General features: G+C 59.1%; 48 protein-coding genes and 1 pseudogene. 29 read left to right on the top strand and 20 right to left on the bottom strand.

Annotation, left to right across the window (positions count from 1 at the left end; genetic code table 11):
* Positions 1-134 precede the first annotated feature (134 nt).
* From QMX93_RS11030 to QMX93_RS11020, 3 genes are all read left to right on the top strand, one after another.
* A complete protein-coding gene (locus tag QMX93_RS11030) occupies positions 135-611 on the top strand; it encodes a thioesterase family protein (RefSeq protein ID WP_212545041.1) in 477 nt (158 codons plus the stop codon).
* Between the two features lie 24 nt (positions 612-635).
* Positions 636-1,799 (top strand): gamma-butyrobetaine dioxygenase, encoded by a 1,164-nt coding sequence (locus tag QMX93_RS11025; RefSeq protein ID WP_282355667.1) that lies wholly within the window; start codon positions 636-638, stop codon positions 1,797-1,799.
* 386 nt (positions 1,800-2,185) lie between these two features.
* On the top strand, positions 2,186-2,449 hold the full coding sequence (locus tag QMX93_RS11020; protein ID WP_038363130.1) for a hypothetical protein: 264 nt from the start codon (positions 2,186-2,188) through the stop codon (positions 2,447-2,449).
* An 88-nt stretch (positions 2,450-2,537) separates the two neighbouring features.
* Here QMX93_RS11020 and QMX93_RS11015 read toward each other — a convergent pair whose 3' ends face one another.
* The 3 genes from QMX93_RS11015 to QMX93_RS11005 form a co-directional block, all read right to left on the bottom strand.
* Positions 2,538-3,641 carry a GlxA family transcriptional regulator gene (locus QMX93_RS11015; RefSeq protein WP_053124577.1) on the bottom strand — a complete coding sequence of 368 codons (1,104 nt, stop codon included), beginning with the start codon at positions 3,639-3,641 and terminating at the stop codon, positions 2,538-2,540.
* A gap of 514 nt (positions 3,642-4,155) precedes the next feature.
* Complete coding sequence (locus QMX93_RS11010) at positions 4,156-5,532, bottom strand: L-serine ammonia-lyase (RefSeq protein WP_053124580.1); 1,377 nt, start codon at positions 5,530-5,532, stop codon at positions 4,156-4,158.
* A gap of 65 nt (positions 5,533-5,597) precedes the next feature.
* Positions 5,598-5,777 carry a hypothetical protein gene (locus QMX93_RS11005; protein ID WP_053124581.1) on the bottom strand — a complete coding sequence of 60 codons (180 nt, stop codon included), beginning with the start codon at positions 5,775-5,777 and terminating at the stop codon, positions 5,598-5,600.
* 191 nt (positions 5,778-5,968) lie between these two features.
* Between QMX93_RS11005 and QMX93_RS11000 the strand changes: the two genes are divergently transcribed.
* The 3 genes from QMX93_RS11000 to choV all read left to right on the top strand — a co-directional run bounded on the left by QMX93_RS11000 (position 5,969) and on the right by choV (position 9,003).
* On the top strand, positions 5,969-6,916 hold the full coding sequence (locus QMX93_RS11000; RefSeq protein ID WP_201236498.1) for a choline ABC transporter substrate-binding protein: 948 nt from the start codon (positions 5,969-5,971) through the stop codon (positions 6,914-6,916).
* A gap of 66 nt (positions 6,917-6,982) precedes the next feature.
* Positions 6,983-7,828: a choline ABC transporter permease subunit gene (gene choW / locus QMX93_RS10995; RefSeq protein ID WP_008085763.1), complete on the top strand. Its 846-nt coding sequence runs from the start codon at positions 6,983-6,985 to the stop codon at positions 7,826-7,828.
* Positions 7,825-9,003, top strand: a complete 1,179-nt coding sequence (gene choV, locus QMX93_RS10990) for a choline ABC transporter ATP-binding protein (protein ID WP_053124583.1) — start codon at positions 7,825-7,827, stop codon at positions 9,001-9,003. Before choW ends, choV begins: the two co-directional genes overlap by 4 nt.
* A gap of 227 nt (positions 9,004-9,230) precedes the next feature.
* Here choV and betT read toward each other — a convergent pair whose 3' ends face one another.
* Positions 9,231-11,228 (bottom strand): choline BCCT transporter BetT, encoded by a 1,998-nt coding sequence (gene betT / locus QMX93_RS10985; protein ID WP_053124585.1) that lies wholly within the window; start codon positions 11,226-11,228, stop codon positions 9,231-9,233.
* Between the two features lie 323 nt (positions 11,229-11,551).
* Between betT and betI the strand changes: the two genes are divergently transcribed.
* The 13 genes and pseudogenes from betI (at position 11,552) to yccS (ending at position 27,893) form a co-directional block, all read left to right on the top strand.
* On the top strand, positions 11,552-12,145 hold the full coding sequence (gene betI, locus QMX93_RS10980; protein WP_053124587.1) for a transcriptional regulator BetI: 594 nt from the start codon (positions 11,552-11,554) through the stop codon (positions 12,143-12,145).
* A gap of 88 nt (positions 12,146-12,233) precedes the next feature.
* Positions 12,234-13,706 (top strand): betaine-aldehyde dehydrogenase, encoded by a 1,473-nt coding sequence (gene betB / locus QMX93_RS10975; protein WP_159814756.1) that lies wholly within the window; start codon positions 12,234-12,236, stop codon positions 13,704-13,706.
* Positions 13,707-13,912: 206 nt separating this feature from the next.
* Positions 13,913-15,616, top strand: a complete 1,704-nt coding sequence (gene betA, locus QMX93_RS10970) for a choline dehydrogenase (RefSeq protein WP_159814757.1) — start codon at positions 13,913-13,915, stop codon at positions 15,614-15,616.
* 196 nt (positions 15,617-15,812) lie between these two features.
* Positions 15,813-16,811 carry a hypothetical protein gene (locus QMX93_RS10965; protein WP_282355624.1) on the top strand — a complete coding sequence of 333 codons (999 nt, stop codon included), beginning with the start codon at positions 15,813-15,815 and terminating at the stop codon, positions 16,809-16,811.
* Between the two features lie 35 nt (positions 16,812-16,846).
* A complete protein-coding gene (locus tag QMX93_RS10960) occupies positions 16,847-17,536 on the top strand; it encodes an AzlC family ABC transporter permease (protein WP_282355621.1) in 690 nt (229 codons plus the stop codon).
* Positions 17,533-17,877 (top strand): AzlD domain-containing protein, encoded by a 345-nt coding sequence (locus QMX93_RS10955; protein WP_282355619.1) that lies wholly within the window; start codon positions 17,533-17,535, stop codon positions 17,875-17,877. The genes QMX93_RS10960 and QMX93_RS10955 overlap by 4 nt, the downstream gene beginning before the upstream one ends.
* A 230-nt stretch (positions 17,878-18,107) precedes the next feature.
* Positions 18,108-19,550, top strand: coding sequence for a TldD/PmbA family protein (locus QMX93_RS10950; RefSeq protein WP_282355616.1), 1,443 nt, complete (start codon positions 18,108-18,110; stop codon positions 19,548-19,550).
* Positions 19,550-20,887, top strand: coding sequence for a TldD/PmbA family protein (locus tag QMX93_RS10945; protein ID WP_282355613.1), 1,338 nt, complete (start codon positions 19,550-19,552; stop codon positions 20,885-20,887). Before QMX93_RS10950 ends, QMX93_RS10945 begins: the two co-directional genes overlap by 1 nt.
* 139 nt (positions 20,888-21,026) lie before the next feature.
* On the top strand, positions 21,027-22,454 hold the full coding sequence (gene mdtD / locus QMX93_RS10940; RefSeq protein WP_053124604.1) for a multidrug transporter subunit MdtD: 1,428 nt from the start codon (positions 21,027-21,029) through the stop codon (positions 22,452-22,454).
* Between the two features lie 307 nt (positions 22,455-22,761).
* The gene (gene dbpA / locus QMX93_RS10935) at positions 22,762-24,147 is read left to right on the top strand and encodes an ATP-dependent RNA helicase DbpA (RefSeq protein ID WP_008085781.1); all 1,386 of its coding nucleotides are present in this window, start codon (positions 22,762-22,764) and stop codon (positions 24,145-24,147) included.
* A gap of 28 nt (positions 24,148-24,175) precedes the next feature.
* Positions 24,176-24,274: pseudogene (locus QMX93_RS10930) on the top strand (metal ABC transporter ATP-binding protein); the annotation flags it as partial.
* Positions 24,275-24,300: 26 nt separating this feature from the next.
* Entirely contained in the window at positions 24,301-25,479 is a 1,179-nt protein-coding gene (locus QMX93_RS10925) for an NAD(P)/FAD-dependent oxidoreductase (RefSeq protein ID WP_159814763.1), read from the top strand.
* A gap of 221 nt (positions 25,480-25,700) precedes the next feature.
* A complete protein-coding gene (gene yccS / locus QMX93_RS10920) occupies positions 25,701-27,893 on the top strand; it encodes a YccS family putative transporter (protein ID WP_282355606.1) in 2,193 nt (730 codons plus the stop codon).
* Between the two features lie 112 nt (positions 27,894-28,005).
* Here the strand turns inward: yccS and QMX93_RS10915 are convergent, their stop codons facing one another.
* Positions 28,006-28,743 carry a transporter substrate-binding domain-containing protein gene (locus QMX93_RS10915; RefSeq protein WP_053124610.1) on the bottom strand — a complete coding sequence of 246 codons (738 nt, stop codon included), beginning with the start codon at positions 28,741-28,743 and terminating at the stop codon, positions 28,006-28,008.
* Between the two features lie 255 nt (positions 28,744-28,998).
* Between QMX93_RS10915 and QMX93_RS10910 the strand changes: the two genes are divergently transcribed.
* Positions 28,999-29,451 carry a GNAT family N-acetyltransferase gene (locus tag QMX93_RS10910; protein ID WP_212550125.1) on the top strand — a complete coding sequence of 151 codons (453 nt, stop codon included), beginning with the start codon at positions 28,999-29,001 and terminating at the stop codon, positions 29,449-29,451.
* A 290-nt stretch (positions 29,452-29,741) separates the two neighbouring features.
* Here the strand turns inward: QMX93_RS10910 and QMX93_RS10905 are convergent, their stop codons facing one another.
* The 3 genes from QMX93_RS10905 to QMX93_RS10895 are packed head-to-tail and all read right to left on the bottom strand — an operon-like array spanning position 29,742 to position 32,747.
* On the bottom strand, positions 29,742-30,038 hold the full coding sequence (locus QMX93_RS10905; protein WP_016772794.1) for a winged helix-turn-helix domain-containing protein: 297 nt from the start codon (positions 30,036-30,038) through the stop codon (positions 29,742-29,744).
* A gap of 50 nt (positions 30,039-30,088) precedes the next feature.
* Positions 30,089-30,577 (bottom strand): M48 family metallopeptidase, encoded by a 489-nt coding sequence (locus QMX93_RS10900; RefSeq protein WP_159811846.1) that lies wholly within the window; start codon positions 30,575-30,577, stop codon positions 30,089-30,091.
* Between the two features lie 46 nt (positions 30,578-30,623).
* Positions 30,624-32,747, bottom strand: a complete 2,124-nt coding sequence (locus tag QMX93_RS10895; protein ID WP_053124617.1) for an EAL domain-containing protein — start codon at positions 32,745-32,747, stop codon at positions 30,624-30,626.
* Positions 32,748-33,068: 321 nt separating this feature from the next.
* Between QMX93_RS10895 and QMX93_RS10890 the strand changes: the two genes are divergently transcribed.
* A complete protein-coding gene (locus QMX93_RS10890; RefSeq protein ID WP_282355601.1) occupies positions 33,069-33,737 on the top strand; it encodes a polysaccharide lyase family 7 protein in 669 nt (222 codons plus the stop codon).
* Between the two features lie 258 nt (positions 33,738-33,995).
* Here QMX93_RS10890 and fba read toward each other — a convergent pair whose 3' ends face one another.
* The 6 genes from fba to tkt all read right to left on the bottom strand — a co-directional run bounded on the left by fba (position 33,996) and on the right by tkt (position 40,338).
* Positions 33,996-35,060 (bottom strand): class II fructose-bisphosphate aldolase, encoded by a 1,065-nt coding sequence (gene fba, locus QMX93_RS10885; RefSeq protein WP_007913760.1) that lies wholly within the window; start codon positions 35,058-35,060, stop codon positions 33,996-33,998.
* A 245-nt stretch (positions 35,061-35,305) separates the two neighbouring features.
* Complete coding sequence (locus QMX93_RS10880) at positions 35,306-35,638, bottom strand: MliC family protein (RefSeq protein ID WP_282355599.1); 333 nt, start codon at positions 35,636-35,638, stop codon at positions 35,306-35,308.
* 57 nt (positions 35,639-35,695) lie between these two features.
* Positions 35,696-35,917 (bottom strand): hypothetical protein, encoded by a 222-nt coding sequence (locus tag QMX93_RS10875; protein ID WP_007913756.1) that lies wholly within the window; start codon positions 35,915-35,917, stop codon positions 35,696-35,698.
* A gap of 34 nt (positions 35,918-35,951) precedes the next feature.
* The gene (locus QMX93_RS10870) at positions 35,952-37,115 is read right to left on the bottom strand and encodes a phosphoglycerate kinase (protein ID WP_008081033.1); all 1,164 of its coding nucleotides are present in this window, start codon (positions 37,113-37,115) and stop codon (positions 35,952-35,954) included.
* 12 nt (positions 37,116-37,127) lie between these two features.
* Positions 37,128-38,180: an erythrose-4-phosphate dehydrogenase gene (gene epd / locus QMX93_RS10865; protein WP_053124623.1), complete on the bottom strand. Its 1,053-nt coding sequence runs from the start codon at positions 38,178-38,180 to the stop codon at positions 37,128-37,130.
* Positions 38,181-38,340: 160 nt separating this feature from the next.
* A complete protein-coding gene (gene tkt / locus QMX93_RS10860) occupies positions 38,341-40,338 on the bottom strand; it encodes a transketolase (RefSeq protein WP_282355594.1) in 1,998 nt (665 codons plus the stop codon).
* Positions 40,339-40,621: 283 nt separating this feature from the next.
* On the opposite strand from tkt, the gene QMX93_RS10855 reads away from it, so the two are divergent.
* From QMX93_RS10855 to QMX93_RS10840, 4 genes are all read left to right on the top strand, one after another.
* The gene (locus QMX93_RS10855; protein WP_016987232.1) at positions 40,622-41,617 is read left to right on the top strand and encodes a metalloregulator ArsR/SmtB family transcription factor; all 996 of its coding nucleotides are present in this window, start codon (positions 40,622-40,624) and stop codon (positions 41,615-41,617) included.
* A gap of 18 nt (positions 41,618-41,635) precedes the next feature.
* Positions 41,636-42,826, top strand: a complete 1,191-nt coding sequence (gene metK / locus QMX93_RS10850) for a methionine adenosyltransferase (protein WP_053124627.1) — start codon at positions 41,636-41,638, stop codon at positions 42,824-42,826.
* A gap of 261 nt (positions 42,827-43,087) precedes the next feature.
* On the top strand, positions 43,088-44,764 hold the full coding sequence (ligB, locus tag QMX93_RS10845) for an NAD-dependent DNA ligase LigB (protein WP_282355589.1): 1,677 nt from the start codon (positions 43,088-43,090) through the stop codon (positions 44,762-44,764).
* A gap of 97 nt (positions 44,765-44,861) precedes the next feature.
* A complete protein-coding gene (locus tag QMX93_RS10840; protein ID WP_159811855.1) occupies positions 44,862-45,257 on the top strand; it encodes a DUF1090 domain-containing protein in 396 nt (131 codons plus the stop codon).
* 167 nt (positions 45,258-45,424) lie between these two features.
* Here QMX93_RS10840 and QMX93_RS10835 read toward each other — a convergent pair whose 3' ends face one another.
* Positions 45,425-45,874, bottom strand: coding sequence for a cytochrome c (locus tag QMX93_RS10835; protein ID WP_212545058.1), 450 nt, complete (start codon positions 45,872-45,874; stop codon positions 45,425-45,427).
* Positions 45,875-46,001: 127 nt separating this feature from the next.
* On the opposite strand from QMX93_RS10835, the gene QMX93_RS10830 reads away from it, so the two are divergent.
* Entirely contained in the window at positions 46,002-47,180 is a 1,179-nt protein-coding gene (locus tag QMX93_RS10830; RefSeq protein WP_282355581.1) for a murein transglycosylase A, read from the top strand.
* 120 nt (positions 47,181-47,300) lie between these two features.
* Here QMX93_RS10830 and QMX93_RS10825 read toward each other — a convergent pair whose 3' ends face one another.
* The gene (locus QMX93_RS10825) at positions 47,301-47,684 is read right to left on the bottom strand and encodes an MAPEG family protein (RefSeq protein WP_053124636.1); all 384 of its coding nucleotides are present in this window, start codon (positions 47,682-47,684) and stop codon (positions 47,301-47,303) included.
* Between the two features lie 39 nt (positions 47,685-47,723).
* Complete coding sequence (locus tag QMX93_RS10820; RefSeq protein WP_159811858.1) at positions 47,724-48,557, bottom strand: EamA family transporter; 834 nt, start codon at positions 48,555-48,557, stop codon at positions 47,724-47,726.
* Positions 48,558-48,870: 313 nt separating this feature from the next.
* On the opposite strand from QMX93_RS10820, the gene QMX93_RS10815 reads away from it, so the two are divergent.
* On the top strand, positions 48,871-50,040 hold the full coding sequence (locus tag QMX93_RS10815) for an MFS transporter (protein WP_282355575.1): 1,170 nt from the start codon (positions 48,871-48,873) through the stop codon (positions 50,038-50,040).
* Between the two features lie 238 nt (positions 50,041-50,278).
* Complete coding sequence (locus QMX93_RS10810) at positions 50,279-51,541, top strand: sodium:proton antiporter (protein ID WP_282355573.1); 1,263 nt, start codon at positions 50,279-50,281, stop codon at positions 51,539-51,541.
* Between the two features lie 4 nt (positions 51,542-51,545).
* Here QMX93_RS10810 and QMX93_RS10805 read toward each other — a convergent pair whose 3' ends face one another.
* Positions 51,546-52,844, bottom strand: a complete 1,299-nt coding sequence (locus QMX93_RS10805) for an amidase (RefSeq protein ID WP_282355570.1) — start codon at positions 52,842-52,844, stop codon at positions 51,546-51,548.
* Positions 52,831-53,247, bottom strand: coding sequence for a VOC family protein (locus QMX93_RS10800; RefSeq protein WP_282355569.1), 417 nt, complete (start codon positions 53,245-53,247; stop codon positions 52,831-52,833). Before QMX93_RS10800 ends, QMX93_RS10805 begins: the two co-directional genes overlap by 14 nt.
* A 112-nt stretch (positions 53,248-53,359) precedes the next feature.
* Between QMX93_RS10800 and QMX93_RS10795 the strand changes: the two genes are divergently transcribed.
* Positions 53,360-54,256 (top strand): LysR substrate-binding domain-containing protein, encoded by an 897-nt coding sequence (locus QMX93_RS10795; RefSeq protein ID WP_282355566.1) that lies wholly within the window; start codon positions 53,360-53,362, stop codon positions 54,254-54,256.
* On the opposite strand, the gene QMX93_RS10790 is transcribed toward QMX93_RS10795, so the two are convergent.
* The gene (locus QMX93_RS10790; protein WP_053124651.1) at positions 54,223-55,113 is read right to left on the bottom strand and encodes a formate/nitrite transporter family protein; all 891 of its coding nucleotides are present in this window, start codon (positions 55,111-55,113) and stop codon (positions 54,223-54,225) included. The genes QMX93_RS10795 and QMX93_RS10790 overlap by 34 nt on opposite strands.
* Between the last annotated feature and the right edge of the window lie 169 nt (positions 55,114-55,282).

Here is a 55,282-nt window from a genome sequence, read left to right as displayed (position 1 = left end):
TGGTCGTTTAATGATCGTTCCCACGCTCAGCGTGGTAATGCAGCCGGGACGCTCCGCGTCCCAGAAGCGTGACGCAGAGCGTCACAGGAGGCGTTCCCACGCAGAGCGTGGGAACGATCGCGCCAGGAGAAAACATGCCCACCCTCACCACCTACCAAACCAAAATCATCCCCGACTGGGTCGACTACAACGGCCACCTGCGCGATGCTTTCTACCTGCTGATTTTCAGCTACGCCACCGATGCCCTGATGGATCGCCTCGGCATGGACAGCAACAACCGCGAAGCCAGCGGCCACTCGCTGTTCACCCTCGAGCTGCACCTCAACTATCTGCACGAAGTGAAGCTCGATACCGAGGTTGAAGTGCGCACACAAATCATCGGCCACGACAGCAAACGCCTGCACCTCTATCACAGCCTGCACAAGGTCGGTGACGATCAGGAACTGGCCGGCAACGAACAAATGCTCCTCCACGTCGACCTCGCCGGTCCGCGCTCGGCACCGTTCAGCGCCGACACCTTGAGCCGTCTGCAAGCCATCGTCACCGAGCAGAAAGACCTGCCCGCTCCCGCTTACATCGGCCGCGTCATCGCGCTGCCGCCCGCCCGGTAATTCCATCGATCGCAAGGAGCCGCCATGAACACCGCTGCCGCTGTTGCCGACTTCCGTACTTATCCGTTGATCAGCGCGCTAAGCGGCGTGCAGAGTCTGGCGGATCGTGTTGCCATCGAGTGGGCTGACGGCCGCGTCAGCCCGTTTCACCATGTCTGGTTGCGGGACAATTGCCCGTGTCAGCAATGCGTTTACAACGTTACGCGCGAACAGGTTTTCGAGATCGTCGATGCCGCCATAGACCTGAAACCTGCCGCCTCACACATCGACACCGATGGCTGCTTACGCATCGATTGGCAGGACGGCCACCTCAGCCGTTTCGATCCGGGGTGGCTACGCGCTCACGCCTACGACGATGAATCCCGCGCGGAACGCCTCGAAGCCAAACCCAAGCCTTACCTGTGGCACAGCGATTTGCAGTTGCCGGTGTTCGAGTACGCGGCGCTGATGAACGACAACGCCGCCCTGCTGCAATGGATGCTCGCCATTCGCGACATCGGCCTGACCCAAGTACGCGGCGTGCCCACCGAACCCGGTTCGCTGAGGCTCATCGCCCAGCGGATTTCATTCATCCGCGAAAGCAATTTCGGCGTGCTGTTCAATGTGCAATCCAAGGCCGATGCCGACAGCAATGCCTACACCGCTTTCAACCTGCCATTGCACACGGACCTGCCGACGCGCGAGTTGCAACCGGGGCTGCAATTTCTGCATTGTCTGGTGAATGACGCCGAGGGTGGCGAGAGTATTTTTGTCGATGGCTTTGCGATTGCTGATGCGTTGCGCAATGAAGACCCGGCGTCGTTTCAGGCCCTGTGCGAAATACCGGTAGAGTTTCGCAATAAGGATCGGCACAGCGACTATCGCTGCCTGGCGCCGATCATTGCTTTGGATGCATTAGGACGCGTGGCGGAGATTCGCATGGCGAACTTCTTGCGCGGGGCGTATGAAACGTCGGTGGAACAGATGCCGCTGTTGTATCGGGCATATCGGCGATTTATCGCGATGACCCGCGAGCCACGGTTTCGGTTGATGCAGCGGCTGAATCCGGGCGAGCTGTGGTGCTTTGATAATCGCCGTACGTTGCATGCGCGCAATGCGTTCGACCCGGCCACCGGGGCGCGGCATTTTCAGGGCTGCTATATCGACCGGGATGAGTTGTTGTCGCGGATCCTCGTGTTACAGCGTTAGACCGCGTTATCGTTCTTCGCGAGCAGGCTCGCTCCCACATTTAATCGCATTCCCCTGAATGAACGCGTTCACCTGTGGGAGCGAGCCTGCTCGCGAAGGCGTCAGATCAAACAACCCAACTCCTCTGATTCACAGCCAAAAAAAAGCCCCGATACCAGCCGTGACCGGATCGGGGCTCAAACTACTGTTGAGGAGCTGCCGTGCGAGGTGACCAAACCTTCGTGAAGCGAGCTTGCGCCAGTGTGCCCACTCCCCTGTCTGTCGAGTTAGCCGAAAACGACCTGTTCATAGTCGTCGCAGCCACACAGACAAAACGCCCTTGCCGTCCCCGTCCCGGCCTTACAGAATCAAGCCAAGACCTCCGTTGCCACAGAAGGATTTGCGTGATGATGTACGCCGATTTGATTGACCAGGAAGACCTGTTGGGACAGCTCAAGGCCTTGGGTTTTCAGGTGCCGAGCGGTTCAACAGCCGAGCAGGCCTGCGAGTGTGCGGTGCGGGGTCTGGATAATGTTCGCGCGTTTGAACTGCGCAAGATGGTCAAGGACATGTACACCAGCGGCGCCAGTATTCAGCCGGCAGTGCGGCAGGCGATCGACAAGCAGTTGTTGCCAGCACTCGCCGATTTCCAGCAAAGCCATAGCGCCTGATAAATCCATTCGCGAGCAGGCTCGCTCCCACAGTAGGAATGCATTCCAATGTGGGAGCGAGCCTGCTCGCGAAGAACGATGACTCGGTCTACAGCCTTACGCTGGCAAACGTCGATTCATTGCGCGCCTGACTCAACGCCGACATCGGCCCCGAAAGCGGCGACATCACAATCGCTTGCGGCAGCGGCAGCATCGCCACTTGTTGGGTGGTGTTAGAACCTACGCGCTCGTCACGCGGCGGAATGCCGAAGTATTCGCGGTAGCACTTGGAGAAGTGCGGCGTCGACACGAAACCACACACCGACGCCACTTCGATGATCGACATCGGCGTCTGCTTGAGCAGTTGCCGGGCGCGGATCAGGCGCAGCTTCAAGTAGTAACGCGACGGCGAACAGTGCAGGTATTTCTGGAACAGCCGCTCCAGCTGTCGACGCGACACGGCCACATACACCGCCAGTTCATCCAGATCGATTGGCTCTTCCAGATTGGCTTCCATCAGCGCAACGATTTCCTGCAGTTTCGGCTGATTGGTGCCGAGCATGTGCTTGAGCGGCACGCGCTGGTGATCCTGCTCGTTGCGGATGCGTTCGTAGACGAACATTTCCGAGATCGCGGCGGACAGTTCACGGCCGTGATCGCGGCTGATCAGGTGCAGCATCATGTCCAGCGGCGCGGTGCCGCCAGAGCTGGTGAAACGGTTACGGTCGAGGGTGAACAAACGGGTGCTCATGGCAACGCGCGGGAAAGCTTCCTGCATCGCCGCCAGACATTCCCAGTGCACGCTGCAATCGAAACCGTCGAGCAACCCGGCGCAGGCCAGTGCCCAACTGCCAGTGCACACGGCGCCGAGGCGCTTGGACTGGCGCGCCTGGCTTTGCAGCCACGAGACGTGTTCACGGGTAACGGTGCGTTGAATGCCGATGCCGCCGCAGACAATGATGGTGTCCAGTGGCGGGGCTTTGTGCATGGAGGCGTCTGGGGTGATTTGCAGACCGTCACTGGCCCACACCTGGCCACCATCGACGGTGAGGGTGCTCCAGCGATACAGCTCGCGACCGGACAATTGGTTGGCCATGCGCAGGGGTTCTACTGCGGAGGCCAGAGAAATCAGCGTGAAATTGTCCAGCAGCAGAAAGCCGATGGATTGAGGCGCACGGTTCTGGGGTTGGGCCCCGGAGTTGAACGACGTCATCGCGGTATCTCCTCACACAAAGCGGGTGATGGCCTCAGGCGGAGGCTCTTGTTATGGCCATCGTTCTCGCGTGGGAGACGGGCTTTGTTATGACAGAGCAATTGCCATGCCTAAAGTTGGATGGCCGTTCAATAACTCCTGAAAACGACCTGCTGAAGTGTCTATACAAGCCGTGCGACGGAAGGTGTTTCGAAGTGCCATCAGGGCGGGTGATAGCCCTGCGCAAAGGATCGTGAGCAAATCGGTAGCACTTGTGGGAACAGGGCTGAGCGCATTTGTATCGGAGTGTCACCACAGGCACGGGTGACGGGCGGTAAGGGTGGTGGTTGGGCGGTGTGGCTGAGAAAGGCGCTTATCTGATTGCGACGCGCTAAAAGGTGGCGTGTTTGATTGGGTGTGTTCACTTGCTGAGCAGTTTTGACTGGTCTGGCGCCTTCGCGAGCAGGCTCACTCCTACAGGGGAACGCACTCCAATTGTAGGAGTGAGCCTGCTCGCGATAGAGGCGACTCGGTCTCAGCACTCAACCGCACTAACCGCCAACCCACCCCGCGAGGTCTCTTTATATTTGTCATGCATGTCGGCCCCGGTATCGCGCATGGTGCGGATCACCCGATCCAGCGAAATAAAGTGCTGACCATCGCCACGCAACGCCATTTGCGCCGCATTGATCGCCTTCACCGCCGCAATCGCATTGCGCTCAATACACGGCACTTGCACCAGTCCGCCGACCGGATCGCAGGTCAGCCCAAGGTTGTGTTCCAGGCCAATCTCCGCCGCGTTGCACAACTGCTCCGGCGTAGCACCGAGAATCTCCGCCAGCCCCGCCGCCGCCATTGCGCACGCCGAACCGACTTCACCCTGACAGCCGACTTCGGCACCCGAGATCGAAGCATTCTTCTTGCACAGAATCCCCACCGCCGCCGCACTCAGGAAGTAGTCGACCACGTTGGCGTCCGTCACCGCCTCGCTGAACTTCATAAAGTAGTGCAGCACTGCTGGAATGATCCCCGCCGCGCCATTGGTCGGCGCCGTCACCATACGCCCGCCTGCTGCGTTCTCTTCATTCACCGCCAGCGCAAACAGGTTGACCCACTCCATCGCGCTCAACGTCGAGCCGATCACATTGGGCTTGCCCAATTCCTGCAGACTGCGATGCAACTTCGCCGCACGCCGCCGCACATTCAAACCGCCGGGCAGGATGCCTTCGTGTTTCAGTCCCTGTTCGACGCAATCCTGCATCGCCCGCCATAGCTTCATCAGGCCAGCGCGAATCTCTTCTTCACTGCGCCAGACCTTTTCGTTAGCCATCATCAATTCAGCGACGCGCAGGTTGTTCTTCTTGCACAGATCCAGCAGTTCAACCGCGCTGGAAAAGTCATAAGGCAATTCAGTGCGATCCAGATCGACGACACCGCTGGAGGCCTGCGCTTCATCCACGACAAAACCGCCGCCAACGGAATAGTAGGTGTCGCGATGCAATTCACCGTGATCGCCTTCAGCAACAATGGTCATCGCATTGGGATGGAACGGCAGGTTTTCATCGATCAGGCGCATGTCCCGCGCCCAGACAAACGGCACTGATAAACGACCATCCAATAAAAGCGTGTGAGTTTCACGCAGTGCCTGAATGCGCGGGCCAATCTGCGCCGGGTCGATTGCGTCCGGCCACTCACCCATCAAACCCATGATCACCGCGTTGTCGCTGCCGTGACCGATACCGGTGGCCGACAGCGAACCGAACAGTTGCACCTCGATCCGCCGCACCTGTTCCAACTGATGCTTGCCCCGCAGCGACTCGACAAACAACGCCGCCGCGCGCATCGGCCCGACGGTGTGGGAACTGGACGGGCCGATGCCGATTTTGAACAGGTCGAAAACGCTGATAGCCATTGCTGCAGAGCTCCTGAGGATGCCGGTCCGGGACGCAAAAGCGCCCGCTGGCGGAGCTGCTACGCTCAAGCTGCGATCCGCCAGAATGCCCGCATCATCAGGCTTTTGTCGGGACGCACGACGTCTGGCACCGACGCACTCATGTCCACCAGCGCCGCGCCGTTTTCGCCCCGGTTTTCGCCGTTTTTGTGCGGTTCAGATGGCTGATCGGGGCAGAAAAAAGCTGTAAACGACGTCACCGACACTAGATACGACCATCCCTGTACTGGATACGACCCCCCCTGTAGGCGTCAGATTTTCACTGGTACATGATCGTTATGACTCGATTGCAAGGCGCCGTGGTAGAGCTGTCTCCAGAACGCCATCCAACCGCAACCTATAAGTGCGGTGGTCCACAGTCGGAACACTGCCAAAAAAAACACCAAGGAGTCCATCCATGAAAGGTTCCCCGTCGTTGTTATTGGCCGCCATGCTGAGTCTGCCGTTACTGGCGCAAGCTGCAGAACCGGCGCAGTGCAGTACCGTGAATTTCTCCGATGTCGGCTGGACTGACATCACCGCGACCACCGCGACCACCTCCGTTGTTCTCAACGCCCTCGGCTACAAGACCAAGACCACCATGATCTCCGTGCCCGTGACCTACAAGTCGCTGGCGGACGGCAAGAACATGGACGTGTTCCTCGGCAACTGGATGCCGACCATGGAGAACGACATCAAGGCCTACCGCGACGCCGGCACCGTGGAAACCGTGCGCACCAACCTCAAGGGCGCCAAGTACACCCTCGCCGTGCCGCAAGCCCTGTATGACAAAGGTCTGCACGACTTCGCCGACATCGCCAAATTCAAGAAAGAACTCGACGGCAAGATCTACGGGATCGAGCCTGGCAACGACGGTAATCGCCTGATCCAGAGCATGATCGACAAGGACGCCTTCGGCCTGAAAACCGCCGGTTTCAAAGTCGTCGAATCGTCGGAAGCGGGCATGCTCTCGCAGGTTGATCGCGCGCAAAAACGCGACACCGCCGTGGTCTTCCTCGGCTGGGCGCCGCACCCGATGAACAAGCGCTTCAAAATTCAATACCTGACCGGTGGCGATGATTTCTTCGGCCCCGATTTCGGTGCGGCAACCGTGGCGACCAACACCCGCAAGGGTTACGCCGAGGAATGCAGCAACGTCGGTCAGTTGCTGAAAAACCTGGAGTTCAACGTCGACATGGAAAGCGAACTGATGGGCAACATCCTCGACGACAAGATGAAGCCTGACGCGGCCGCCAAGGCCTGGCTGAAAAAGAATCCACAGGTGCTCGATACCTGGCTCGCTGGCGTGACCACCATTGACGGTAAACCTGGCCTGGAGGCCGTGAAAGCCAAGCTCGCTCAGTAATCGCTTATGCCGAGGGAGCTTGCTCCCTCGGGCTGTTTATTTCCTCGCATGCGGACGTTCACTACCATGCTGATTGATCAGAAAATACCTTTAGGCCAGTACATCGCGGGCTTCGTTGAATGGTTGACGCAACACGGCGCCAACACCTTCGACGCAATCGCCGTGACACTGGAAACGATGATCCACGGCGTGACGTTTGCGCTCACCTGGTTCAACCCTTTTGTCTTGATCGGCCTCATCGCCCTGCTCGCGCATTTCATCCAGCGCAAATGGGGATTGACCGTTTTCGTCATCGCTTCCTTTCTGCTGATCCTCAATCTGGGGTACTGGCAGGAAACCATGGAAACCCTCGCCCAGGTGCTGTTCGCGACCCTGGTCTGCGTGGTCATCGGCGTGCCGTTGGGCATCGTCGCCGCGCACAAACCGATGTTCTACACGTTAATGCGTCCGGTACTCGATCTGATGCAGACCGTACCGACCTTCGTTTACCTCATTCCTACCCTGACCCTCTTCGGGCTGGGTGTGGTGCCGGGCCTGATCTCCACGGTGGTGTTCGCCATCGCTGCGCCGATCCGCCTGACCTACCTGGGCATCCGCGATGTCCCGCAAGAACTGATGGACGCCGGCAAAGCCTTCGGCTGCTCGCGTCGCCAATTGCTCTCACGGATCGAACTGCCTCACGCCATGCCGAGCATCGCTGCCGGCATCACCCAGTGCATCATGCTGTCGCTGTCGATGGTGGTGATCGCCGCACTGGTAGGCGCCGACGGACTCGGCAAACCGGTGGTCAACGCACTGAACACTGCTGATATCGCCCTGGGCTTCGAAGCAGGCCTGGCGATCGTACTGCTGGCGATCATGCTCGACCGTATCTGCAAACAACCCGACGCCAAAGTAGGGGGTGACGCATGAGCATAATTCGCTTCGAAGACGTAGACGTAATCTTCTCCAAGGATCCACGCGAGGCGCTCAAGCTGCTCGATCAGGGCATGACCCGCAACGAGATCCTGAAGAAAACCGGGCAGATCGTCGGCGTGGAAAAAGCCACGCTGGACGTCAACAAGGGCGAAATCTGCGTGCTGATGGGCCTGTCCGGTTCGGGCAAGTCGAGCCTGCTGCGCTGCATCAACGGCCTCAACACCGTGAGCCGTGGCAAGCTGTTCGTCGAGCATGAAGGCAAGCAGATCGACATCGCTTCCTGCACCCCGGCCGAACTGAAAATGATGCGCACCCAACGCATCGCCATGGTCTTCCAGAAATTCGCGCTGATGCCGTGGCTGACGGTGCGCGAAAACATCAGTTTCGGTCTGGAAATGCAGGGCCGTCCGGAAAAAGAACGGCGCAAACTGGTCGACGACAAACTCGAACTGGTCGGCCTGACGCAATGGCGCAACAAGAAGCCTGACGAACTCTCTGGCGGTATGCAGCAGCGCGTTGGTCTGGCGCGGGCACTGGCGATGGACGCCGACATTCTATTGATGGACGAACCGTTCTCGGCACTCGACCCGTTGATCCGTCAGGGTCTGCAAGATGAGTTGTTGGAGCTGCAACGCAAGCTGAGCAAGACCATTGTGTTCGTGAGTCACGACCTTGATGAAGCACTGAAGCTCGGCAGCCGCATCGCGATCATGAAAGACGGCCGGATCATCCAGTACAGCGTGCCGGAAGAGATCGTGCTCAACCCGGCGGACGACTATGTGCGCACGTTTGTCGCGCACACCAATCCGCTCAACGTGCTGTGCGGCCGCAGCCTGATGCGCACGCTGGACAACTGCAAACGCATCAATGGTTCGGTGTGCCTGGATCCGGGCGGCGATTCGTGGCTGGATCTGGCTGAGGGCAACACCATCAAGGGTGCGCGGCAGAACGGTTCAGTGCTGAATTTGCAGAACTGGGCGCCGGGGCAAGCGGTGGAAGGGCTGGAGCGTAAGCCGACGCTGGTGGATTCGAACATCGGCATGCGTGACGCGCTGCAGATTCGTTATCAGACCGGCAACAAACTGGTGCTGCACGATAACAATCATGTGGTGGGGATCTTGGGCGACAGCGAGTTGTATCACGCGTTGCTGGGCAAGAACCTCGGTTAAGGCGGGATAAAAAAAGGGATCGCGGTGAGCGATCCCTTTTTTATTGGGTCAAGGTAAAAGCCCCTCACCCTAGCCCTCTCCCGGAGGGAGAGGGAACCGACCGAGTTGTACTTTCAAGCTACACCGACCTGAGAAATTGAGTCGAACTCAGGCTTTGAAAAGCCCCCGATCTGCTCCCTTTCCCCCTCTCCCTTAGGGAGAGGGCTGGGGTGAGGGGGCTTTTGACTTTAGCTATACACCCGGCCAAGGAGCTGCCGATGGCTTTCAAACTGATCGAGCACATCCCGCGTGATCTGATCCTGCGTGAAGCCCATCAGGTCGTAATCCTGGCTGCCGTTGTGCAAATACACTTCAGCGCGGTAGTAACGCTGGCGCGCTTCATCGGACTGCGCCGATTCAGTCGGGGTCGCCAGATAACCGTCCAAGCTGACTTCGTAAACGAAAGGGTTGCCCTCTTCCATCTCGACGCGCACGCCCATGCAACGCTTGGATTTACCCAGCAGCGTCTGCACTGTCAGACCCTGCGCACGCATCTGCGCGGTGGCATCTTCCAGCGCCGGGCTGACTTGTTTGTCCATGAAACGCTGCACCACCGATTGGCTCGGCTGCAGATCCAGTTGCGTCAGACGCTCGCTGAAACCGCGTCGACCGCGCTCTGCCAGTTGCGCTTGCTCCTGTTCGATCTGCACGTCCTGGCGCATCGCCTTGTGCAGGCCGAACATGAAGAACACCAACACCACCGAGAACGGCAGACCGGCCAGCACGACCATGGTTTGCATGGCTTCGAAGTTACCGGCGAACAGCAGGCCGATGGTCACCAGGGTGATCACGGCCGACCAGAAAATCCGCAGCCAGTGCGGCGCATCTTCATCAACGTTGCCGCCCTTGCAGGACAGATTCGCCATCATCACCGCGCCAGAATCGGCCGGGGTCAGGAACAGCACGAAGCCAACAAAGATCGACACACCGATGACGATTTTCGACGCCGGGTAATGCTCAAGCATTTGGTAGATCGCCATCGACGGCTGTTCCAGCGCCGTCTTTCCGAGCTCCACCGCCCCTTGGTTGATCACCAGATCCAGCGCCGAGTTACCGAAGATCGACAGCCAGGCCAAAGTGAAGCCCAGCGGAATCAGCAGTACGCCAGCCACCAGTTCACGCACGGTGCGACCACGGGAAATACGCGCGATAAACATGCCGACGAATGGCGCCCAGGAAATCCACCAGGCCCAGTAGAACAGAGTCCACAGACCCATCCAGCGTTCGGTTTTTTCGGCACTGCCTTCGTACACATAGAGGTCGAAGGTTTTCAGCACGATGCCGTTGAGGTAATCGCCGATGTTCTGCACGAAGCCGTTGAGCAGGTGCAAGGTCGGGCCGAACAACAGCACGAAAATCAGCAGACCGCTGAACAGCACGATGTTCAGGTTGGACAGACGACGAATGCCGTTTTCCACGCCGGACACGGCAGCGATGGTCGCCACGGTGCTCATCACGATGATCACGATCAAAAGGTTGGTATTGCTGTGTTCCATGCCGAACAGGTTTTCCAGGCCCGACGACACTTGCAGCGAACCAATCCCCAGGTTCGTCACCAGACCCAGCAGCGTTACGAACATGCCGAAGCCGTCCACCGCATGACCGGCCGCGCCTTTGACCCAACGCTCGCCGACCAGCGGATACAGCGCCGAACGCAACGCCAGCGGCTGGTTATGACGGTAAGCAAAGTACGCCACGGCCAGACCGACCAGTGCGTAGATCGCCCAGCCGTGCAGGCCCCAGTGCAGGAACGTCAGTTGCACCGCCTGACGCGCGGCCATGTTGGTGGCCGAGGCGCCTTCCGGCGGATTGAAGTAGTGATCCAGCGGCTCGGACGCGCCGAAGTACAGCAGCGAAATACCGATACCCGACGAGAACAGCATCCCCGCCCAGGCGCCGTAACTGAAATCCGGGGTGTCGTCCTTGCTGCCCAGTTTGAGTTTGCCGTACGAGGAAAACGCCAGACCGACGACAAAGACCAGATAAGCGGCGATCACCACCATGTAGTACCAGCCGAAGCTGCGCGACAACCAGGCCTGAGCGATACCCAACAGTCTGCCGGCCTCTTGCGGGGCGATAATCAGAATGGCGGTCAACAACAGAATCAGCGCGGTAGAGGTGTAAAACACCCAACCGTTGACCGTCACCTTCTCGGGCGGGGTCTTTATTAGCGAGGCAGAACTCATGGCACAAATGCTCCAGGCAGTGCGAGAGAAGAACACAAGGCAACACGGCACCCGACTAATCGGTTAGTTGGCAGCCGACCGACGGGTGATATAAAGACACCCCGAAAAAAGCCCGAACCCTGAGAGCGCCGTGGCGTATAGGGTTCGAGCGGTTTTGGATGTCAGTTTTTGCGCCATTCACATGTGGGAAAAATCTGTAAGCAGCGACGATTTGTCGCAGATCTTATTCTTTGTTGATTGAACGTTCAATCAAAACAAAATAGACTGGCCCTCAATCCGATGAGCGTTGATCGCCCCTCGGAAGGCCTAAGGAGATGTGCAAGATGCCCAAGGTCGGTATGCAACCCATCCGCCGCCAACAGCTGATCGAAGCCACTTTGCAGGCGGTCGATCAGGTCGGAATGGGGGACGCCAGCATTGCGCTGATCGCCCGTTTGGCCGGTGTCTCGAATGGCATCATCAGTCATTACTTTCAGGACAAGAACGGCCTGATTGCCGCCACGATGCGGTATCTGATGAGCGTCCTCAGCGAGAACGTCACCCTGCGCCGCCAAGCGCTGGCAGATGACAGCCCACGGGCGCATCTGCAGGTGATCATCGAAGGCAACTTCGACGCCAGCCAGGTCAATGGCCCGGCAATGAAAACCTGGCTGGCCTTTTGGGCCACCAGCATGCACCAGCCGTCTTTGCACAGGTTGCAGCGGATCAACGATCACCGTCTGTATTCCAACCTGTGCTGCGAGTTCCGCCGTGTGTTGCCGCTCGAAGATGCGCGCACCGCAGCGCGTGGCCTGGCAGCGTTGATTGACGGTTTGTGGTTGCGCGGCGCGCTGTCGGGAGATGCTTTCGACACGGCGCAGGCGCAACAGATCGCTTACGAATACATGGATTTCCAATTGGCCAAGAAGGTGAGCTAGAGCACACAGAAAACGCTCGGCCCCTCACTGCCACCGCAGCCTCACCGCGGTGGTCAACGCCAACCACTAATGCACTTGCGAGGACACTATGGCCCGTTTCGAACTGCAAAAACTTTACATCGATGGCGCGTACTCGGACGCCGGCAGCGATGCCACCTTCGAAGCCATCAACCCGGCTAACGGTGAAGTCCTCGCACAGGTGCAACGTGCGACCAAGGAAGACGTCGAGCGCGCTGTAGTCGCCGCTGAAAAGGGCCAGAAAATCTGGGCCGCGATGACCGCCATGGAGCGTTCGCGCATCCTGCGTCGCGCCGTCGACATCCTGCGCGAGCGCAACGATGAACTGGCCGCGCTGGAAACCCTGGACACCGGTAAATCCTTCTCCGAAACCAAGTACGTCGACATCGTTACCGGCGCTGACGTGCTGGAATACTACGCAGGCCTGGTGCCGGCGATCGAAGGCGAGCAGATTCCACTGCGCGACACTTCTTTCGTCTACACCCGTCGCGAGCCGCTGGGCGTGGTTGCCGGTATCGGCGCGTGGAACTACCCGATCCAGATCGCGCTGTGGAAATCCGCGCCAGCCCTGGCTGCCGGTAACGCGATGATCTTCAAGCCAAGCGAAGTCACCTCGCTGACCACCCTGAAACTGGCCGAGATCTTCACCGAAGCCGGTCTGCCAAACGGCGTGTTCAACGTCCTGACCGGCAGCGGCCGTGAAGTCGGCACTTGGTTGACCGAGCACCCGCGCATCGAAAAAATCTCCTTCACCGGCGGCACCGACACTGGCAAGAAAGTAATGGCCAGCGCTTCGGCTTCGTCGCTGAAAGACGTGACCATGGAACTGGGCGGCAAGTCCCCGCTGATCATCTGCGACGACGCCGATCTCGATCGCGCTGCCGACACCGCGATGATGGCCAACTTCTACAGCTCCGGTCAGGTCTGCACCAACGGCACTCGCGTGTTCGTTCCGGCGCACCTGAAAGCCGCTTTCGAAGCCAAGATCGTTGAACGCGTTGCACGCATCCGCATCGGCAACCCGGAAGACGAAAACACCAACTTCGGCCCGCTGGTCAGCTTCGCGCACATGGAAAGCGTGCTGGGCTACATCGCCAAGGGTAAAGAGCAAGGCGCCCGCGTCCTGTGCGGCGGCGAGCGTCTGACCGACGGCGAATTCGCCAAGGGCGCATTCGTCGCACCGACCGTGTTCACCGATTGCACCGACGACATGACCATCGTTCGTGAAGAAATCTTTGGCCCGGTCATGGCGATCCTCTCCTACGAAACCGAAGAAGAAGTGATCCGCCGCGCCAACGACACCGACTTCGGCCTGGCCGCCGGTATCGTCACCAAAGACCTGAACCGCGCGCACCGCGTGATTCATCAACTGGAAGCCGGTATCTGCTGGATCAACGCCTGGGGCGAGTCCGACGCAAAAATGCCGGTCGGCGGCTACAAGCAGTCGGGTGTTGGCCGTGAAAACGGCATCAGCTCGCTGAACAACTTCACCCGCATCAAATCGGTACAGGTCGAGCTGGGCGATTACGTTTCGGTGTTCTGATCTGACGCAGAGTCTGGATGGGCCCTTTGTGGCGAGGGGATTCATCCCCGCTGGGCTGCAAAGCAGCCCCCTCCCGGCAATGCAAATATCCAGACAGAACCCAGTCGCTGACTCTGCGACTGCTGCGCAGCCGAACGGGGATGAATCCCCTCGCCACAGGTGCGCGGTCACAGTTGACCTGACCAACTTCAAAGAGGGTGCATTCAATGTCCCAAGAATTCGATTACATCATCATCGGTGCCGGCTCCGCCGGTAACACCCTGGCGACCCGTCTGACTGAAGACGCCGGCGTCACCGTTCTGCTGCTCGAAGCAGGCGGCCCTGACTATCGCCTCGACTTCCGCACACAAATGCCGGCTGCTCTGGCGTTCCCGCTGCAAGGTCGTCGCTACAACTGGGCTTACGAAACCGACGCCGAGCCACACATGGACGGTCGCCGGATGGAATGCGGTCGCGGCAAAGGCCTCGGCGGTTCTTCGTTGATCAACGGCATGTGCTACATCCGTGGCAACGCGATGGACTACGACGGCTGGGCGAAACTGCCGGGCCTGGAAAACTGGTCGTACCTCGACTGCCTGCCGTACTTCCGCAAAGCCGAAACCCGCGACATCGGCCCGAACGATTACCACGGTGGCGAAGGCCCGGTCAGCGTGACCACGCCGAAGGCTGGCAACAACCCGTTGTTCCACGCCATGGTTGAAGCGGGCGTACAAGCCGGTTACCCGCGCACCGAAGACTTGAACGGTTATCAACAGGAAGGCTTCGGCCCGATGGACCGCACCGTGACGCCGAACGGCCGTCGTGCTTCCACCGCCCGTGGCTACCTCGACACCGCGAAAAAGCGTTCGACCCTGACCATCGTCACCCACGCTCTGACCGACAAGATTCTGTTCGAAGGCAAGCGTGCGGTTGGCGTGCGTTACCTGGTCGGTTCGGCTGAAGAGCGCGTAGAAGTCAAAGCGCGCAAAGAAGTGCTGCTGTGCTCCGGCGCGATCGCTTCGCCGCAGATTCTGCAGCGTTCCGGTGTCGGCCCGGCCGAACTGCTGAAGTCGCTCGACATCCCGGTCGTTCACGATCTGCCGGGCGTCGGTGAAAACCTGCAGGATCACCTTGAGCTGTACCTGCAATACGCGTGCACCCAACCGGTTTCGCTGTACCCGTCGCTGCTCTGGTACAACCAGCCAGCCATCGGTGCCGAGTGGCTGTTCAACGGCACCGGTATCGGCGCCAGCAACCAGTTCGAAGCCGGCGGTTTCATCCGTTCGCGTCCGGAATTCGAATGGCCGAACATTCAGTACCACTTCCTGCCGGTAGCGATTAACTACAACGGCAGCAACGGTGTGAAAGAGCACGGTTTCCAGGCGCACATGGGTTCCATGCGTTCGCCGAGCCGTGGTCGCATCCAGGCCAAGTCGAAAGACCCGCGCCAGCACCCGAGCATCCTGTTCAACTACATGGCCACCGAGCAAGACTGGCAGGAATTCCGCGACGGCATCCGCCTGACCCGTGAAATCATGCAGCAGCCTGCGCTGGACGCTTTCCGTGGCCGCGAAATCAGCCCGGGCATCGAAGTGCAAACCGATGAGCAACTCGACAAGTTCATCCGCGAGCACGCCGAAACCGCGTTCCACCCGTCCTGCTCGTGCAAGATGGGCACCGACGAGATGGCTGTGGTTGATGGCGAAGGTCGCGTGCACGGCATGCAGAGCCTGCGTGTGGTCGATGCTTCGATCATGCCGATCATCACCACCGGCAACCTCAACGCGCCGACGATCATGATCGCCGAGAAAATCGCCGACAAGATCCGTGGCCGCCAGCCGCTGCCACGCAGTACCGCACCGTACTATGTTGCGGGCGATGCACCGGTGAAGGGCAAGCCGATGCGTGATATCACCCCGGCTGCGCACTGACAGCCCGCTACTCACGCAATCGAAAGCCGCCGTTTCTTTTTATAGAATCGGCGGCTTTTTTATTCGCTTTGCACAACTCACTCTGGGCAATTAGCCATCCGCAGAACAAACAAGTCTTGTAATAATTGACAACAACTGCTTTCAAATAAAAACATTAGTATGCGCGCCAGCAAAAACCATAACCCAAGGAAGGCCAATGGCGCTCAACTGCAATAAACGATTTATGTCTGCCGATTTATTTCGCCAGAAACTTTCCCGAGAAACAACTGTTACTCTTGATTTCAGTTACCTGAGCGGCGTCATTGAGTCGTGGTGGAAAAAGAACAGCGCACAAGATATACACACCCTCAAAATAAAACTGACAAGCTTGTTTCTCGAACACCTTCACTCAGAAGACGCTGCCTATTTCGATAAAATCGGCTGCGCTGGCGGCGTTGCCGCCGTATGCATCCGAAACATATTCAAAATCGACTCTCCCGAACTGGCCCTCACTGTCCACGAAGCATTGGCCGACCTGTTCCACTTGACCGATATTAAATATGAGTATGAAGATCATAAAGCGTTGTATCTGAAACCGTTCGGTGAAAACTTTCGGGAATGGGGTAACGGCCACGGCGATATTACGCCGCACTCTGATGATCTTTATGAACATCTGAATGTCGATTTACTTGCGCTCACCGTATGCCGAGACACAACCCAAACGCCGACCGCTTATTATTATCCTGCCGACTTGCTGCTCTCCCTCGACGACGAAGAACTGCAAACTTTATTAGGCATGCGGGCGATTTTTGTGTCCGGCAAAAACGTCACAGGGACGAAAGAAAGAGTGCGTAATGTCGTTGAATATGACGATTGGAATGGTTACCGGTTTTCACTGGACTTCCGTATCGACGCTCAAAGTGGCGAGCGGATGCGGGCAATCAACGGTGGACAAGAGGTGCTGGATAAAATCCGCGCAGGACTGTCAGCCGCGAAATGCAACCTCTCCACTGCAGAAACAGGCACGTTCCTGATTGTTGCCAACAACAAAGTACTGCATGCGCGCCCCACGCTTGATATCAGCGTCAATGAGGCTCGCTCACGCGCTGCCGAATCAACATTTGCTACAACACCACGCCTGCTGTTTCGCAGTAAAGGGCCTCGCAAGCAGTACTATTCGTTGAACGAACAGCCAGCCCTGTTGGTAGCAAACTGATGAGTGCTTGCCAACCACTACACCAATCCACTTTCATGCAAACGCTTAAAGATGGCGGCCGCGACGCTATAAGCTTTGGCGTCGCGTTCATCTTTCTTTATCTATCAATCGGGATGTTAGGGGCAACACAAGCACTCTCGCTGAGTCAGGTGCTGGCGACAACGTTGTTCATTTTTTCCACGCCTCTGCAGTTTCTGCTTATACAAAACCATAGCGACGGCTGGTTGCTGATTCCAATCATCCTGGCGCTCAATGCTCGTTTTGTCTTGCTTTCAGCGACACTGGTACCTCATCTGAAAACGACGTCGACGCGCCAGATTCTGGCGTCGCTGATATTGTTTACGCCATCAATCTTCACAGCCTGCATGACACGTTTCAAACAAAGCGCCAGCTTCCCTTTTGCGTATTTGCTTGGCGTAGGCGCACCGATCTTCGCCGTATCGATTATCTGCACTTACATCGGATTTATCGCTGGAGCAGGTTATGCCTCACCGGTGATCGCTGCCGCCATCACCATGCTCCTGCCCCTTCAATTTACCGCGCTGGCCGGCAAGCACTGGCCACACTACATGGAAGTTTCCAGCTATTGGCTGGGGTTTATCAGTGCCCCTCTGCTAGTCCTGCTGTTCAAAGACTACAGCCTGTTGATAACGCCCTTCGTCATTGGTGGCCTGATAGTGATGATTGAAAATCTCTGCAGTCGTAAAGGAGCAACCAGTCAATGATGCTCTGGTTACTCATCAGCTTCGCGGCTGTAACAGCTTTTGCTTTCAGGGCTCTGCCATTCGCTTTCAAGAACACCCCGGCGCTGACGCACACCAACGGTTCGTTCTACCGTTTTGTCAGTTACAGCGCCCAAGCCATGTTAGGCGTGATCATCTACGACACCGCTTTCAACAAACTTGATGCGCCGAGTCTTCTACAGCAGTTTCAGATAATCGACGGGTTGAAAATACTGCTGCTGGCAGGAACATTCGTTGTCGTCGCCAAAACCAAACAAATACTCCCCAGCTTCCTGGCAAGTCTGGTGATTTATTTACTCGCGTTCGTCTATTTTAATGACTGACATTTAGACACCTGTACTTCGTACGCATTTGCGCCTCGTGAGCCGCCCAAGATTGGCGTGCTCACGAATTCACGCGCGCCTGTCGCGATGACCGCACTCAGAAAACAGTTTCCCCTCTTCGGCACCGCCCTTGATCCTGCCCCCACGCAGGCCTACTCTAGACCTCGCGCAACCGTTTCACCCCTCCCCGCCGTCGCTTTACCGCTTCCCCCTGACAAGGAGGTTCCCGAATGTTCGATTTCCACCCCCAGCTCAAGCAGCGCTTCGCTGCCTTGCGCACGGGCGCTGAGTTTTTTTCCCTGCGATATGTACGCGAGTCCGGGCAGTACCTGTCGGTACGCAAGAACGTCGCCGAACCGCCAAGCCTGAGCCGTGACGAAGGCGCTATGCTCACCGTTCGCGTTAATGGCGTTGAGGCGTATGCCGCGACCAACGACCTCTCGCAACAAGGCCTGCAAGCTGCGCTTGAACGCGCCGAAACTCAGGCCCGCCGCCTCAAGCCGCACGCCTTGCTCGACCTGCGTGATCAGCCAGTGTCCAGCGATCGCGCTGATTACTTTTCACCCAATCTCGAACAGCCCTTTCCGTCCCTGAACGAATGCTTTGAGCTGCTCGGCGCGGAATCCGCCTCGGTGCCAAAGGATGAGCGCCTGGTGAATTGGCAGGTGAGCATCGGCATTACTCACGTCGAACAGATTTACCTGAGCAGCGCCGGGGCCGAATTGCGCCAGGCCCAGCGCTTCGTCTACCCAGGCCTCGACGTTACCGCCTACGACGGCAACGACAGCCAGACCCGCAGCCTCGGCCGCGAAAACTTCGGCCAACAGGGCGGCGCTGATGTAATCAGCCGCTGCGGCTTGATCGGCGCCGGCCCGCAAGTCGCCGATCAGGCCCTGCAATTGCTGCTCGCGCCGAACACTCCGCAAGGCCCGCGCGATCTGCTGTTGATGCCCGATCAGATGATGCTGCAGATCCACGAATCCATCGGCCACCCGCTGGAACTCGACCGCATCCTCGGCGACGAGCGCAATTACGCTGGCACCAGTTTCGTCAAAGCCAGCGACTTCGGTAGCCTGCAATACGGCTCGAAACTGCTCAACGTGACCTTCGATCCGGGCATTCCCGAAGAGCTCGCCAGCTATGGCCATGACGACGACGGCACCCAGGCCAGCAAACAATTTCTGATTCGCGAAGGCCTGCTGCTGCGGCCGCTGGGCGGTGCGCTGTCGCAATTCCGTGCCGGCATGGATGGCGTCGCCAACAGCCGTGCCTGCGGCTGGAATCGTGCGCCGATTGATCGCATGGCCAACCTCAATATCGAACCGGGCGATCAGCCGTTGAACAAGCTGATCGAAGGCATCGAGCGCGGCATTTTGATGAGCACCAACCGTTCGTGGTCGATCGACGATGCGCGCAACAAATTCCAGTTCGGCTGCGAATGGGGCCAGTTGATCGAAGACGGTGAACTTAAAGGCGTGGTGAAAAATCCGAACTACCGGGCGATTTCCGCGCACTTCTGGAAAAACCTGCGCGCCGTCGGCGACGCCAACACCGTCAAGGTGCTGGGCACGCCGAACTGCGGCAAGGGCGAACCGAATCAGGTGATCCGCGTCGGCCACGCTTCGCCGGCCTGCGTATTCAGCAACGTTGATGTGTTTGGGGGAGACGCCTGATGAGCATTTCGAAGAGTCAGTCCGACGCCTTCAAGGTCATGGTCAATTGGCTGCGCGACAGCGTCCGTGAGCCGGAGCAATTCACCCTCAGCTTTGCCGCCGAATCCTCGGCGTTTGTGCGCTTTAATCACGCCAAAGTGCGTCAGGCCGGGCAGGTGCAGCAGGCCAACATCGTTCTGAAGCTGATCAACGACGGGCGTCATGCCGACCTGCAAGTCACCCTCTCGGGTGATCAGGAAGGCGACCTGCAACGCCTCGCCGAAGGCCTGCAACAACTGCGCGAAACCTTGCCGCTGTTGCCGCAGGATCCGTATCTACTGCTCAATCACAACGGCTGGCAGAGCAAGAATGTGCAGGAACATCCGCTGCCGGACACGGAACAGGTGGTCGATGAAATCTGCGCCGCTGCTGAAGGTCTCGACTTGGTGGGCTTCTATGCCGCCGGGCCGATCAGCCGTGGTTTCGCCAGTTCTTCGGGGGCGTTTGGCTGGCATCAGGCCAATAGCTTCAACTTCGATTTCAGCCTGTTTCACGAGAACGGCGAAGCGGTGAAAGCCAGCTACGCCGGGCATGACTGGAGCAGCGAAGGGTTCGCCAAGCGCTTTGCTCAGGCGCGCGAGCAACTGGAATTTCTCGGTCGGCCGTTGCGCACCCTGGCACCGGGGCAGTACCGCGCCTATCTGGCGCCAGCGGCGCTGGAAGAAATCATGGGCATGCTGAGCTGGGGCGGTTTCTCGGCGCAGTCGATTGCCAGCAAAAGCAGCCCGTTGCAGAAGTTGTATGTCGGCGATCAAGCGTTCAGTCCGCTGGTGTCGCTGGACGAGAAAGTCAGCGAATCGCTGAGCCCGGCGTTTTCCGGCGAAGGTTATCCACGCAGCGATTTGCGTTTGATCGTCGAGGGCAAAGCGGGGGATCAGTTGGTTGGCTCGCGCAGCGCGGCGGAATATGGTTTGGCCGCTAACGGCGCCAGCGGCGGTGAATCGCCGAGTGCGTTGAACATGGCCGCCGGTGAATTGCCGCAGGCGGAAATCCTCAAGCAACTGGGCACCGGGCTGTACATCAGCAACTTGTGGTACCTGAACTTCTCGGATCAACCGGCAGCGCGCATGACCGGCATGACCCGTTTTGCGACCTTCTGGGTCGAGAACGGCGAAATTCAGGCGCCGGTGAGCACCATGCGTTTTGACGACAGCGCGTACAGCCTGCTGGGTTCGCAGCTGGAAGCGCTGACGGCGGAGCGTGAGTTGCTGCTGTCAGCGAGCACGTACAGCCAGCGCAATACCTCGTCGGCATTGCTGCCGGGGGCGCTGGTTAGCCGACTTACGCTAACTCTCTGACAGCGATCGTTCCCACGCTCTGCGTGGGAATGCAGCCCGGGACGCTCCGCGTCCCTGCCAAAAGCGGACGCGGAGCGTCCGTTGAGGCATTCCCACGCAGAGCGTGGGAACGATCATCAAACAGACAACAAGAGGTTCCATGCCCAACCGCCCGCCTCTCGACGCCATCACCGCCCGCTGGTTGCCGTGGGTCGTCGCCATCGCGTTTTTCATGCAGTCTCTCGACGGCACTATTCTTAACACCGCCCTGCCCGCCATGGCCCGGGATCTCGCCGAGGATCCGTTGCGCATGCAGGGCGTGATCATCGCCTACATGCTCACCGTGGCGTTGCTGATCCCCGCCTCAGGCTGGATCGCCGACCGCTTCGGCACCAAGAAAATCTTCTTCGGTGCGATTCTGCTGTTCAGCTTCGGCTCGCTGCTTTGCGCGCTGTCGAGCAGCCTGAGCATGCTGATCGGCGCTCGCGTCATTCAAGGCCTGGGCGGCGCGCTGATGTTGCCGGTCGGGCGACTGGTGGTGTTGCGCGCTTATCCGCGATCCGAACTGGTGCGGATCATGGGCTTCATCACCATCCCCGGTCTGCTCGGCCCGTTGATCGGCCCGACCATGGGCGGCTGGATGGTCGAATACCTGACGTGGCACTGGATCTTTCTGATCAACCTGCCGGTCGGCGTGATCGGCTGCTACGCGGTGTGGAAATTCATTCCCGACCTGCGCGGCAGCGAGCGCACGCGATTTGATGGACTGGGTTTCCTGTTGTTCGGCGCGGCGATGATCCTGATCACCATCGCCATGGAAGGCCTTGGCGAATTGCATCTGCCGCACCTGCGCGTGATGTTGCTGCTGTTCGGCGGCATGGCCTGTCTGGCGGCGTACTGGTTGCGCGCCGGGCATATCGAAAACCCGCTGTTCGCGCCGTCACTGTTCAAGACCCGCACCTTTGCCGTCGGCATTCTTGGCAACCTGTTTGCGCGTCTGGGCAGCGGCGCGTTGCCGTTTCTGGTGCCGTTGCTGCTGCAAGTGGCACTGGGTTATTCACCGTCGCAAGCGGGGATGAGCATGCTGCCGCTGGCCGCTGCGGCGATGATCGCCAAGTGGGTGGCGCGACCGTTGATTGAGCGGCTTGGTTATCGCATCGTTCTCACCGGCAACACGCTGGCGCTGGGGATCATGCTGGCGAGCATGGGCCTGGTCAGCGAGCAGACGCCGTACTGGTTGCTGCTGTGTCTGCTGGCGGTACTTGGCGCGATCAACTCGCTGCAATTTACGGCGATGAACACGGTGACGTTGATCGATCTGGATGACGCGAGCGCCAGTAGCGGCAACAGTTTGCTGTCGGTGGTGGCGCAGTTGTCGTTGAGTCTTGGGGTGGCGTGCGCGGGTGCGTTGCTTGGCGGGTTTACGGCGGAGGTCGGTAATGATGGTGTGGAGACTGTGCTGGGTGCCTTCCAGCTGACCTTTGTCACGGTCGGGATCATGGCGATGTTGGCCGCGACGATCTTCTCGCAGCTGTCGAAAGAAGACGGGCGCCGCGCGAAACGGCCGGAAGAACACATTGAACACTGATTTGTGCTGAAGGGCTTCTGTGGGAGGGGAATTGTGGCGAGGGGATTTATCCCCGATGGGTTGCGTAGCAGCCCCAAGTGGGTTGAATGCGATCGGTCTGATGTACCGAGGTGGCAGGTATAGGGGGGTGCTGCGCACCCCAACGGGGATAAATCCCCTCGCCACAGATAAATCCCCTTGCCACAGATAAATCCCCTCGCCACAGGTAAATCCTTCACTGGTTTTAGTCACTGTTCGTCCAGAACTTTCGAGGAAAGTGGCACGGGGCTGCTACACTGCGCGACATTTTGTTTTGCAGGCCAGTCCCGTGACCACCATCGCCACCGCTTTTAATACTCTGCCGCTGTCCGCCGCCATGCTGGCTAACCTCGAATCCCTCGGTTATGCCCAGATGACGCCGATCCAGGCGCAGAGCTTGCCGGTGATCCTCAAAGGGATGGATCTGATCGCTCAGGCCAAGACCGGCAGCGGCAAAACCGCCGCGTTCGGCATCGGTTTGCTGAACCCGATCAACCCGCGCTACTTCGGTTGCCAGGCACTGGTGATCTGCCCGACGCGTGAGCTGGCCGACCAGGTCGCCAAGGAAATCCGTCGTCTGGCCCGTGCCGAAGACAACATCAAAGTTCTGACCCTGTGCGGCGGCGTGTCGTTTGGCCCGCAGATCGCTTCGCTGGAGCACGGCGCGCACATCATCGTCGGCACCCCGGGGCGCATTCAGCAGCACCTGCGCAAAGGTTCGCTGGTGCTCGATGGCCTGAACACGCTGATCCTCGACGAAGCCGATCGCATGCTCGACATGGGCTTCTACGACGCCATCGAAGACATCATCGTCAAGACCCCGGAGCGTCGTCAGACCCTGCTGTTCTCCGCGACGTACCCGGTGGGCATCAAGCAACTGGCGTCGAAATTCATGCGTGACCCGCAAACGGTGAAAGCCGAAGCGTTCCACGATGACACGCAGATCGAGCAGCGCTTCTACGAGATTTCCCCGGAAGATCGCATGAGCGTGGTGACCAAAGTCCTGCACCACTTCCGCCCGGCGTCGTGCGTGGCGTTCTGCTTCACCAAGCAGCAAGTGCAAGAAACTGTTGATCACCTGACCGCCAAAGGCATTTCCGCCGTCGGCCTGCACGGCGATCTGGAACAGCGTGATCGCGACCAGGTGCTGGCGATGTTCGCCAACCGCAGTACTTCGGTATTGGTCGCCACCGACGTCGCCGCCCGTGGTCTGGACATCGATGCGCTGGACATGGTGATCAACGTCGAACTGGCGCGCGATTCGGAAATCCACATTCACCGCGTCGGCCGTACCGGTCGCGCTGGCGAGAAAGGTATCGCGATCAGCCTGGTTGCACCGGGCGAAGCGCATCGCGCGCAAGCCATCGAGCAACTGCAGAAATCGCCGTTGAACTGGGATCAGGTCGATAACCTCAAGTCCCAGGGCCTCGCCCCGCTGCAGCCGCCGATGACCACGCTGTGCATCGGTGCTGGCCGTAAAGACAAAGTGCGTCCGGGCGACATTCTGGGTGCACTGACGGGTGATGCCGGTATTCCCGGTGCACAGGTTGGCAAGATCGCGATCTTCGATTTCCAGGCTTATGTGGCTGTAGACCGCACCGTGGCCATGCAAGCGTTGCAGCGCCTGAACGACGGCAAGATCAAAGGCCGTTCGCTGCGCGTACGTATCCTGTAACCGATCTTCCCTTTAACGAAGATCCCCTGTGGGAGCGAGCCTGCTCGCGAAGGCAATCTGTCAGCCAACATCAATGTTGAATGACACACCGCTTTCGCGAGCAGGCTCGCTCCCACAGTTTGTTTTGTAGCGACCCACCATGAGGACACCGTTTTGCGCTCTACCGAAGTCGTGATCATTGGCGCTGGCGCCGCTGGGTTGATGTGTGCACTGACCGCCGCCGGGCGTGGGCGTCAGGTATTGCTGCTCGACCACGCGAACAAGGCCGGCAAGAAAATCCTGATGTCGGGCGGTGGCCGCTGCAATTTCACCAACATGTACACCGAGCCGAGCAATTTCCTCTCGCAGAATGCGCACTTCTGCAAATCCGCACTGGCGCGTTACACCCAGTGGGATTTCATCGGCATGGTCGGCAAGCACGCCGTGCCGTATCACGAGAAAAAACTCGGCCAGCTGTTCTGCGATAACAAATCCAGCGACATTCTCGAAATGCTCCTCACCGAGTGCGATCAGGCCGGCGTCGAGCTGCACCTCGACACGTCGATCCAGACCATCGAGAAAGTCGAGAGCGGTTACCTGCTCGACACCACCCTCGGCCAGGTTCAGTGCCAGTCGCTGGTGATCGCTACCGGCGGGCTATCGATCCCGACGCTGGGCGCCACCGGTTTTGGTTATCAAGTGGCCAAGCAATTCGGCCATGAACTGCTGCCGACCCGCGCCGGCCTGGTACCGTTCACCATCACCGATCAGCTCAAGGAATTGTGCACCGAGCTGTCCGGGACGTCGGTGGATTGCTTGGTCAGCTGCAACGATCAGAGCTTTCGCGAGAACATCCTGTTCACTCACCGCGGCCTCAGCGGCCCGGCGATTTTGCAGATCTCGTCGTTCTGGGAATCGGGCGATACAGTGGAGATCAACCTGCTGCCGGATCACGACGCGGCGAGCTGGCTGCAACAGCAAGTGGCCGAGCGTCCGAACAGTGAATTGAAAACTCTGCTCGGTGAGATTTTCACCAAGAAGATGGCCAACCTGCTGGCGGACAACTGGTTTGTCTCCAAACCGATGAAGCAGTATACCCACGCAGAGCTGGCGGAAATCGCCGAGAAGCTGGGCAGCTGGAAAGTCGTGCCGGCGGGGACTGAAGGTTATCGCACGGCCGAGGTAACACTCGGTGGCGTTGATACCCGCGAAGTGTCGTCCAAAACCATGGAATCGCTGAAAAGCCCTGGCCTGTATTTCATTGGCGAAGTGCTCGACGTCACCGGCCACTTGGGCGGCTTCAACTTCCAGTGGGCCTGGGCCTCCGGCTACGCCGCCGCGCAATACGCCTGACGACTACCGCTTTTTGTAGGAGCTGAGCTTGCTCGCGAAAGCGGTCTGACGGTCAGCACTTTTATTGAATGTGAGGCCGTCTTCGCGAGCAAGCTCAGCTCCTACAAGGGGTAGCGGGCGATCAAGGAACACTTTTTGCTGTCAGATGTGATCGCCGCCATTGCGTCGGCGTCATTACTGGCTCAATTTAGCGGCATCGCCTCGGAAGGCCTTCGCACTTCATGTCCTCGACCTCGTTTCGTCAGTCTTTGCGGCGCCTGTGGGCGCTGGATAAATTCAGCTACAGCGTGCGGGTGTTCATCGCCCTGACCGGCAGCATGGCGCTGTGTTGGTATCAGGATGAAATGGGCCTGTTGATCCCGTTGTTCCTCGGCATCATCGCCAGCGCCCTGGCCGAAACCGACGACAGTTGGCAGGGCCGCCTCAACGCCCTCGCCGTGACGCTGGTGTGTTTCAGCATCGCCGCGCTGTCGGTGGAATTGCTCTTCCCCTACCCCATCGTGTTTGCCATTGCCCTGGCGCTGGCGAGTTTCGGCCTGACCATGCTCGGTGCGCTCGGCGAGCGTTATGGGGCGATTGCTTCGGCGACATTAATCCTCTCCGTGTACACGATGATCGGCGTGGATCAGCGCGGCGGCGCGGTCACCGATTTTTGGCACGAACCGATGCTGCTGGTCGCCGGTGCTGCGTGGTACGGCTTGCTCTCGGTGTTGTGGCAGGCGCTGTTTTCCAATCAACCGGTGCAGCAAAGTCTGGCGCGACTGTTCCGCGAACTGGGCTTTTACCTGAAGCTGAAATCCTCGCTGTTCGAGCCGATTAGGCAGATGGACGTCGAAGCGCGGCGTCTGGAACTGGCCCAGCAAAACGGTCGTGTGGTGGCGGCGCTGAACAGTGCCAAGGAAATCATCCTGCACCGCGTCGGTAACGGTCGCCCCGGCTCGAAAGTCAGCCGCTACTTGAAGCTGTACTTCCTCGCGCAGGACATCCACGAACGCGCCAGTTCTTCGCACTATCCGTACAACGCCCTCGCTGATGCGTTTTTCCACAGCGACGTGCTGTTCCGCTGCCAACGCCTGCTGCGCCAGCAAGGCAAAGCCTGCCGGGCTCTCGCCGAGTCGATCCAGTTGCGTCAGCCGTTCATCTACGACGCCAGTTTCGCCGAAGCCCTCAGCGACCTCGACGCGTCCCTCGAACACCTGCGCATCCAGAGCAACCCGGCCTGGCGCGGGCTGCTGCGCTCGCTGCGCGCACTGGCCGCCAACCTCGGAACCCTCGACCGCTTGCTCAGCGACGCGAGCAACCCTGACGCTCTGGCCGATGCGACCGACAGCAGCCTGCTCGACCGCTCACCGCGCAACCTCAAAGACGTCTGGATTCGCCTGCGCACACAACTGACGCCGACGTCGCTGCTGTTCCGTCATGCCCTGCGCCTGCCATTGGCGCTGAGTATCGGCTACGGCATGGTGCATTTGATTCACCCGTCGCAAGGCTACTGGATCATTCTCACCACGCTGTTCGTCTGCCAGCCGAACTACGGCGCGACGCGGCGCAAACTCGGTCAGCGGATTTTCGGCACCGCCATCGGCCTGACCGTGGCGTGGGCGCTGTTCGATCTGTTCCCGAACCCGTTGGTGCAATCGTGTTTCGCCATCGCTGCCGGCGTGGTGTTCTTCACCAACCGCACCACGCGCTACACCTTGGCGACCGCCGCGATCACCATCATGGTGTTGTTCTGCTTCAATCAGGTCGGCGACGGTTACGGGCTGTTCCTGCCACGGCTGTTCGATACCTTGCTCGGCAGCTTGATTGCGGGGCTCGCGGTGTTCCTGTTCCTGCCGGACTGGCAGGGTCGACGCCTGAACAAAGTGCTGGCCAACACCCTGACCTGCAACAGCATCTATCTGCGCCAGATCATGCAGCAATACGCCGCCGGCAAAAGCGACGACCTCGCTTATCGTCTCGCCCGGCGCAATGCGCACAACGCCGATGCGGCGCTATCGACGACGCTGGCGAACATGCTCATGGAGCCGGGGCATTTCAGGAAGGAAGCGGATGTCGGTTTCCGCTTTCTGGTGTTGTCGCACACGTTGCTGAGTTATCTGTCAGGCCTGGGCGCGCATCGCGAGACACAGTTGCCGGCTGAAGTGCGCGAGCAGTTGATCGATGGGGCCGGAGTGAAACTGGCGGCGAGCATTGATGAAATTGCCCAGGGGCTGGCGAGCAAGCAGCCGATTGCGATTCAGAGTGATGAAGAAGAAGCGCTGGCCAATGAGCTGGAGCAGATGGCCGATGAGATTGATGAAGGGCAGCGGTTGGTGCAGACGCAATTGGCGCTGATTTGCCGGCAGTTGGGGCCGTTGCGCACTTTGGCGGCGCACCTGATCAAGGACTCCAGTGAGGTTAGTGCTGCCTGACAGGACGCCTTCGCGAGCAAGCTTTGCTCCTACGGGATTGCGTAGGCCTTGTAGGAGCAGAGCTTGCTCGCGAAGCGGCCATCAGCAACAACACAACTCCGGGATCAGAAACTCACATCCCATGCTGGCGCAGCATCCGCTCATAACTCCCATCCGCCTTCATCGCCGCAATCGCCTTATCAAACCCGGCGACAATCTGCGCATGCTGCGGATTCTTCAGGCTGACCAAAATGTGCAGGCTGTTCTCACTCAACGGCTTGGGCAAAAATTCCACGGAGTTGCGCACCTTGGCTGATTCCCGCGCCAGGTAATACTTCGCCACGTACTCATCTTCCAGCGTCAACTTGACCCGATCCGCCGCGAGCATGCGCACGGCCATGGCGAAGTTATGCACAGGGACTTTTTGCAACGCCGTGTCGGCATCGAACGGCGCTGAATAGGCATAACCGCGCACCACCGCAATCGGATAGGTGTGCAGTTGTTGCAGATTGGAGTAGTCGAGCGGTGTGTCTTTGCGCTTGAGAAAGCGGATGCGGTTGAGCAGATATTCACCGGAAAACTGCCCGAGTCTGGTGCGGTCTTCGTTGTACCAAGCGTTGACCAACACGTCATAACGCCCTTCGCCCACCCCCATCAGCGCCCGTGCCCACGGCACTTGCTCGTAGCCACTGGCATATCCGGCGCGGGCCAGCGCGGTGCTGACGATGTCGGTGGCCAGACCGCCATTGACCAGCGTGTCGTCGGTAAAGGGCGGCCAGATATCAAACACCAGCCGCAGCTTGTCCGCTGCAGCGGTTTGAGCCAGCAGGAGCAGTCCGATCAACGCAAAGGCTCGATACACACGCGGCATGCTTGAAAATCCTTAGCGGGCGGGCTGCCCGGCCTGTTTTCAGTCAAAACCCCAAGGCCCCTTACCGGCAAAACCCAGGCACTAACAGTAGCTCAACGGAGCCAGTGCACAGCGCTCTCCAGCAGATTACACAAAGACGTGACGACCGCGAGAAAGGAATGATGGCATTTTGATCTTTGTCACAGACTCTTACGCCATGCAGACATCAAAGGCGTGGGCGCTTAGTATCCGGACACACGTTCAAGGAGTCGGCAAATGAATATCGAGTGGATCTGCAAACATCACAGCGATCTGGGCAAGGAGCAGCTGTACGCGATTTTGAAACTGCGCTCGGAAGTGTTCGTGGTTGAACAGAAATGTGCCTACCTGGATCCCGATGGTCAGGATCTGGCCGGCGACACCTGCCATTTGATGGGTTGGGCCGATGATCAACTGGTCGCCTACCTGCGCCTGCTGGATCCGGAATCCCAGGGCGGTGACGTGGTGATTGGCCGCGTGCTGACCTCAACGGAGGGACGCGGTAAAGGCCTGGGCCACGAGATGCTGGAAGAGGCGTTGAAACAGGCTGAGAAGAACTGGCCAGCGATACCGATCTATCTGTCGGCGCAGGCGCATTTGCAGGGGTATTACGGCAAGTACGGGTTTGTGGCGGCGGGTGAGGAATATCTGGAGGATGACATTCCACATATTGGAATGCGTCGCTCCTGAATCAGCCCTCACCCTAGCCCTCCCGAAACGTCGGACCGCCCAGAGGGAGAGGGGACTGACCGCGTTGTCTGGCGCTATACGCCGACCTGAAAAACCGCATCGATTATGGATTCAGAAGCACTCGTTCACGTCGGCGTACTTCTCCAATATCCCCCAATCTGGCGCTATACGCCGACCTGAAAAACCGCATCGATTATGGATTCAGAAGTACTCGTTCACGTCGGCGTACTTCTCTAATATCCCCCAATCAGTCCCCTCTCCCTCCGGGAGAGGGTTAGGGTGAGGGGCTCTTATGGATATTCCAATACAGCTTTGATCTGCCGCAAATTCCGCTCAATCCACCCCCGATCAATCGCCCCCCACTCGCGAATCCGATAACGCCCGGCATGGTTGCGTGCGCCCTCTTCCTGCTCGAATTCACAAATGATGTCCAGATCCGCCAACGCCGCGATCGTGTCCTGCGCCGTGCGCCGGGGCATGCCGGTCACTTCGGTCAGCGTCGGCACACTCGGCGCCAGACCGCTGTCGATCAGGTACGCCACGTATAGGCGGCGATAGAAACTGCTTTTGGTCTTGCTGACGTCCATGCATGGGCCCATTAATTGGAAAATCAAAAGATCGCAGCCTGCGGCAGCTCCTACAAATCCCGCCACGTCAGGTACACACGCAGATCAAACTCGATCTGGTGATAGCCCGGCAGCATGTGCTCGCACAATTTATAAAACGCCTTGTTGTGATCCGACTCTTTGAAGTGCGCCAGTTCGTGCACGACGATCATTTTCAGAAAGTCCGGCGCGGCGTCCTTGAACAACGAGGCGATACGAATTTCTTTCTTCGATTTGAGCTTGCCGCCCTGCACCCGCGACACCGTGGTGTGCAGACCGAGGGCGCGGTGGGTCAGGTCGAGGCGGTTGTCGAACAGCACCTTGTCGATGGCCGGGGCGTTGCGCAGGTATTCCTGCTTGAGATCCAGCGCGTAGCTGTACAACGCCTTGTCGCTCTGCACATCGTGCCGCCCCGGATAACGCTGGCTCAGGTAATCGCCCAAACGTCCTTCGGCGATCAGTTGGCGCACCTGATCCTGCAATTGCGCGGGATAGGCCTGGAGGTACTTCAACACGGTCATGGACGGGCGGCACGGTTCGAAAAAAAGGTGCGCCAGTGTAGCGAATTCAACCGGGCAGCGCGCTCCAGTCGAAAGGCTCGGCGAAGCTGGCGGCGTCTTCGGCGATCAATGGCCGTGCGACAAGGAAACCTTGCACGTACTCGCAGCCATGCGCCTGCAGCCATTGGTATTGCTCGATGGTTTCGACCCCTTCGGCGATCACCAGCAAACCGTACTGTTTGCACAGGTTGATCACGGTGCTCACCAGCGAAGCGTCGCGTGCAGAGTCGGGTAATCGAGCGATGAGATGGCGATCAAGTTTGAGTGTGTCCAGCTCCAGATCACGCAGATGCGCCAGCGAACACGGGCCAGAACCGAAATCATCCAGCGCCACCCGCACACCGAGATTGCGCAACAAGCGCAGTTGCTTGCGGGTTTCGTCAGGGTTTTGCATCAAGGCTTCTTCGGTGACTTCAACTTCCAGTTGCCGAGGCTGCAGCGCATGGCGCTCCATGACCTGACGCAATTCAGTGACCAGGTTCGGCATGCTGAACTGGGTGTTGCTCAAACTCACACCAAGCACCAGATCTTCAGCGAACAAGGTTTCCCAGGCTTTGCGTTGACCAGCGCCGCGATGATAAATCCAGCTGCCGAGCCGACTGATCAACCGCGCCTCTTCCAGCAACGGCAAAAACAGCCCCGGCGGGACATCGCCAACGCTCGGGTGCTGCCAGCGCAGCAGTGCTTCAAACCCACGGATCTGGCCAGTGTCGATGGCCACTTGCGGCTGATAAACCAGATTGAAATCACGGTTCTCGATGGCGGTGCGCACGCTCTCTTCGAGCATCAAGCGCGAACGGGCGCGGCCATTCATTTCGTGATCATAGAAGCGATATTGCTGACGACCGGCGCGTTTGGCTTCGTACATGGCAATGTCGGAGGCGCGTAGCAGTCCGTCGAGGTTTGAGCCGCAGTCCGGGAACGTCGCGATGCCGATACTGGCGCCGAGGGCGATATCCAGTCCTTCGATTTGCTGGCAGATGGAAACGCGCTCGATGAGTTTCTCGGCGATCTTTGCCGCTTGCTCAGGGAATTCCAGATCCAGCAGTGCGGTGAATTCATCGCCGCCCATGCGCGCGAGGATATCGAACGGTCGCAAGCAAGCCTTCAACTGTTCAGAGACCCAGCGCAACACGCGGTCGCCAGCATCGTGACCCAGCGAATCGTTGACCCGTTTGAAGCCATCGAGATCCAGATACAGCAGCACCCAACTGCTGTCGCTGCGTTCCCCACGCAGCAGCAGGTTTTCAACGGTCTGGTAGAAACCTCGGCGATTGAGCAAACCGGTCAAAGGATCGGTAACCGCTTGGAATTCCAGTTGCTGATGAAGGTGACGCACGACCGACATGTCCAGCACGGTCACCACCATCGCGTGCTGCTCAGACGGCAGCGCAGCACATGAAAGTGCCACCGGCACCTGCTGACCCGGCGCGGTGCGTAATAAAGCGTCGTGCAGTCTTAGGGTTTCCCCGCGTTTGTAGCCGGCATAAAACTCGGAATCGGCCCACACGGGAATGTGCGGTTTCTGCAGGTAGTCGAGAAACTCCTTACCCTCCAGCTCCGTTACTGGCGCGTTGAGCAGCCGGGAAATCGCCGGGTTGGCAAAACGGATCACGCCGTCCTCGCCCACCACCAAAATCCCTTCGGCAGCGTTATCCAATACCGAAGCATTAAAGGCTCGCGCCGCTTCCAGATCATGACTCAAACGCTGCAAGGCGCGGCGATTGCGCTGGTGTTCCAGCAATGCCTGCACCTTGGGCTTGAGAATCTGTGGGTCGAACGGTTTGAACAGGTAATCCACCGCACCACTGGCGTAACCCTTGATCACGGCATCCTGAGATTGCTCGTTGGCGGTGAGGAAAATAATTGGCGTAAGGCGCGTACGCTGACTGCCGCGCATCAGCCGCGCGACCTCGAAACCGTCCATGCCCGGCATCTGCACATCGAGCAGTACCAGATCGACGTCGTGTTCAAGCAACAGACTGAGCGCCTCGAAACCGGAGGCGGCGGTGATGACCTGCCAGTCCTGACGCTGCAGCAACGCGCGCATGCTGATCAGGTTTTCAGGGTAATCATCAACAATCAATAGGACAGAGTTGCCTTCACCTGGCGGGGGTTGCGCGCATTCCATGCTGCTTCTCTTCTCGGGACTACAGGTCGGTTCCGGTAAAAACCGTACACATACTGAGCGTTCACTCTAGTCCGGGATCTGTAAAAGCAATAGCTGTCATCAGGCCATCATTTAACCAAACGTGCCATTTACCGACTAACGGTCACCGCTACAGCCCCCGGAATCCGGGAAAGATGGCATTTCGACAGGATGTTGACGTCAATCATCTGCCAAACGGGCGTTAACAAAAAACGCCTCTACGCTTATAAAGGCCGCCCCCAAAAGGCGCGGGCTAGAGCTTCTGGCACCCGCGTTCAGGATGAACTGAGTGGAAGAACCGACATGATCGATCTCGCAACATGGAACCTCAGCGTTCCCGTCGGCAGTCCGCCGTACACCGTCGAAACCTCAAAACTGGTGAATGGCTTCAAAGATCAGTACTTCCATTCCGACACCGGCACCTTGTTCTTCTGGTCACCGGTGACCGGCTCAAAAACCGAAAACGCCATCTATCCACGCACTGAACTGCGCGAGACCTACAGCAATGGCACGCTGCGAAACTGGTACTACTCGGATGCGGACAACCTGCTGCGCGCGACGGTTACGGTCAACAAAGTGCCGAGCTCGGGCAAAATCGTGATCGGCCAGATTCATGCGTATGAAAGCCAGCGGCCAATGGTGAAACTCGAATATCAGTACAAGACCAAGACTGAAACCGGCAATCTCGTGATCAAAGTGCGCATGCACCCGGATGACAAAGAAAGCCGCGTTATTACCTTGGCCACCGGGATCAAACTGGATAACGAGTTCAACTACCTCATCCACCTGAGCCCGGGCGGCGCGCTAGGCGTGAGCGCGGCCGGTTATCAATGGGATTCCCAGATCAGCGCAACGTGGCGGAATAAGCCGCTGTACTTCAAGGCCGGGGTTTACGTGCAAGACAACACCGGCTACACCAGCGAAGGCGGCCAGGTGACCTTCACCAAACTGGATATCGATCACGATAAATAACCCCCGTCCCTTGTGAGAGTTGGCCTGTCAACTGTCTGACAGCCACCCAATTTCCTACAGCCCACATCCGATCCAACTGTAGGAGTGAGCCTGCTCGCGATGACAGACCAACATCCAACATCTGTGCTGACTGACCCACCGCCATCGCGAGCAGGCTCACTCCTACAGGGGTTCAGCTATGCGTCACAGACTGCGTACAACCCACCCACAAAAAAACCCGCCTCTCGGCGGGTTTCTTCAACAGGTCAAACCAAACGCTTAGTTAACCTTAGCGTTCAACTCACCTTTCAGATAACGCTGATACATCGCTTCCAGCGAGATCGGTTTGATCTTCGAAGCATTGCCCGCAGTACCGAACGCTTCATAACGAGCGATACACACATCACGCATTGCGGTCACGGTCGCGCCGAAGAATTTACGTGGGTCGAATTCGCTCGGGTTGGTGGCCATCAGGCGACGCATGGCGCCGGTGGATGCCAGACGCAGGTCGGTGTCGATGTTGACCTTGCGCACGCCGTACTTGATGCCTTCGACGATTTCTTCAACCGGTACGCCGTAGGTTTCTTTGATGTCGCCGCCGTACTGGTTGATGATCGCCAGCCACTCTTGCGGAACCGAAGAAGAACCGTGCATCACCAGGTGGGTGTTCGGGATGCGTTTGTGGATTTCCTTGATACGGTCGATCGCCAGCACGTCGCCAGTAGGTGGCTTGGTGAACTTGTAGGCGCCGTGGCTGGTGCCGATGGCGATGGCCAAGGCATCGACCTGGGTGCGTTTGACGAAGTCAGCGGCTTCTTCCGGGTCGGTCAGCATTTGGCTGTGATCCAGAACGCCTTCGGCGCCGATACCGTCTTCTTCACCGGCCATGCCGGTTTCCAGCGAACCCAGGCAGCCCAGCTCGCCTTCTACCGAAACGCCGCAGGCGTGAGCCATGGCCACGGTTTGTTGGGTAACGCGGACGTTGTAGTCGTAGTCGGTCGGGGTCTTGCCGTCTTCGCCCAGCGAGCCGTCCATCATTACCGAGCTGAAGCCCAGTTGGATCGAACGCTGGCAGACGTCAGGGCTGGTGCCGTGATCCTGGTGCATGCACACCGGGATGTGCGGGAACTCTTCGATCGCGGCCAGGATCAGGTGACGCAGGAATGGTGCACCGGCGTATTTGCGAGCGCCGGCCGAAGCCTGAACGATCACCGGGGAGTCAGTCTTGTCAGCGGCTTCCATGATGGCGCGCATCTGCTCAAGGTTGTTGACGTTGAAGGCTGGAACGCCGTAGCCGAATTCGGCTGCGTGGTCCAACATCTGGCGCATGCTGATAAGTGCCATTGTGTGTGTCTCTCCCGGTTGAGGGTCGTTAATCGTGCCAGCCTGCCGGAGCGGCGGCGGCTATTCAAGTGATTGCAGATCGGGGGTTGAGGCCCGGTCTGGTGATTCGATAAAGCCAATTCTTCAGAACTGCGCAGAACCCTTGTAGGAGCAAAGCTTGCTCGCGAATGCGCTGGCACATTCACTGTTGATGCAAGCTGAACCAGCGCTTTCGCGAGCAAGCTCTGCTCCTACAGGTGTTGCAATTACTCGGCTTTGCAGCCGCGGCCGATCAGGTCATTGGTGGCGACCCAGTACACCAGGCCTTCCTCTCCCTTGACGTGAAACGCCAGCATGCCGTCGCTGTACAGCGTGCCCGAAGCGCCCGGCTCTTCTTTCAGGCGATAGACCTGATCACCGCCACCCAGTCGAACGTCGACTTCCTTCTTGTCGGCATCGGCGTAGCGCCACAGCACTTTGGCCTGGCTGTCGCAGATCCAGGTCGTCCAGTTATCCGCCGGGGCAGACGACTGAAACAGGTTCAACTGCGCGCAACCGCCCAACAATGCCAACGCCGCAATGGCGATCAAGCCTTTCATCCGTGTTCCTCGACTGACGGCGCACGCCGCCAGCCCTGAGTTAAAGAGTCAGACCCGTCAAGGACAACCATGTTCCTTGGCCGGGGTTTGCGTCTCGTATTTGTCCAGACCGTCCGGGCCCGAGCGCTTGTTCAGCACCGGGTTGGTTTCGGCCTGCCAGTCGGCCTGATAACAGCCCTTCTGCGACTCGCTCGGCGCCGGCGTGGCTTCGGCCTTCGGGTTACTCCCGCAGGCCGCCAGCGTACCGGTCAGCAACAACAGTGCTAACGACTTGACCATGTAAACACTCCTTTGCCTGGCCAAACGGGCGGCCTCAGGCCTTGGCCCGGCTTTCCAGGACTTCAACGGCTGGCAGCACTTTGCCCTCGACGAATTCGAGGAACGCGCCACCACCGGTGGAAATGTAGGAGATTTGCTCAGCCACGCCATATTTATCGATGGCGGCCAGGGTGTCGCCACCGCCAGCAATCGAGAATGCCGAGCTTTCAGCGATGGCCTGAGCCAGCACTTTGGTGCCGTTGCCAAACTGGTCGAATTCAAACACGCCGACCGGGCCGTTCCACAGAATGGTTTTCGACGATTTCAGCAGTTCGGCGAAGTTGGCTGCGGTTTGCGGGCCGATGTCCAGAATCATGTCGTCAGCAGCGACGTCAGCGATCAGCTTGACGGTGGCTTCTGCGGTTTCGGCGAATTCTTTGGCAACCACGACGTCAACCGGCAATGGCACGCTGACTTTGGCGGCGATTGCACGCGCGGTGTCGAGCAGATCCGGCTCGTACAGCGATTTGCCCACCGGGTGACCGGCCGCCGCGAGGAAGGTGTTGGCGATGCCGCCGCCGACGATCAACTGGTTGCAGATCTGGCTCAGGCTGTTCAGCACGTCGAGTTTGGTCGACACCTTGGAGCCGGCAACGATAGCCGCCATTGGCTGAGCCGGTGCGCCCAGGGCTTTGCCCAGTGCGTCCAGTTCAGCGGCCAGCAACGGGCCAGCAGCGGCGACTTTGGCGAACTTGGCCACGCCGTGGGTCGAACCTTCGGCGCGGTGAGCGGTGCCGAACGCGTCCATCACGAACACGTCGCACAGGGCGGCGTATTGCTGGGCCAGTTCGTCAGCGTTCTTTTTCTCGCCTTTGTTGAAGCGCACGTTTTCGAACAGCACAATGTCGCCAGCCTTGACGTCAACGCCACCGAGGTAATCAGCCACCAGCGGCACTTCGCGGCCCAGCGCTTTGCTCAGGTAGTCAGCGACAGGCTTGAGGCTGTTCTCGGCAGAGAACTCGCCTTCGGTCGGACGGCCAAGGTGCGAGCAGACCATCACGGCCGCGCCTTTTTCCAGGGCCAGCTTGATGGTCGGCAGCGAAGCCAGGATACGCGCATCGCTGGTGACAACACCGTCCTTGACTGGGACGTTGAGGTCTTCGCGGATCAATACGCGCTTACCTTGCAGATCGAGGTCGGACATCTTCAACACGGTCATGGGTCGCACTTCCTACGGTTTTTTTGAAATGGCTGTTTGCAGATAGTGTTCTGCAACGTCCAGCATTCGGTTGGCAAAACCCCATTCGTTGTCGAACCAGGCCAGGATGTTCACCAGCTTGGGGCCGGAAACACGGGTCTGACTGGCATCGACGATGGCCGAATGTGGGTCATGGTTGAAATCACAGCTGGCGTGCGGCAACTCGGTATACGCCAGCAGGCCTTTGAGCGGGCCACTGGTGGCGGCCTCGCGCAGGATCCGGTTGACCTCATTGGCGTCGGTCGCGGTGGCGGTCTGCATCGTGATGTCGAGGCAGGACACGTTGACCGTCGGCACGCGTACGGCTTTGGCTTGAATTCGCCCGGCAAGTTCCGGCAGCAGACGCTCGATCCCGCGCGCCAGACCAGTGGACACCGGGATCACCGACTGGAAAGCCGAGCGCGTGCGGCGCAGGTCTTCATGGTGATAGGCGTCGATCACTGGCTGATCGTTCATCGCCGAGTGAATGGTGGTGATCGACACGTAATCGAGGCCGATGGCCTTGTCGAGCAGACGCAACAGCGGCACGCCGCAGTTGGTGGTGCAGGAGGCGTTGGACACCAACAGTTCATCGCCGGTCAGGCAATCCTGATTGACGCCGTAGACGATGGTGGCGTCGACATCCGCCTCGCTGGCCATCGGCTGCGAGAACAGCACGCGCGGCGCGCCGGCGTCGAGAAAGCGCTGGCCGTCTTCGCGAGTGTTGTAGGCACCGGAACACTCAAGCACCAGATCGACGCCAAGCGACGCCCAATCAATACCTTCGGGGGTGGCACTGCGCAGAACCTTCACGCAGTCGCCATTAATATAGAGACAATCGCCTTCTACTCGCACTTCACCGGGAAAACGGCCGTGGGTGGAGTCGAAGCGTGTCAGGTATTCGATGCTGGCCATGTCCGCCAGATCGTTGATCGCGACAATTTCAAACCCGGCTTTCTCGCCTCGCTCAAACAACGCACGCAAGACGCAACGACCAATCCGGCCGTAGCCGTTGAGTGCAACTTTGTAAGGACGCGGTTGAGGCATGGGGTTCTCGATAGTATTCGCTACAACACAACCCCCTGTAGGAGCTGCCGAAGGCTGCGATCTTTTGATCCTGTTTTTTTTAGATCAAGATCAAAAGATCGCAGCCTCCGGCAGCTCCTACAGGGGAATGCGGTGGCTGGGGCCACCGCATTCGTACTGCTTAGTCTTCCAGCAGTTCTTCAGCCTGACCCAGGATGTTTTCCAGGGTGAAGCCGAACTCTTCGAACAGTGCCGAAGCCGGAGCCGATTCGCCGTAAGTGGTCATGCCGATCACGCGACCTTCCAGACCCACGTACTTGAACCAGAAGTCGGCGTGCGCCGCTTCGATCGCGATCCGTGCTCCAACCTGCAACGGCAGCACGTCCTGCTTGTAGCCAGCGTCCTGAGCGTCGAACACGCTGGTGCACGGCATCGAAACAACGCGCACTTTGCGGCCCTGTTCGGTCAGCTTGTCGTAAGCCTGAACCGCCAGACCCACTTCCGAACCGGTCGAAATCAGGATCAGCTCAGGCTCGCCTGCGCAGTCCTTCAGTACATAACCGCCACGGCTGATGGCGGCAATCTGGCCAGCATCGCGTTCCTGGTGTTGCAGGTTCTGACGCGAGAAGATCAGCGCCGAAGGGCCGTCCTTGCGCTCCAGCGCATTTTTCCAGGCCACGGCCGATTCAACGGCATCGGCTGGACGCCAGGTGTCGAGGTTCGGTGTGGTACGCAGGCTGGTCAGTTGCTCGATCGGCTGGTGCGTCGGGCCGTCTTCGCCCAGACCGATGGAGTCGTGGGTGTAGACGTGGATGACTTGCTTCTTCATCAGCGCGGACATGCGCACGGCGTTGCGGGCGTATTCCATGAACATCAGGAAGGTCGCGCCGTAAGGCACCAGACCGCCGTGCAGGGTCACGCCGTTCATGATTGCGGTCATGCCGAATTCGCGCACGCCGTAGTACATGTAGTTGCCGCTGGCATCTTCAGCGCTGACGCCTTTGCAACCTTTCCACAGGGTCAGGTTGGAACCGGCGAGGTCAGCGGAGCCGCCAAGCAGTTCCGGCAGCAGCGGGCCGAAGGCGTTCAAGGTGTTCTGGCTGGCTTTACGGCTGGCGATGGTTTCGCCTTTGGCCGCGACTTCAGCGATGTAGGCCGAGGCTTTTTCGGAGAAGTCAGCCGGCAGTTCACCGCTCAGACGACGGATCAGTTCGTTGGCTTCGGTCGGGAACGCCGCGGAGTAAGCAGCGAAACGTTGATCCCACTCGGCTTCGGCCGCACGACCTTTCTCCTTGGCATCCCACTCGGCATAGATGTCGGCCGGGATTTCGAACGGGCCGTAGTTCCAGTTCAGCGCCTTGCGGGTCAGAGCGATTTCCGCGTCACCCAATGGGGCCCCGTGGCAGTCTTCTTTGCCCTGCTTGTTCGGCGAACCGAAACCGATGGTGGTCTTGCAGCAGATCAGGGTCGGCAGCGGGCTCTTGCGAGCGGTTTCGATGGCAGTCTTGATCTCTTCCGGGTCGTGACCGTCAACGTTGCGGATCACCTGCCAGTTGTAGGCTTCGAATCGCTTCGGGGTGTCATCGGTGAACCAGCCTTCGACTTCGCCGTCGATGGAGATGCCGTTGTCATCGTAGAAAGCGATCAGCTTGCCCAGACCCAACGTACCGGCCAGGGAAGCGACTTCGTGGGAAATGCCTTCCATCATGCAGCCATCACCCAGGAACACGTAGGTGTGGTGGTCGACGATGTCGTGGCCAGGACGGTTGAACTGCGCGCCCAGGACTTTTTCAGCCAGGGCGAAACCGACGGCGTTGGCCAGACCCTGACCCAACGGGCCAGTGGTGGTTTCAACGCCCGGCGTGTAACCGAATTCCGGGTGGCCCGGGGTGCGGCTGTGCAATTGACGGAACTGCTTGAGGTCGTCGATCGACAGGTCGTAACCGGTCAGGTGCAGCAGCGAGTAGATCAACATCGAGCCGTGGCCGTTGGACAGCACGAAGCGGTCACGGTCGGCGAACGATGGATTGCTCGGGTTGTGCTTGAGGTAGTCGCGCCAAAGCACTTCGGCGATATCTGCCATACCCATAGGTGCACCGGGATGGCCGCTGTTGGCTTTTTGCACGGCATCCATGCTGAGGGCACGAATGGCGTTGGCACGCTCACGACGGCTAGGCATCGCTGATCTCCTGGGGTTCTGAAACTAAGGGTGAATAATCGGAACGGAAAAAAGGCGAGCATTTTCCCTCACCGGGACGCCTCGGGGCAATGATAGATAGTCATCGGCAGGCGTTTTTCCCATGCTTAACGGCGGTTTCGGCTGGTGAAACCTTTCCGCTGTTCGTTTGTAGAGTGAACCGCTTGGTTAGAAGTGCAATAAAAAGCGCCATTGATCGAGCAATATCAAAACTTTTTGATATTGGCCTTGCGAGGAATTCTCACCGTCACTAGACTGCGGCCCTATGAATTTACGCGTGCCTTCCATTCGCCATGACGATTGCGACGAGCTGGCGGCCCTGTGCAAGGCCGGCGGCGATCCGTTGCGGCTGAATGTATTGCGCGCGCTGGCCAACGACTCGTTTGGTGTATTGGAGCTGGCGCAGATTTTCGGCATCGGTCAGTCCGGCATGAGTCATCACCTTAAAGTCTTGGCGCAGGCTGATCTGGTGGCAACGCGCCGCGAAGGCAACGCGATTTTTTATCGCCGCGCCCTGCCCCACACCGAATTGCTTGGCGGCAAATTGCACGCGGCATTGTTAGAAGAAGTCGACAACCTCGATCTGCCTGATGACGTGCAAGCGCGCATCGAACAGGTGCATGGCCAACGTGCCGCGGCCAGTCAGGACTTTTTCGCTCGGGTCGCGGAGAAATTTCGCGCCCAGCAAGACTTGATCGCCGGCCTGCCGCAGTACCGCGACAGCGTGCTGGCCCTGCTCGACAAACTGAACTTCAATGGTGCGGCCACGGCCATTGAAGTCGGCCCCGGCGATGGTGCTTTTCTGCCGGAACTGGCGCGTCGCTTCGGCACTGTAACCGCGCTGGACAACAGCCCGGCGATGCTCGAACTGGCGCGTCAGGTTTGCGAACGTGAACAGCTGGCTAACGTCAGCCTGCAATTGGCCGATGCATTGAACGGCACAAGCCTTCAGGCCGATTGCGTTGTACTGAATATGGTCTTGCACCATTTCGCCGCGCCGGCCGATGCGCTCAAGCACATGGCCGACCTGCTGCAACCGGGCGGTAGTCTGCTCGTGACAGAGTTATGTAGCCACAACCAGAGTTGGGCCAGGGAGGCCTGCGGTGATCTATGGTTGGGGTTTGAACAGGACGATTTGGCCCGTTGGGCCACCGCTGCGGGACTCGTTCCCGGGGAAAGCCTCTATGTAGGCTTACGTAATGGTTTCCAGATCCAGGTTCGCCACTTTCAGCGACCGGCTGGCGACACTCACCATCGGTAAATTCAGGAAAACATCGAGATGAGCGAATACTCCCTCTTCACCTCCGAGTCCGTGTCTGAAGGACATCCGGACAAAATCGCCGACCAGATTTCCGATGCGGTGCTGGACGCCATCATTACCCAGGACAAACACGCACGCGTTGCCGTGGAAACTCTGGTCAAGACTGGCGTGGCCATCGTTGCCGGTGAAGTGACCACCAGCGCCTGGGTCGATCTGGAAGAGATCGTGCGTAACGTGATTCTCGACATCGGCTATGACAGCTCCGACGTCGGCTTCGACGGCGCGACCTGCGGCGTGATGAACATCATCGGCAAGCAGTCCCCAGACATCAACCAAGGTGTTGACCGTGCCAAGCCTGAAGATCAGGGCGCCGGCGACCAGGGCCTGATGTTCGGCTACGCCAGCAACGAAACCGACGTTTTGATGCCTGCACCGATCACCTTCTCGCACCAGTTGGTGCAGCGCCAGGCCGAAGCCCGTAAATCGGGTCTGCTGCCTTGGCTGCGCCCGGACGCCAAGTCGCAAGTGACTTGCCGTTACGAAGGCGGCAAGGTTGTCGGTATCGACGCGGTTGTTCTGTCGACCCAGCACAACCCTGAAGTGTCGTACAAAGACCTGCGCGAAGGCGTGATGGAGCTGATCGTCAAGCACGTGCTGCCTGCCGAACTGCTGAGCAAAGACACCCAGTTCCACATCAACCCGACTGGCCAGTTCATCATTGGCGGCCCGGTAGGTGACTGCGGTCTGACCGGTCGCAAGATCATCGTCGACAGCTACGGCGGCATGGCCCGTCACGGCGGCGGCGCTTTCTCCGGCAAAGATCCATCGAAGGTTGACCGTTCGGCTGCGTACGCTGGCCGTTACGTTGCCAAGAACATCGTCGCTGCCGGCCTGGCCGAGCGTTGCGAGATTCAGGTTTCCTACGCGATCGGTGTGGCTCAGCCAACTTCGATCTCGCTGAACACCTTCGGCACCGGCAAGATCAGCGATGACAAGATCGTCAAACTGGTGCGTGAAGTGTTCGACCTGCGTCCATACGCAATCACCACCATGCTCGATCTGCTGCACCCGATGTACCAGGAAACTGCAGCGTACGGCCACTTCGGTCGCACGCCAGAGACCAAGACCGTTGGCGAAGACACCTTCACCACGTTCACCTGGGAAAAAACCGACCGCGCCGACGCCCTGCGCGCTGCTGCTGGTCTGTAAGACTTTCCCCGGCGGCACAAAAAGCCCCGCACGGTTCGCGCCGTGCGGGGTTTTTTTGTGCTTGAAACCCGGAGTTCAACTCAGAACGTTCAGGTCGATGCATATCCAACAAACCACTCGGTCAGTCCCCTCTCCCCCCGGGAGAGGGCTAGGGTGAGGGGCTCTTTTCATTGCACAGAAACAAGCCGTAAAACACCCACCCGGCAGAGTAAATATCTTCGCCTAACCTTCAATCATTCCCCTCGAGCAAGGACGCTCACGATGCTTGCCACGCTGCGCCTGTTATTTATTGTCCTGCTGATGCCCGCAACATTCAGCGCCCACGCCACCTGCCCGAACTGGCCCGGGCCCCAAGCCCAACGCGAAATCACCACCCTGCAAAAACAGATCAACCAATGGGACGACGCCTACCACCGCGAAGGCCGCTCACTGATTGCCGACGAACTCTACGATCAATCCGTTGCGCAACTGAATGAGTGGCGGGCGTGTTTCAAACTGCCCTCGCCGCCCAATCCCTTGCGCACAGTTTCGGGCTCAATCGCACACCCCATCGCCCATACCGGTCTGGATAAAATCCACAAAGATGAGGGCGTGGGTGCGTGGCTACATGATCGCAAGGATGTCTGGGTTCAACCCAAAGTCGACGGTGTCGCCGTGACGCTGATTTATCGCGCGGGCGTTTTGCAACAAGCCATCAGCCGTGGCGACGGGGTTAGCGGGCAGGACTGGACAGCCTCAGCACAAAAAATCGACGCCATCCCGCAACGCCTGTCACAACCTTTGGATTTGCTGGTGCAGGGCGAACTCTACTGGCGCTTGAACGAACACGTGCAAGCTCGATCCGGCAGCGTTAACGCGCGCGCCACCGTCGCCGGCCTGATGGGGCGAAAATCTTTGGATGCCGAACAAGCTTCCGGGATTGGATTGTTCGTTTGGGACTGGCCCCAAGGCCCAGCGCAATTGCCCGAGCGAATCGCCACGTTGGCGACGCTGGGTTTCGCCACAATTGAACCGTACAGCCACCCCGTCACCGATTTTGCTGCAGCGCAGAAATGGCGCGATCACTGGTATCGCTCGCCCCTGCCCTTTGCCACTGACGGCGTGGTATTGCGCCAGAGCCAACGACCACCCGCCGAGCGCTGGCAGGTGCGCGCTCCCTATTGGGCAATTGCCTGGAAGTATCCTTTTGCTCAAGCGCTGGCCGAAGTACGCAAGGTCAACTTCAAGATCGGGCGCACCGGGCGCATCACGCCGGTGCTCGAACTCAAACCCGTCATGCTCGATGACCGCGAAATCAAACGGGTCAGCGCCAGCTCGTTCAAACGCTGGCAAGACCTGGACATTCGCCCCGGCGATCAAGTGGCAATCAGCCTCGCCGGCCTGACGATTCCACGGCTCGATAGCGTTGTGCTGCGCGCCACCGAACGCGCAGCCCTCAACATCCCCAACGCCGACGACTTCCACGCGCTGAGCTGCTGGCAACCCACCCCCGGTTGCGAGAGCCAGTTTCTTGCGCGCTTGACCTGGCTCAGTGGCAAGCAAGGATTGGCGATGCAGAATGTCGGGCGCGGCACTTGGGAGAAACTTCTCGAAACACGCCGCGTGAACAACCTGCTGGATTGGTTAACCCTCGACGCGCCAGAGCTTGCTAACATTACCGGCTTCGGCGAGCGCAGCAGCGCGCGTTTGCTCAACAGTTTTAACAGCGCGCGCCAACGGCCGTTCACTCAATGGCTGAAAGCTTTGGGCATGCCGCCAACCGGTCAGGCACAACTGCCTGACTCGTGGCAGGCGCTGGCACAACGTGACACCGAACAATGGCAGGCAGAAGCCGGTATCGGCCCGGGACGCGCGGCGCAATTGAGCGCATTCTTTCGCGACCCGCAAGTGCTGGCTCTGAGTGAAACCTTACAGGCCGCCGCAATCGACGGTTTCTGAACACGCAACCCCCGCAAGCCGGGAACCCAACGGCCGGCAAAGCGCTCCAACAGCGCAGTGCCCTACCGACCCGATTGCCTTTGCACATGGAGCTTTTATGAAATTTCTCGCACCGCTCGCCCTGCTGACCCTTTGCGGCGTAATGGCCGCCCCCGTGATGGCTGACGAAGACGCCCCGGGCCTGACCGGTTGCGCTGCTAAAAAGCAGGGCATCATGAACCAGATCGAACAGGCCAAATCCCGTGGCAATGCCGATCAGCAGGCCGGTCTGGAAACTGCACTGAATGAAGTGACCAAGAACTGCACCGACGCTGGCCTGAAAAAAGAGCGCGAAAATAAAGTGCTCGAAGCCAAACACGAAGTGAGCCAGCGCCAGGCTGATCTCGACAAGGCGATGAAGAAAGGCGATCCGGAAAAGATCAACAAGCGCAAAGACAAACTCGCCGAGTCGCGCAAAGAACTGCAAGACGCGCTGGATGAAATCGATAAGTAATTGATGGCCTTGTGGCGAGGGGATTTATCCCCGTTCGGCGGCGAAGCCGTCGCAAATCCGGCTGGCCGGGACTGACTGAAAAAACTCGGCTGTATGGTTTTGGGGCTGCTTCGCAGCCCAACGGGGATAAATCCCCTCGCCACAGGGTTACTCAGCAGTCTTGAAGATCAATGATCCCGAAACTGTTTATGGCAAGCGCTGCAGGCGTCTTCAACCTTCTGCACCGCAGGCCCGAGGTTACTGGCCTTGTACGGCTGAACCTGGCTGGCGATCACCAATTCACCGGTGGCCGCTTCCAGCTTGCGGGCCATGTCCTGAAACTGCGCCTGTTTTTGCCAGACATCGTCCTTGGCGCTGGTGTGATCTTCTTCGCGCACCTGCGGGAAATGCTTCCACGGCTCATGGGACAGCGCATCGAGTTTGACCGCGCCTTCGGCAAATTTCGGCCCGTCGAACGGAATGCGTCCGCGCAACATGCCACCGAGGTCTTCGCCGGTTTTGAGCATTTGTTTGAAGATTGCCTTGCGTTGACCCAGTGGAGAGTTCGGATCGACACCGCCACAGGCGGACAAGGTCAGACAGGCCAGCAATACAACAGAAAGTCTTTTAAGAGTCATGGTGGCTTCAGGTCACGGAATCGGCGGCCAGTATCCCCGCGTCACCGACAAACACCAATAGCCCTATTAAAATTAAGGGTTGTCTGAACGCATGGAGCATTCGGGCGACCGGCACAGGAATTACTCCATGAACAGCCGCTTCGAGGCCTGGCGTCACCCACTGATCGCAACCCTTCCGCTGCTGGCGATCCTCGCCGGCTGCACCGGTGGCGAGACTGCCAAGCCGAAAACCCACGCACTGGCCACTTACTCCAGCGCCACGTGGGAAGCACTGCCGGTTGTGTCCGACAGCGATCTGGTGGCAGGTTTCGGTTCGTGGCGCAGCGCCTGCACCCGACTCAAGGCTGATACGGTCTGGGGCCCGACCTGCGCAGCAGCGGCCACTGTGCCGCAGAGCGCCGACGAGATTCGCGCCTTTCTCAAACAGAACCTCGATGTCTTCGGCCTGCGCGCTGAAAACGACAATCCCAACGGCTTGATCACCGGTTACTACGAGCCGGTCTACCCCGGCAGCCTGACCCCGACCGACGTGGCAAATGTCCCGGTGTACGGCGTGCCCGAAGACATGATCATCGTCTCGCTCGACAGCATCTATCCGGAATTGAAGGGCAAACGCCTGCGCGGTCGTCTCGAAGGTCGCGTGCTCAAACCTTACGACGACGCCGCGACCATCGAAGCCAAAGGTGTGAAAGCCCCCGTGGTCGCCTACCTGACCGATCCGATGAACCTGCAATTCCTGCAAATTCAGGGTTCCGGGCGCATCCAGACCCAGGACGGCAAACAGCTGCGCATTGCTTACGCCGATCAGAACGGTCATCCGTACCGGCCGATTGGTCGTTGGCTGGTCGAGCAAGGCGAGTTGAAGAAAGAAGACGTGACCATGAGCGCGATCAGCAATTGGGCCAAGGCCAACCCGTCGCGCATCCCGGAACTGCTGGGCAGCAACCCGAGCTACGTGTTTTTCACGCGCAACCCGGACAGCAACGAAGGCCCGCGCGGTTCGCTGAACGTACCGTTGACGGCTGGCTATAGCGCGGCGGTGGATCGCAAGGTGATTCCGTTAGGCAGTCTGTTGTGGCTGTCGACCACGCGCCCGGATGGCACCGCATTGGTTCGCCCGGTCGCGGCGCAGGACACTGGCGGCGCGATTGCTGGCGAGGTGCGTGCGGATTTGTTCTGGGGCACAGGCGATGCGGCCGGGCAACTGGCCGGGGACATGAAACAGCAGGGGCAAATCTGGATGCTCTGGCCAAAAGGCGCGCCGCTGCCGCAAGTGCCGCAGGTGGCGGATACAGAGAAGAAGTAACCCTTAGGATCTTTGTCGTTTGAACAATGGCTTTCGCGAGCAGGCTCGCTCCCACAGTTGGAATGCACATCCATGTGGGAGCGAGCCTGCTCGCGAAGAGGCCATCAGCAACATCGATAATCAAACAGACACAAAGAAGAACGAAGCAATCAACCCCATCCCCACAAACCACACCAGCGAGCGCAAGATCGCCCAGTCGGCCAGATAGCAAATGATGTACAGCAGGCGACTGGTGATAAACATCACCGCCAGCACATTCACTGTCACCAACTGCGCAGTCCCCACCAGATGCGCGACGAGCACCGCCGCGGCAAACGCCGGCATCACTTCAAAGCTGTTCAATTGCGCCGCATGCGCCCGCCGAGCCACACCATTCAGGCTTTCGAGAAAATCGCGCGGATCATGATTGTCACTCAGCCGGTAGCCACCGACAGCCTTGGCCACACCGGTGCAGACATACGGCAAAAATATCGCGATCAACACACACCACAGAGCCACCGTCATAACGCCGTCCTTTTTTCGAGTTATAGAATTCGCGGGCTGTCAGAACTTCATGATCAGCATGCCAATCAGCACCAGCCCACAGGCTAAGAGCCGCGGTCGGCCAAAAGGTTCTTTGAGGTAGCGCATACCGAACAGCACCACCAGGATCACGCTGATCTCACGCAACGCCGCCGCTTCGGCAATCGAGCCCAATTGCATTGCCCACAGCACCAGAGCGTAGCTGGCCAACACGCAGAAGCCCACCGCCAGACCGAGCTTCCATTGCTCGCGCCAGAACAGCATGAACGCCGGACGCTTGGCGACCCACGCCAGCAACGGAAACGGCCAGGCGCTGAGCAGCGTGACCCAGACCAGATAATCCAGCGGATGCGACCAGCGCCGCAGCGCCTGGCCATCGATGTAGGTGTAACAACCGATGCACAGGCCAATCAGCGCCACCACGGGCAGCATCGACCACGGCAAGTGCTTGCCACCACCGCCCTGCCAAAGCAGGCAGGCCATGCCCACCGGAATCAGCATGATCCCGAAGATCTGCTGGGTGGTGAGCACCTCACCGGCGAAGATCAGGGTCAGCGCCAGCACCACCAGCGGCGACAGTCCGCGCATCAGTGGATAGACCAGCCCCAGATCGCCCACCCGATACGCTTGAATCAACAAATAGCGATAGAGCAGTTCAAACGCCGCCGACGCCAGAATCCATGGCCAGATTTCCATGGGCGGCAGGCTCACAAACGGAAACGCGATGGCGACGACCAGCAGCGCCACGGTGTCCATGCACGCCACCACCAGCAGCCGCTCGGCGCTGAATTTGATCAACGTATTCCACGTCGCATGCAACAGCGCCGCCATCAATACCAAAGCTGTCGCCAGCACGTCTTGCTCCTTATTTTTATAATTCCCGTGTAGGAGCTGCCGAAGGCTGCGATCTTTTGATCCTGATTTTTAAGAGCAAGATCAAAAGATCGCAGCCTGCGGCAGCTCCTACAGTGAAAATCGATAATTCGAATAGTCAGATTATTGATTCGCGATGTGTCAGCAGCTGTTTATACTGCAAGCGACCACGCCGCACTCAGTTGCGCACAGAAAAATTCCAATAATTCCCGCCTGCACCGCCTCTCTCCGAGAACGGTCGATGGCCTGCGTACGCCTGATCACAGCGTCAAGACTACCGACAGAGACCTTGCGCATGCCACTCGCTTTGCTTGCCCTCGCTGTTGCCGCGTTCGGCATCGGCACTACTGAATTCGTCATCATGGGCCTGCTGCCCGACGTCGCCCGCGACCTCGCCGTGAGCATTCCCCACGCTGGTTTGTTGATCACCGGGTACGCGCTGGGCGTGGTTTTCGGCGCGCCGATCCTAGCGATCGGCACCGCCAACATGCCGCGCAAAGCGACATTGCTGGGCATGACGCTGATGTTCATCCTCGGCAACATCCTCTGCGCCCTCGCCCCGAACTACGCGACGCTGATGGCTGCACGCGTGGTCACGGCGCTGTGCCACGGTGCGTTTTTCGGCATCGGCTCGGTGGTTGCCGCCGGGCTCGTTGCGCCGAACAAACGTGCGCAAGCAATTGCGATGATGTTCACCGGCCTGACTTTGGCCAACGTCCTCGGCGTGCCATTGGGCACAGCGCTCGGCCAGTACGCCGGGTGGCGATCGACGTTCTGGGCAGTGTCGGTAATCGGCGTCATCGCCGCCCTCGCGCAGTGGTTCTGGCTGCCGAAACACATCCCGATGGACAAGGCCAACCTCGCCAGCGAGTTCAAAGTGCTGGGCAAGGTCAATGTGCTGCTGGCGCTGGGCATGAGCGTGCTGGCCTCGACCAGTCTGTTCAGCGTGTTCACCTACATCGCGCCGATCCTGCAGGACATCACCGGCGTCAGCCCGCATGGCGTGACCGTGATGTTGCTGTTGTTCGGCGTGGGCTTGACCGGTGGCAGCATGCTCGGTGGACGTCTGGCGGACAGCCGTTTGTTGCCTTCGCTGGTCGGTGTGGCGCTGGCGGTTGTGGTGATTCTGGCGGCGTTCAGTCAGACCAGCCGTTCGGTGGTACCCGCCGCAATCACGCTGGTGCTGTGGGGGATATTCGCTTTTGCGCTGTGCCCGATTTTGCAGTTGCTGATCATCGATCAGGCGCATGAGGCGCCGAATTTGGGTTCGACGTTGAACCAGAGTGCCTTCAATCTGGGTAACGCGGCGGGTGCATGGATTGGCGGGCTGGTGGTGGCCAGCGGTGCGGATCTGGCGGATCTGCCGTGGACGGGGGCGCTGGTCGGCGGGTTGACGGTGCTGACGGCGCTTTGGTTTATTTATCTGCAACGTCGGGGTGCGGTTGCGGTCAATGTGTCCGGCTAGCCCTCACCCTAACCCTCTCCCGGAGGGAGAGGGGACTGACCGAGGTGAATGTCGAGCTACGCCGACGTGAAACTTCGAGTCGAACTCAGGATTTGAATTCGACCAAGATCGGCTCCTTCTCCCTCCGGGAGAGGGCTGGGGTGAGGGAAGCTTGTGCCCTCAGCCACTGTCACCCCATCAAACCCTTGCGCCCAAGTATGGCCGCACCTCAAAAACCCCTCCATCCAAAGGACCCCGGATGCTTGAACTTGTCGCCGCTTTCATCTGCCTCACCACCCTCCTCACCTTCGTCAACTTCCGCTTCATCGGACTGCCGCCGACCATCGGCGTGATGGTCACCGCGCTGCTGTTCTCGCTGATCCTGCAAGGCCTGAGCGTACTCGGCTATCCCGGTCTTGAAGAACGCGTGCAGCAACTGATCGGCCAGATCGACTTCGGCGATCTGTTGATGAACTGGATGCTCTCGTTCCTGCTGTTCGCCGGCGCCTTGCACGTCAACCTCAACGACTTGCGCAGCTACCGCTGGCCGATTGGCCTGCTGGCGACCTTCGGTGTGTTGATCGCCACCACGGTGATCGGCAGCCTCGCCTTTTACATCTTTGCCCTGTTCGGCTGGCACGTGAGTTTCCTTTACTGCCTGCTGTTCGGCGCGCTGATTTCGCCCACCGACCCGATCGCGGTGCTCGGCGTGTTGCGTACCGCCAACGCCTCGAAACCACTGAAAACCACCATCGTCGGCGAGTCGCTGTTCAACGACGGCACGGCGGTTGTGGTGTTCACCGTGTTGCTCGGCATCGCCCAACTCGGCGAAACCCCGACCGTCAGCGCCACGGCCATGCTGTTCGTTCACGAAGCGATTGGCGGTGTGCTGTTCGGCGGGCTGATCGGTTACCTGGTCTATCGGATGATCAAAAGCATCGAGCAGCACCAGATCACCGTGATGCTGACGCTGGCGCTGGTCATCGGGGGTTCGGCGATGGCCACCGAGATTCATGTGTCAGCGCCGATCGCGATGGTGGTCGCCGGTCTGATCATCGGCAACGTCGGGCGCAATCTGGCGATGAACGAAATGACTCGTCGTTATCTCGACGGTTTCTGGGAATTGCTCGATGACATGCTCAACGCGCTGCTGTTCGCGCTGATCGGCATGGAGCTGTTGCTGCTGCCGTTCAACTGGTTGCACATGGCCGCGGCCGGTGTGTTGGCGGTGGCGATTCTGTTGTCGCGTCTGCTCACCGTCGCTCCGGCGATTCTGCTGCTACGGCGCTGGCGCACAGTGCCCGCCGGCACCATCCGCATTCTGACCTGGGGTGGTTTGCGCGGCGGTGTTTCGGTGGCACTGGCGCTGGCCCTGCCGCTGGGGCCGGAGCGCGATTTGCTGCTGAGCATCACCTACATCGTGGTGCTGTCGTCGATCCTGCTGCAGGGCCTGACCATCGGCAAACTGGTCAAGCATGCGACGCGCAATGAGCCGAAAGCGGCGACTGAATCTGTGCACTGACGCATCACCGTGGCGCCGTCTCGCGGGCAGTGCTCAGCACTGCCTCAACCTGCCCGGCAGCGTGTAACAGATGACTGTCAGCTCTGAACGCGCCAATCATTTGCAAGCCAATGGGCAACGCCCCGGTCTTGCGGACGAGAGGAAGGTTGATTTGCGGTAAGCCAAACGCTATCCAGAACTTGCTGAAATCGGATGGCCCCGTCGCGCCAAGCCCCAACGGCGCGACGATACCGCAGCTCGCACCCAGCACCGCGTCGAACGGTTGGAATATCGGCTCCAGCACCGCGGCTAACGTTGCCAAGCGTTTCTTCGCCGCTGACTCTTGCGCCCACGTCGTCAGACGGGCGCGCTCGATCATCGCCAGTAATTCCTCACTGAGTTGGTCAGGGTGCGCTTGCAGCTCCTTGGCCAGTGATCGGGCGCCCTCGCAATCGTTGATCAACAGATGATCATCGAATACCGACGCAAACTCTTCAGGCAGCACCACCTCAATGACTTGATGGCCCGCCATTCGCAAATCCTCAACAGCGCCTTCCAATGCTGTGGCTACCTCTTCATCAACCTGATCCCAACGCGCCGTACGACAGAAGCCGAACGTGCAAACGCTCTGTTGATGAGCAAGCGTCGGGAGACCGGGGATCAAGACTTGCGCCATCAGCTCGAGATCGCGCACCGAGCGGCCATACCAACCCACCGTGTCGAAACTCGGCGCCAATGGCTTTACCCCTTCCAGCGAAACCAGCCCGTACGAAGGTTTGAACGCATACAGACCGCAGTAGGATGCTGGCTTGATCAATGACCCGGCGGTCTGCGTGCCCAACGCGAGCGGAAAAAATCCGGCCGCCATCCCCGCTGCCGAGCCGGCACTAGAGCTTCCGGGTGTTCTGTCGAGATCATGCGGATTGCGAGTTGGCCCGGTGTGCATGTAAGCGAATTCGGTGGTGTGGGTCTTGCCCATGATCACCGCCCCGGCCTGGCGCAGCAGTGCGACGACATGGGCATCACGCGAAGGACGATTGTCCTCATAGATCGGCGAGTAGAAACGGGTCGGATGATCCACGGTGTCATAAATGTCCTTGACCCCCACCGGCACACCCGCCAGCAAGCCTTTCGCGTGACCGTTCTGCAGTTGGCGAGCCTGGCGGCGTACCTCTTCCGGGTCGAACGAAACAAACGCTTTTATGATGGGCTCGCGCGTATCGACGCATTCAAGAAAATACTCGGCAACGGTCTCCGCACCCACGTCAGCGCAGCGCACGCTTTCGGCAATGGCGGAGGCATCAGCCTGATCAAAATTGTGCATAAACACCCTGCAAGTCAGTGAAGCCCTTTATCTCAATCGGATTGCCGGCAGGATCCAGAAAAAACATCGTGGCTTGCTCACCAGGCTCTCCGGGAAAACGAATGTGTGGACGAAGCACAAATTGCACCTGGCTTTCGATCAAGCGCTCCTTCAACGCAACCCAGTCCAACATCTCTAGGATCACGCCGAGATGGGGCATCGGCACGTCATGCTCGCCGACTTTCCCGGTGTTGCTGACCGCAAAGGGTTCGCCCAAGTGCAACGACAATTGATGGCCGAAAAAATCGAAATCGACCCACGTCTCGGTACTGCGACCTTCTTTACACCCCAGCAAACCTCCATAAAAATCGCGGGAAACCTGCAAATCGCGGACGTGCATAGCGAGATGAAAAATCGACTGCATAAAGAACTCCTGACGATCACCGGACGATGGAAACAGCGGAATGCTTGAAGACTGTGCGGTTTGGATCAAAAGAGATAGCCTGTAATTCTTACTGCTATCGAAAGCATTTCTTATGGACACGCGATATTTAAAGAGCCTGATCACCGTCGTCGAATGCGGCTCGATCGCCCATGCTGCGCGAATTGAAGGACTGACGGCCGCCGCAATCAGCCAGCGCATTCTCGCGCTCGAACGGCAACTCGGTTTTGAGCTGTTATCCCGCGTCGGGCATGCCGCTAAGCCGAGTCAGGCCTGTCTCGGTCTGTTGCCCAGAGCCAGAGGTATCGTCCGTGAAGTGGCCTTATTGGCGGGAGACGCTGACGGCGCGGGGCTGACCGGACAGTTGCGAATCGGCGCGATTTCCACGGTTCTGACCGGGCTGATGCCGGAAGCATTGCGCGCGCTGACCGTGTCGGCGCCGGGTTTGACGCCGGTGATCGTGCCGGGAACATCGCGATCGCTGTATCAGGCACTTCTCTCAGGCGAGGTGGACGCGGCGATCCTCGTCGCTCCGCCGTTCGAATTGCCCAAAGCCCTGCAAGCGGTGTCCCTGCGCAAGGAACCGCTGGTGTTTCTGTCGAAAGAAAAGTCCTCGATCAGCATCCCTGCGCAACTCATGAGCCAGCCCTACATCCGTTACGACCCGGACGCCTGGGGCGGACGCTACGCCGAGCAATATCTGGCGGATCAAGGATTGAAGCCGACACCGATGGTCGATCTGGATGCGCTGGAGACCATTGCCATGCTCGTCACGGGCGGCATGGGTGTGAGCCTCGTGCCCTATTGGTCCGGTTTTGAGCAATGGGGCCATCAATGCGCAGTGAGCCAGATTGGCAATGATCGCTATGACCGCGAGATCGCGCTGATCAGCCCGGCCCAGACCGATCGGCCAAACATGATCAGCGCTTTGTGCGCGGCACTTTCAACGACCACGCCTCATCGCTCGGAATCCTTCTTCGACTCGCCTTGATCCTCATCAGGGCCGCTGGATTTCGGCGTCCCGCTCTCACTGCGAATCTGCGCGTGGCTGATCAACGCAAAGATAAAACTGCCGCCGATGATATTCCCCGCCAGCGTCGGCCCGGCGAAGACCATCCAGAAATCACTCCACGGCAACTCGCCGGCAAACACCAGGTACGAAACCTCCGCCGAACCGACGACGATGTGGGTGAAGTCGCCGAGCGCCATCAGGTAGGTGATGAGGATGATGATCCACATCTTCGCGCTCTCCATGGACGGGATCATCCAGACCATGGTGGCGATCATCCAGCCGGAGACGATGCCTTTGGCGAACATCTGGCTGGCGTGGTTTTCCATGACCTTGCGGCCAATTTCGAGGAAGGCGTGATCGGTCTTGGTGTCGAAGATCGGCAGTTCGAGCATCACGTACGCCACCAGAATCGTGCCGCAGAGGTTGCCGACCAGCACCACCGTCCACAGACGAATCAGCCGGCCGAAGTTTTGAAGGGTCGGTTTGGTCATGACCGGCAGCACGGCGGTCAGGGTATTTTCGGTGAACAGTTGCTGGCGGGCGAGGATCACCGCGAGGAAACCGGCGCAGTAGCCGAAACTGGCGATCACTTTGAATTCGTCACCGTCGGGCAGGCGCGAGTTGAGCAGGCCCATGCCCATCAGCGACAGGCCCATGGTCAACCCGGCCGCCAGCGCCGACCACCAGAGTGCGGCGATGCTGCGCTCCAGCTCCTGATCGCCTTGCGAGCGGATGATTTCATGCAGAACGGCCGCGCGGGGCGGCTGGTTTTTCTCGACTTCGTGCTGTTCTTTGGCCGAGAGATCGGGGGTCTTGCCGTCGGTAGGGGTGGTCATGGCGTGGGAACCGTGGGGGTGGTGTTTAGCTACGACCCTCGCGGCTTGGAATACGTTCTGTAGGCGCCACGCAAATCCTGCGTCGGACATGTAGGAGCTGCCGAAGGCTGCGATCTTTTGATCTTGCCTCTATAAAACAAGATCAAAAGATCGCAGCCTTCGGCAGCTC

Origin of the sequence: Pseudomonas sp. PS01303 (assembly GCF_029959385.1) — a bacterium.
Classification (GTDB): Bacteria; Pseudomonadota; Gammaproteobacteria; order Pseudomonadales; family Pseudomonadaceae; genus Aquipseudomonas; species Aquipseudomonas rustica.
This window is presented reverse-complemented; position numbering and strand designations above follow the sequence as displayed.

Coding starts and splice junctions, on each gene's coding strand:
- fba (WP_007913760.1), bottom strand. CDS start 35,060: ATGGCACTTATCAGCATGCGCCAGATGTTGGACCACGCAGCCGAATTC.
- QMX93_RS10960 (WP_282355621.1), top strand. CDS start 16,847: ATGCAAACGCTTAAAGATGGCGGCCGCGACGCTATAAGCTTTGGCGTC.
- QMX93_RS10835 (WP_212545058.1), bottom strand. CDS start 45,874: ATGACTCTTAAAAGACTTTCTGTTGTATTGCTGGCCTGTCTGACCTTG.
- QMX93_RS10910 (WP_212550125.1), top strand. CDS start 28,999: ATGAATATCGAGTGGATCTGCAAACATCACAGCGATCTGGGCAAGGAG.
- choW (WP_008085763.1), top strand. CDS start 6,983: ATGCTGATTGATCAGAAAATACCTTTAGGCCAGTACATCGCGGGCTTC.
- QMX93_RS10815 (WP_282355575.1), top strand. CDS start 48,871: ATGCCACTCGCTTTGCTTGCCCTCGCTGTTGCCGCGTTCGGCATCGGC.
- QMX93_RS10900 (WP_159811846.1), bottom strand. CDS start 30,577: ATGACCGTGTTGAAGTACCTCCAGGCCTATCCCGCGCAATTGCAGGAT.
- QMX93_RS10805 (WP_282355570.1), bottom strand. CDS start 52,844: ATGCACAATTTTGATCAGGCTGATGCCTCCGCCATTGCCGAAAGCGTG.
- QMX93_RS10840 (WP_159811855.1), top strand. CDS start 44,862: ATGAAATTTCTCGCACCGCTCGCCCTGCTGACCCTTTGCGGCGTAATG.
- QMX93_RS10790 (WP_053124651.1), bottom strand. CDS start 55,113: ATGACCACCCCTACCGACGGCAAGACCCCCGATCTCTCGGCCAAAGAA.
- betT (WP_053124585.1), bottom strand. CDS start 11,228: ATGAGTTCTGCCTCGCTAATAAAGACCCCGCCCGAGAAGGTGACGGTC.
- yccS (WP_282355606.1), top strand. CDS start 25,701: ATGTCCTCGACCTCGTTTCGTCAGTCTTTGCGGCGCCTGTGGGCGCTG.
- QMX93_RS10950 (WP_282355616.1), top strand. CDS start 18,108: ATGTTCGATTTCCACCCCCAGCTCAAGCAGCGCTTCGCTGCCTTGCGC.
- metK (WP_053124627.1), top strand. CDS start 41,636: ATGAGCGAATACTCCCTCTTCACCTCCGAGTCCGTGTCTGAAGGACAT.
- choV (WP_053124583.1), top strand. CDS start 7,825: ATGAGCATAATTCGCTTCGAAGACGTAGACGTAATCTTCTCCAAGGAT.
- QMX93_RS10855 (WP_016987232.1), top strand. CDS start 40,622: ATGAATTTACGCGTGCCTTCCATTCGCCATGACGATTGCGACGAGCTG.
- QMX93_RS10945 (WP_282355613.1), top strand. CDS start 19,550: ATGAGCATTTCGAAGAGTCAGTCCGACGCCTTCAAGGTCATGGTCAAT.
- QMX93_RS11030 (WP_212545041.1), top strand. CDS start 135: ATGCCCACCCTCACCACCTACCAAACCAAAATCATCCCCGACTGGGTC.
- QMX93_RS10880 (WP_282355599.1), bottom strand. CDS start 35,638: ATGAAAGGCTTGATCGCCATTGCGGCGTTGGCATTGTTGGGCGGTTGC.
- QMX93_RS10825 (WP_053124636.1), bottom strand. CDS start 47,684: ATGACGGTGGCTCTGTGGTGTGTGTTGATCGCGATATTTTTGCCGTAT.
- QMX93_RS10965 (WP_282355624.1), top strand. CDS start 15,813: ATGGCGCTCAACTGCAATAAACGATTTATGTCTGCCGATTTATTTCGC.
- QMX93_RS10875 (WP_007913756.1), bottom strand. CDS start 35,917: ATGGTCAAGTCGTTAGCACTGTTGTTGCTGACCGGTACGCTGGCGGCC.
- betI (WP_053124587.1), top strand. CDS start 11,552: ATGCCCAAGGTCGGTATGCAACCCATCCGCCGCCAACAGCTGATCGAA.
- QMX93_RS11000 (WP_201236498.1), top strand. CDS start 5,969: ATGAAAGGTTCCCCGTCGTTGTTATTGGCCGCCATGCTGAGTCTGCCG.
- ligB (WP_282355589.1), top strand. CDS start 43,088: ATGCTTGCCACGCTGCGCCTGTTATTTATTGTCCTGCTGATGCCCGCA.
- QMX93_RS10795 (WP_282355566.1), top strand. CDS start 53,360: ATGGACACGCGATATTTAAAGAGCCTGATCACCGTCGTCGAATGCGGC.
- QMX93_RS10890 (WP_282355601.1), top strand. CDS start 33,069: ATGATCGATCTCGCAACATGGAACCTCAGCGTTCCCGTCGGCAGTCCG.
- QMX93_RS10905 (WP_016772794.1), bottom strand. CDS start 30,038: ATGGACGTCAGCAAGACCAAAAGCAGTTTCTATCGCCGCCTATACGTG.
- QMX93_RS10955 (WP_282355619.1), top strand. CDS start 17,533: ATGATGCTCTGGTTACTCATCAGCTTCGCGGCTGTAACAGCTTTTGCT.
- tkt (WP_282355594.1), bottom strand. CDS start 40,338: ATGCCTAGCCGTCGTGAGCGTGCCAACGCCATTCGTGCCCTCAGCATG.
- QMX93_RS10870 (WP_008081033.1), bottom strand. CDS start 37,115: ATGACCGTGTTGAAGATGTCCGACCTCGATCTGCAAGGTAAGCGCGTA.
- QMX93_RS11010 (WP_053124580.1), bottom strand. CDS start 5,532: ATGGCTATCAGCGTTTTCGACCTGTTCAAAATCGGCATCGGCCCGTCC.
- QMX93_RS10800 (WP_282355569.1), bottom strand. CDS start 53,247: ATGCAGTCGATTTTTCATCTCGCTATGCACGTCCGCGATTTGCAGGTT.
- betA (WP_159814757.1), top strand. CDS start 13,913: ATGTCCCAAGAATTCGATTACATCATCATCGGTGCCGGCTCCGCCGGT.
- QMX93_RS11025 (WP_282355667.1), top strand. CDS start 636: ATGAACACCGCTGCCGCTGTTGCCGACTTCCGTACTTATCCGTTGATC.
- QMX93_RS10830 (WP_282355581.1), top strand. CDS start 46,002: ATGAACAGCCGCTTCGAGGCCTGGCGTCACCCACTGATCGCAACCCTT.
- QMX93_RS10895 (WP_053124617.1), bottom strand. CDS start 32,747: ATGGAATGCGCGCAACCCCCGCCAGGTGAAGGCAACTCTGTCCTATTG.
- QMX93_RS10810 (WP_282355573.1), top strand. CDS start 50,279: ATGCTTGAACTTGTCGCCGCTTTCATCTGCCTCACCACCCTCCTCACC.
- mdtD (WP_053124604.1), top strand. CDS start 21,027: ATGCCCAACCGCCCGCCTCTCGACGCCATCACCGCCCGCTGGTTGCCG.
- QMX93_RS11020 (WP_038363130.1), top strand. CDS start 2,186: ATGATGTACGCCGATTTGATTGACCAGGAAGACCTGTTGGGACAGCTC.
- QMX93_RS11015 (WP_053124577.1), bottom strand. CDS start 3,641: ATGACGTCGTTCAACTCCGGGGCCCAACCCCAGAACCGTGCGCCTCAA.
- QMX93_RS10915 (WP_053124610.1), bottom strand. CDS start 28,743: ATGCCGCGTGTGTATCGAGCCTTTGCGTTGATCGGACTGCTCCTGCTG.
- betB (WP_159814756.1), top strand. CDS start 12,234: ATGGCCCGTTTCGAACTGCAAAAACTTTACATCGATGGCGCGTACTCG.
- epd (WP_053124623.1), bottom strand. CDS start 38,180: ATGCCTCAACCGCGTCCTTACAAAGTTGCACTCAACGGCTACGGCCGG.